The following is a 57,671-nucleotide window of genomic DNA, read 5'->3' as shown; positions in this document are numbered from 1 at the left end:
GGATTAGCATGAGTAACAAGGGCACGATCCTCGTCGCAGATGACGATCGGTCCATCCGCACCGTGCTCGATCAGGCATTGGGGCGGGTGGGCTATCAGGTCCGCACCACCGGCAATGCCGCCACGCTGTGGCGCTGGGCGTCGGAAGGCGAGGGCGACCTGGTCATCACCGATGTGGTGATGCCGGACGAAAACGGGCTGGACCTGCTGCCGCGCATCAAGCGCATCCGGCCGGATCTGCCGATCATCGTGATGAGCGCGCAGAAAACCCTGCTCACCGCCGTGAAGGCGGCCGAACGCGGCGCCTATGATTATCTGCCCAAGCCCTTCGATCTGAAGGAATTGCTGCGGGTGGTTGAGCGCGCCCTGAGCCAGCCCAAGGCGCAGCCCTCGGAAAGCAGCGAGGCGGTTGCCGACGAGGAAAAGCTGCCGTTGATCGGCCGTTCGCCCTCGATGCAGGAAATCTACCGCGTGATGGCGCGCCTGATGGGCACCGACCTTACCGTGCTGATCTCGGGCGAGAGCGGCACCGGCAAGGAATTGGTGGCGCGTGCGCTGCATGATTACGGCAAGCGCCGCAATGGTCCTTTCGTGGCGATCAACATGGCGGCGATTCCGCGCGAGCTGATCGAATCCGAATTGTTCGGCCATGAAAAGGGCGCCTTCACCGGCGCCAATGCGCGCTATGCCGGCCGTTTCGAGCAATCGGAAGGCGGCACGCTGTTCCTGGACGAAATCGGCGATATGCCGCTGGAAGCCCAGACCCGTCTGCTGCGCGTGTTGCAGCAGGGCGAATATACCACCGTGGGCGGCCGCACTGCGATCCGCACCGATGTGCGTATCGTTGCCGCCACCAACCGCGATCTGCGCCAATTGGTGAACCAGGGCCTGTTCCGCGAGGATTTGTTCTACCGCCTGAATGTCGTGCCGTTGCGCCTGCCGCCGCTGCGCGAGCGCGGCGAGGATATCCCCGATCTGGTGCGCCACTTCCTCAACCAGGCGCATCTGCAGGGCCTGCCGATCAAGACCGTGTCGCCGGAGGCAATGGAGCGGCTGCGCCGCTATCGCTGGCCTGGCAATGTGCGCGAACTGGAAAACCTGGTGCGCCGCCTGGCCGCGCTTTATGCCGACGACGTAATCGGCATCGAGGTGATCGAAAACGAGTTGGCCGAGCCGCCGCAGGCCGCCCGCGCGCCGGAGCCCAGCGAGGAAGAGACCCTGACCGGTGCCATCGAGCGCCATCTCACCAAGTATTTCGCCGCTCATGGCGACGATCTGCCCCCCAACGGGTTGTATGATCGCATGCTGCGTGAGTTGGAAATCCCGCTGATCTCACTCAGCCTGGCGGCCACGCGCGGCAACCAGATTCGGGCCGCCTCGCTGCTGGGGCTGAACCGCAATACGCTGCGCAAGAAGATCCGCGACCATAACATCCAGGTTATCCGGGGTTTGAAATAAGCGGTTTCAGGCCGCCGGCCTGACCGTTAGCAAGCCCGGCGGAATCGGCTAGACTGGCCGCCATGAGCCGGGAAACCGTTGCCGATAGTCCTGTCATGCCCAATCCTGCCGAGGCGCCCAGCCGGCGGGCTGTGCTCTGGCGGCGTTTCACCGCCTGGACCCAGCGGGTGCGGCTGATCCGGTATCTGGAAATCGCCACCGCCTGCACCGCGTTGGTGATGGGTGTGCTCACCTATGTGGCGATGACACCGGGCGCCACCGAAGTTTCCCTGCGCCAGACCCAGTTGCTGCTGCTATCTGACCTTGTGGTGCTGCTGGGGTTGATCAGCCTTGTTGCGCGGCGTGCCACCATGCTGTGGGTGCAGCGTCGTCGCGGTGCTGCCGGCTCGCGCCTGCATGCGCGTATCGTGCTGCTGTTTGCCCTGGTGGCTTCGGCGCCGGCCATTCTGATGTCGGTCTTTGCCGTGTTGTTTTTCAATCTCGGCCTGCAAACCTGGTTCAGCGACCGTGTCACCAGCGCCGTTAAGGGCTCGGTGGCGGTGGCCGAGGCGTATATGCAGGAGCATCGCAAGACCATCCGCGCCGATATTCTCGGCATGGCTGTCGATCTCAACCGCGAGGCGCCAAGGCTGGCGCGCAATTCGCTGCTGTTGCAACAGGCTATGCTGTCGCTGGCCCGGCTCCGCGGCCTGAGCGAAGCGATGGTATTCACCTCCAGCCGCGAGATCGTGGCGCAGACCCGTTTCGGCATGCAGTTCGAACTCGATCAATTCACCGACCGGCTATTGCAGGATGCCACCACCGGGCAGTTGATCTTCATCAATTCCGATAGCGAAGACCGTGTCAGGGCACTGGTGCGGCTGGATGCCTATCTCGACCTGTTTCTTTATGTCGGTCGTTTCATCGATCCCCGGGTATCGGCGGAACTGGAGCGTACCCGCGATGCGGCGGCGCAATATACCCGGCTGGAACAGACCCGCTCGCAGATCGAGGTGAATTTCGCCATTGTGTTCGTGCTGGTTTCGCTGCTGCTGTTGCTGCTGGCGATCTGGTTCAGCCTGTTGATCGCCACGCGGCTGGTAACGCCGATCGGCGAGGTGGTGTCGGCTGCCGAGCGGATCAGCGCCGGCGACCTGAATGCCCGGGTGAGCGAACGTGCCGATGACGACGAGGTGGGTAATCTCGGCCGCGCGTTCAACCGCATGACCGAACAGCTTGGCGTGCAGCAGGCCGAACTGATTGCCGCCAACCGGCAATTGGACGAGCGCCGGCGTTTCACCGAAACCGTGTTGTCGGGCGTTTCGGCCGGCGTTATCGGTGTGGATATGGTGGGCCGGGTAACCTTGCCCAACCCTTCGGCGCTGGCGCTGCTGGAAACCGATTTCGATAGTCTGGCCGGCAGGCTTTTCGTGGAAGCGGCACCGGAAATGGCCGAGCTGTTTCAGCAAGTGCGTGATAACCCCACCGAACAGGTGGCGCGTGGCCAAGTGATGCTGCAACGCGGCGATGTACCGCGCAGCCTTCTGGTGCGTGTAGCCCGCGAAATGACCGGCAATGAATTGCTCGGCTATGTGGTCACCTTCGATGATGTGACCGAGCTGGTGGCCGCCCAGCGCAATGCCGCCTGGGCCGATATTGCCCGCCGCATCGCCCATGAAATCAAGAACCCGCTGACCCCGATCCAGCTTTCCGCCGAGCGACTGAAACGCAAATACCTGCGCGAGGTGACCACCGATCCGGAAATCTTCGCGCAATGCACCGACACCATCATCCGCCAGGTGGGCGATATCGGCCGTATGGTGGATGAGTTCTCGGCTTTCGCCCGTATGCCGCGCCCGGTCTATCGCGACGAGGATTTGAACCAGATCGTGCGCCAGGCGGTATTCATGCAACAGGTGGCGCGTGCCGATGTGGTATTTGAAAGCCGGCTGCCGGCCGAACCCGTGGCGCTGCGCTGCGATGCGCGGCAATTGTCGCAGGTTTTTACCAACCTGCTGCAAAATGCCCTCGATGCCATAGATGGCCGCGAGAAACCCGGCGCCGAGAGGGCCGGAACCGAGGAAGGCGAAAGCCTGCCGCCCGGCCATATCGTGATCGAGTTGCGCCAAGTGGATAACGAAGCCCAGCTTTGCATCATGGATAACGGCCGCGGCCTGCCGCCGGGCCTGGCTGGCCGGTTGTTCGAGCCTTATGTGACCACGCGGGCCAAGGGCACCGGCCTGGGGCTTGCCATTGTGAAAAAGATCATCGAAGAACATGGCGGCGGCATCACCCTGGAGGATGCCCGGCGGTTTGCCCCCGACGCGAAAAGTGGTAGCGTGGCCCGAGTCAAGCTGCCGATTGCCGCGAAAGGCATAGTCGATCCGGAGCCAGGCACCAATCCGGAGCCGGGTACCAATCCGGAGCCGGGGAGCGGGAAGCGCGCAGCCATCGGCGAAAGCCAAGCGCAAGATGCGGACCGGATGCTTGATCAGACGCTAGGTGAAGAGGCGCGAAACGACATGCGGACGGCAGGGACGGATATGCCTGTGGCGCAGGCTGGCGGCGGACGATTGGCTTGATACGTCATGGCGCGTGATATTCTGATCGTCGATGATGAAGCCGACATCCGCAACCTGATCGGCGGCATTCTGGAGGATGAGGGCTATGAAACCCGCATGGCGGCGGATTCCGATGCTGCCTTGCATGAGGTTGAGTCCCGCCGCCCAAGCGCGGTGATCCTGGATATCTGGCTGCAGGGCAGCAAGCTGGATGGCCTGGAAATCCTCGACCGCATTACCCGCAACCACCCCAATGTGCCGGTGATTATCATTTCCGGCCATGGCAATGTGGAAACCGCCGTATCCGCCATCAAGCGCGGTGCCTACGATTATATCGAGAAGCCGTTCAAGAGCGACCGCCTGCTGGTGCTTGTGGAACGCGCCCTGGAACAGGCGCGGCTGAAGCGCGAGAACGAGGAATTACGCCATCGCTCGGGCAGCCCGGCGGAGATGGTGGGGCAGTCCGCCCCGATCCAGGCCCTGCGCCAGGCCATCGAACGCGTGGCCCCCAGCAACAGCCGCGTGCTGATTTCCGGTCCGCTCGGCTCGGGCAAGGAATTGGCCGCGCGTCTGTTGCATGCCCGCTCGCGCCGTGCCGGCGGCCCCTTCGTGGTGCTGAATGCCGCAGCTATGACACCCGACCGCATGGAACCGGAATTGTTCGGTGTGGAAGAGGCCGGCGGCAATGGCGGGCGCAACCATCGCGTGGGCGTACTGGAAGAAGCCCATGGCGGCACGCTGTTTCTGGATGAAGTGGCCGACATGCCGCTGGAAACCCAGGCCAAGATTCTCCGTGTGCTCACCGAACAGAGTTTCGAGCGCGTTGGCGGCCGCAATCGCGTGCAGGTGGATGTGCGCATTGTCAGCGGCGCCAGCCATGATCTTTCCGCTCGGGTGGCGCAGGGCCTGTTCCGGCAGGATTTGTTCCATCGTCTGAATGTCGTGCCGTTGAAAGTGCCGGCCTTGCGCGACCGGCGCGACGACATTCCTTTGTTGGCGAAATTCTTCGTCAAGCTGGAGGCTCAGCGCCAGGGCGTGTCGGAACGCGAATTGGCAGAGGATGCGCTGCTGGCGCTGCAATCTGCGGAATGGCCAGGCAATGTGCGCGAGTTGCGCAATGCCATCGCGCGGTTGCTGGTCATGATGCCGGGCGACCAACGCGGCGCCATCCATGCCGATATGCTGCCGCCCGATCTGGGCGCTACGCCGCCGATCGCGCTGCGGCCGGAAACCACGACCGAAGTGATGGCGCTGCCGCTGCGTGAGGCGCGCGAGGTGTTCGAGCGCGAATATCTGCTGGCGCAGATCACCCGCTTTGGCGGCAATGTATCGCGTACGGCGGGCTTCATCGGCATGGAGCGTTCGGCGCTGCATCGCAAGTTGAAGGCATTGGGCGTCGCAAATCTCGATCGCAACGGCTGATCTGCTACGGCTGGGGAAGCGTCATGAAGGTGATCGTCTGCGGGGCCGGCCTGGTCGGCACCACCATCGCGCGGCAATTGGCCGCCGAGGGCAACGAAGTCACTGTGATCGATCAATCGGTCGAGCAGGCCCATAAGCTCGCCGAAAGCTATGATCTACGCGCCCTTGTGGGGCATGCCTCGCATCCCGATCTGCTCGACAGGGCCGGCGCCGCCGATGCCGACATGCTGATCGCGGTCACCTATGCCGATGAAGTGAACATGGTCGCCTGCGAAGTGGCGCATGCGCTGTTCAAGGTGCCAACCAAGATCGCACGCATCAGGGCGCAAAGCTATCTGCGGCCGGAATGGTCTGACCTGTTCAATGGCGAGCATATTTCCATCGACCATATCATCTCGCCGGAAATCGAAGTGGCCCGAGCCATTCATCGCCGAATCTTGACGCCCGGCGCTTTCGACATGATCCCCTTTGCCGGCGACCGGTTGCGCTTGATCGGCGTTCGGTTGACCGAGGATTGCCCGGTGCTGAACACGCCGCTGCGGCAGTTGACCGAGTTGTTTCCCGGGTTGGAGATCAATGTTTGCGGTATTGCGCGCGGCGACGAGGTGATCGTGCCGGAAGGCGACGACCAGTTGGTGGCTGGCGATGAGATTTATTTCGTGGCGGTGACAGATCATGTGCCGCGCGCGATGCGGCTATTCGGCCATGAGGAGCGCGAGGCCCGGCGGCTTGTGCTGGCCGGCGGCGGCAATATCGGCTTGTTCCTGGCGCGCGAGATCGAAGCGCAGGAATCCGCCGTGAAGCTGAAGTTGATCGAAGGCAATAGGGCGCGCGCCGAATATGTCGCCGGTCAGTTGAAGAGCAGCGTGGTGATCCAGGGCGATACGCTGGATATGGATATCCTCACCGAGGCCAAGGTGCAGTCGGCGGAAGCCATCATCGCGCTGACCAACGATGATGAGGTGAATATCCTGGCTTCGCTGCTGGCCAAGCGGGCCGGCTGCCAGCGTGCGATTACGTTGGTAAACAATCCGGCCTATGAAAATCTGATCGGTTCGCTGGGTGTTGATGTTGTGGTGAACCCACGCTCCACCACGGTTTCCTCGATCCTGCAATATGTGCGGCGTGGGCGCATACGCAGCGTGCATAGCCTGCGCGATGGCGCTGCCGAGGTGATGGAAGCGGTGGCGGTGGATTCCTCGTCTCTGCTTGGCCGCCCGATCGGCGAGTTGGATTTGCCGGCCGGCCTGATGATCGGCGCATTGATCCGCAAGGACGATATCCTGATCGTGCGCTCCGATATCGAGATCGAGGCCGGCGACCGGATGATTCTGTTCGTGCGCAAGGAAGCGGTGAAGAAGGTGGAGAAGCTGTTTTCCGTCCGCTTGGAATTCTTTTGAGAGTGGAGTTTGCTGCGATGTCGCGGGTTGTTTATGTGAATGGCCGGTATATGCCCTACGCCAAGGCTGCGGTGCATGTGGAGGATCGCGGCTTCCAGTTCGCCGATGGCATTTACGAGGTGATCGCCATTCTGGGCGGGCGTTTGGTGGATGGCGCGGGCCATTTGCAGCGGCTGGAGCGCAATCTGGATGAATTGCGCATTGCCCATCCGATGAGCCGTGCCGCCCTATTGGTGGTGTTGAATGAAACCATCCGCCGCAACCGCGTGCAGGATGGCTCGATCTACCTGCAGATCACGCGCGGTGCGGCGCGGCGCGACTTTCCGTTCCCAGCCGGCATCCGGCCCAGCGTGGTTGCGATCACCAGAGCGGTGGACATGGAACGCGTGGCCGCCAAGGCGGCGCAGGGCGGGGCGGCCATCCTGGCGCCGGATCAGCGCTGGGCGCGTTGCGATATCAAGACGGTGGCCTTGTTGCCGGCTGCCCTGGCCAAGCAGGCGGCGCGCGAGCAGGGCGCTTTCGAGGCTTTTCTGGTGGATCGGGATGGCTTCATCACCGAGGGCAGTTCCTCCAATGCCTGGATCGTCACCAAGGATGGCGTGCTGGTAACACGCGATCTGGGCTTGTCGATCCTGAGCGGCATCACCCGCGGCGCCATCCTGGCCCTGGCCGAGGCCGAGGGGTTGAGAGTGGAAGAGCGCCGCTTCCGGCCGGAGGAGGTGTTTGCCGCCCGCGAGGCCTTCACAACCTCAACCACCGCTTTCGTGATGCCCATCACAAGTTTGGACGGCCGCCCCATCGGCAATGCCGCGCCGGGCCTGTTGGCCACGAAATTGCGTGCGCTTTACGCGGCTTACGCCGAATCCGAAGCGCGTGGTGCGCGGTCTGGCAGCGGCTATCGCGCCCCATCTGGCCTTTAAGCCGGCAAAAGGCGTTGCCTGCGGCGATAAGCGCCATTGTTTTGCCATCATTAAAGTCTAAATATATGCCTGTGATGTGGCAGGGATGGTCAGGTCTTGGCCGTTTCCAATTGGTCCGCATCCGTCTCAAACAAAGCAACCCGCCATAGAGCGACGAACAAATGATAACGACAAAAAGAAAGGCCCCAACGATGGCTGCCGAAAAACCTCAGAACGTGCAAGACGTTTTCCTCAATCACATCCGCAAGACCAAGACTCCCGTCACGGTATTCCTGGTCAATGGCGTGAAGCTGCAGGGTATCATCAGCTGGTTCGATAATTTCTCGGTGCTGCTGCGCCGCGATGGGCATATGCAGCTTGTTTACAAGCATGCGATCTCCACCGTGATGCCGTCCGGCCCGATCCAGCTTTTTGACCCGGCTTCGCAAGCCGGCGGCGGTGCCGCACCGGATGCGGGTCACTAAAGCCTGATTTGACCGCGATCGATACCGTATCGACCACGCCTCCCGGCCAATCTGGCGCCGGGCAGGCGATGGTGATCCATCCCTATCTCAAGGCCGGGCGCGCACCGCCATCGGCTGCCTTGGCGTCGGATAAGCCCGGTGCCGAGGCCAAACGCATGCCCGATGCCCGGTTGGCGGAAGCCGCCGGTCTGGCGCGCGCCATCGCGTTGGAAATCTGCCATGCCGAGGTGGTGCCGGTCTCCGCCTGGCGCCCGGCCACGCTGATCGGCCAGGGCAAGGTGGAGGAACTGGCCGCACGTATCGAGGCCATCCGCGAGGCCGGCGGACGGCTGGATGTGGTGGTGGTGGATGCCGCCGTGTCGCCGGTGCAGCAGCGCAATCTGGAACGCGATCTCAAGGCCAAGGTGATCGACCGCACCGGCCTGATTTTAGAAATCTTCGGCGCCCGTGCCCGCACCCGGGAAGGCCGGCTGCAGGTGGAGCTGGCGCATCTGAGCTATCAGCGCTCCCGCCTTGTGCGATCCTGGACCCACCTGGAGCGCCAGCGCGGCGGTTTCGGCTTTCTGGGCGGCCCTGGCGAAAGCCAATTGGAAATGGACCGCCGGATCATCGGCGAGCGCATAACCCGCATCAAGGCCGAGCTGGAGCAGGTGGTGAATACCCGCGGCCTGCATCGCCGGGCGCGCCAGAAGGTGCCGTATCCGGTGGTGGCCCTGGTGGGCTACACAAATGCCGGCAAATCCACTTTGTTCAACCGGCTCACCCGCGCGGAAGTTTTTGCCAAGGATTTGCTGTTCGCCACCCTGGACCCGACCATGCGCGCGGTGAAGCTGCCTTCGGGCCGGCAGGTGATCCTGTCCGATACCGTGGGCTTCATCTCCGATCTGCCGACCCATCTTGTGGCCGCGTTCCGCGCCACGCTGGAAGAAGTGGTGGCGGCCGACCTTGTGCTGCATGTGCGCGACATGTCGCATCCCGATCATCCGGCCCAGGCCGAGGATGTGCGCGGCGTGCTGGCTACGCTGGGGGTAACGCCGGAAGGCGGACATCGCATCCTGGAAGCCTGGAACAAGATCGACAACCTGGCGCCCGAGCAGCGCCAGATGCTGGAAAACCAGATCGAGCGCCAGGCCGACGCCATGGCGATTTCGGCCCTTGATGGCAGTGGTTGCGACCGGCTTTTGCAACGTATCGATAGCGAACTGGCGGGCAGCCAGGTGCAGCTTGATATCACCCTGCCGGCCAGCGATGGCGCCAGCCTGGCCTGGCTGCATCGCCATGGCGAGGTGAAGGCCATGCGCGAGGCGGAAGGCGTGCTGCATCTGGCGGTGGCGCTTTCGCCGGGCGATGTTGGGCGCTGGGAGAAACGCCGGGGGATGGGCAATGATTGATGCACAGGCCGTCAATGCCTTGCTGGTGCAGGCCGCGCGGGAAACCATTCTGCCGCGCTTCCGCCAGCTCAAGCAGCATGAAGTGGATGCCAAGACCGGGCCGCATGATCTGGTGACGATTGCCGACCGCGAGGCGGAAGCCTGGCTTACCCCGCGCCTGCAAGGGTTGCTGTCGGGCTCGCTGGTGGTAGGCGAGGAGGCCACCAGCGCCGATCCGGCAATCGCCGATGCGCTGCGGCAGCCGGGCATGGTCTGGTTGATCGATCCGGTGGATGGCACCGCCAATTTCGCCGTGGGCAATGCGCTGTTTGCCGTGATGGTCAGTCTGGTGAAGGATGGCGATGCGGTGGCCAGTTGGATCCACGATCCGCTACGCGGCATCACCGCGCTCGCCGAACGCGGGCAGGGCGCCTGGATGCTGGAGGCCGATGGCTCGCGCCGAAGGCTTGTCACGCCCAAGCCGCCCAGCCTGGCGCATCTTTCCGGCGCGCCGAATATCCGCTATGGCGACCGCGATTTCGCTGCCCGCATCGGCCATCGCGCCGACAAGCTGGCCAGCGTGATGATCCTGCGCTGCGCCGGGCAGGAATACATCGCCATCGCCGAAGGCCATATGCATTTTGCGCTGTATAACCGCGCCTTGCCCTGGGATCACGCCGCTGGCTGCCTGCTGATCGAGGAAGCCGGTGGGGTGGCGATGCGCCTGGATGGCAGCCGCTATCGTGCCGCCGACAAGCCCTGGGGCAGCCCGCTGGTGCCGGCCTGCGGGGCCGAACAATGGGCCTGGCTGCGGGATGGGATATTCAATCCCTGACGGCCACTCCGACTACCTTTCCAAGGTATTGTTTTTATTGATATATTTTAAAGTGCCGGCGCGAGTGGATTCCGCTTCGGGAGGCCCCCGCCACATTGCTCCGGCAAGCCCCCGCATGGTAGATTTCGCAGCCTGATTCCCTTGCGGTCAAAACCGTCGGAGTCGGGCAACGGAGCCCGCATTTCTCCTGTCCAGAATGCCCATTCAGAATCGGACTTTTCCCGCGTGACCGATCAGCCGCTTTCGCACGACATTCAGCCGATCTCCATCGAACAGGAGATGCAGCGCAGCTACCTCGGTTACGCCATGAGCGTGATCGTATCGCGCGCGTTGCCCGATGCCCGCGACGGCTTGAAGCCGGTGCATCGCCGTATCCTCTATGCGATGCAGGAAAGCGGCTATACCTCCGACAAACCCTATCGCAAATCGGCCCGCATCGTCGGCGATGTGATGGGTAAGTATCACCCGCATGGCGATCAGTCGATCTACGATGCCATGGTGCGTATGGCGCAGCCTTTCTCCATGCGGCTGATGCTGCTGGATGGTCAGGGCAATTTCGGCTCGATGGACGGCGATCCGCCGGCGGCCATGCGCTATACCGAAATCCGCCTGGATAAATCCGCCGAGGCGATGCTGGCCGATATCGACAAGGACACCGTCGATTTTCAGCCCAACTACGACGACAGCACCGAGGAACCCAGCGTTCTGCCGGCGCAATTTCCCAATCTGCTGGTGAATGGCGCCAACGGCATCGCGGTGGGTATGGCCACCAACATTCCGCCGCATAACCTGGGCGAAGTGATCGACGCCTGCTGCGCCTATATCGACGATCCAGAAGTGACCATGGAGCGCCTGCTGGAATTGCTGCCGGGCCCGGATTTCCCCACCGGCGGCATCATCCTGGGGCGCGCCGGTGCCAAATCCGCGCTTTACACCGGCCGTGGCTCGGTGGTGATGCGCGGCCGCGCGACGATTGAGGAAATCCGCAAAGACCGCGAAGCGATCATCATCACCGAAGTCCCCTACCAGGTGAACAAGGCGACGATGATCGAGAAGATCGCCGAACTGGTGCGCGCCAAGCGCATCGAAGGCATCTCCGACATCCGCGATGAATCCGACCGCGATGGCGTACGCGTGGTGATCGAGATCAAGCGCGATGCCATGGGCGAAGTCGTGCTGAATCAGCTGTACCGCTTCTCGGCGCTGCAAACCTCGTTCGGCGTCAATATGCTGGCGCTGAATGGCGGCAAGCCGGAATTGCTGAATCTGAAGCAGTTGCTGGCTGCCTTCGTGAATTTCCGCGAAGACGTGATCCAGCGCCGCACGCGTTTCCTGCTGGCCAAGGCGCGCGACCGCGCCCATGTGCTGGTGGGCCTGGCCATTGCGGTGGCCAATATCGACGAAGTGATTGCGCTGATCCGCGCCGCGCCCGATCCGGCCACGGCGCGCGAACAATTGATGACGCGGCTCTGGCCCGCCAGCGATGTGGCCTCGATGATCGCGTTGATCGACGATCCCAGCCATCGGGTGGAAGATGGGCATTATCGCCTGTCGGAAACCCAGGCGCGCGCCATCCTGGATCTGCGCCTGCAACGCCTGACCGCCCTGGGCCGTGACGAAATCGCCGAGGAGATGGCCAAGCTGGCCGCCGAGATCAACGAATACCTGTCTATCCTTGGCGACCGCGTGAAGCTGATGGGCTTGCTGCGCGGCGAATTGGTGGCGGTGCGCGAGCGTTTCGCCACGCCGCGCCGCACCGAAATCCAGGATGTGGAATTCGAGGCCGATGCCGAAGACCTGATCCAGCGTGAAGACATGGTGGTGACGGTCAGCCATGCCGGTTATGTGAAGCGCACGCCGCTTTCCACCTATCGCACGCAGAAGCGCGGCGGCAAAGGCCGCTCGGGTATGGCCACCAAGGAAGAAGATTTCGTCACCGAGATGTTCGTGGCCAACACGCATCAGCCGGTGCTGTTCTTCTCCAATATCGGCCGCGTCTATAAGATGAAGGTCTATCGCCTGCCGGTGGGCAATCCGCAATCGCGCGGCAAGGCATTCGTTAACCTGCTGCCGCTGGCCGACGGCGAGAAGATCGCCGTGGTGATGCCGTTGCCTGAAGATGAAGCGAGCTGGAGCCAGTTGCATGTGGCCTTTGCCACCGCCAAGGGCTATGTGCGGCGCAACGACCTGTCGGATTTCGTCTCGATCAATGCCGGCGGCAAGATCGCCATGAAATTCGAAGGCGAAGATGCCGACGACCGCCTGGTGGAAGTGCGGCCCTGTTCGGACCAGGACGACATCCTGCTCGCCACCCATCAGGGCAAGTGCATTCGTTTCGAGGTTTCGGATGTGCGCAGCTTCCAGAGCCGCTCGTCCACCGGCGTGCGTGGCATCAAGCTGGCCGATGGCGATCGGGTGATCTCGATGTCGATCCTCAGCCATGTGGAAGCCACCGCTGAAGAGCGTGACGCCTTTGGCAAGTATAAATCCGCTCAGGAGCGGATAAAGGCCGGGGAAACCGATGTAACGCTGCCGGAGGGGATTTCCGCCGAAAGGTTTGGCGAATTGCTCGGTAAAGAGCAGACCATCCTCACCGTCACCGAAAAGGGTTATGGCAAACGCACCTCGGCCTATGAATATCGTGTGACGGGCCGCGGCGGTTCGGGCATCATCAATATCGAAGCCACGGCGAAGAATGGCGATGTTGCTGCCGCCTTCCCGGTCAAGACTGACGATCAGATCATGTTGGTCACCGATGGTGGGCAGTTGATCCGCTGCCCGGTGAGCGATATTCGTATCGCAGGTCGTAATACCCAGGGCGTCATCGTGTTTAAACTGGGTGAGGGAGAGAAGGTCGCCTCTGTTGCGCATCTGGCTGATGCCGGTGCCGATGAAGCGAGTGCCGATGAAGCGGGCGGCGAAGAAACCGGCAGCGATGAAGCCGGGGGTGCCGAGGAGGGAGACGCATGATCAAGCAGAGGATCGGCCTGTATCCAGGCACGTTCGATCCGGTCACCAAGGGCCATTACGACATCATCAAGCGCGCCGGCAAGCTGGTGGACAAGCTGGTGGTGGGTGTGGCGGTGAATGCCGGCAAGGGCCCGCTCTTCTCCATGGAAGAACGCGTGGCCATGGTGCGCGAGGAAATCGGCCCGCTGATGCCTGGCGCCACCGAGTTCGAGGTGAAGCCGTTTTCCAATCTGCTGATGCATTTCGCCATGGAAGTGGGCGCCAGCATGATTATCCGCGGCCTGCGCGCGGTATCGGATTTCGAATACGAATTTCAGATGGTGGGCATGAATGCCCGCCTGAATTCCGAGATCGAGACCGTGTTTCTGATGGCTTCCGATAACCACCAATTCATCGCCTCGCGCCTGGTTAAGGAAATTGGCATGTTGGGCGGCGATGTGGCGCCCTTCGTGTCGCCGCGCGTGGCGGAACGGTTGCTCACCCGCGTGGCGGCTTTGAAGGCGGGAGACAAGTCTTGAGCCGCAAAATCAACCGCCCTGGAAGCAATCGCCCTGGAAGCAATCATCCAGCAATCAATCGCCGGGAAATCCTGGCCAGCGCCGCCGCATTGGCCGCCGCCGCCACGCTGCCGGGCGAAAGCCTGGCACAGGCCAGCGATCCGAAAAACACGCTGTTTCTCGATCTCGATTGGGGGCGTGTTACCATTCAATTGCGGCCCGATCTGGCCCCCAACCATGTGGCGCGGATCAAGGAACTGGCTGCCGGCGGTTTTTACGATGGCTCGGCTTTCCATCGCGTGATCCCGGGCTTCATGGCCCAGACCGGCGATCCTACCGGCACGGGAGCGGGCGGTTCTGGTCGCAAGCTGAATGCCGAATTCAGCCGCGAACGCCATGTGCGCGGCACCTGCTCTATGGCGCGCACCAGCGATCCCAATAGTGCAGACAGCCAGTTTTTCATCTGCTTTGCCGCAGCCTCGCATCTGGACGGTCAATATACCGTCTGGGGCCAGGTGACATCCGGCATGGACCTTGTTGACCGTATCAAGAAGGGCGCGCCGGGAAGCGGCCGGGTGGATGGCCCGGACCGTATCAAGCGCATGCGTCCCGCTGACGCGGCCTGACCCCTCGCAATCTTTAGGAGCTAAGACCAATGGCCGCCGATCTGGAAAACACGCTGTATCTCGAATTGAAGGATGGCCGGGTGACCATCACCCTGCGCCCCGACCTGGCGCCAAACCATGTGGCCCGCATCAAGGAATTGGCGCGCGCACATTTCTACGATGGCCTGAAATTCCATCGTGTGATCGACGGCTTCATGGCCCAGACCGGTTGCCCGCGCGGCAATGGCACCGGCGGTTCCGGGCAGAAGCTGAAGGCGGAATTCAATGAAGAACCGCATCTGCGCGGCACCTGCTCGATGGCGCGTGCGCAAGATCCCAATAGCGGCGATAGCCAGTTCTTCATCTGCTTCGACGATGCGCGCTTCTTGGATCGGCAATACACTGTCTGGGGCCAGGTGAGTGACGGCATGGATCACGTGGATGCCATCAAGCGCGGCAGCCAGGCCCGCAACGGCGAGGTGAGCGATCCCGATAAGATCGTCACCCTGCGCGTCGCCGCCGACGTTTGATACCGGTCCGGCCCTGGCTGTGGCGTGAAAGCGCTGTCCGGGCCTCAAGCGATGCTGGTCTCCGACTTCGATTTTGAATTGCCGCCCGAGTTGATCGCCGAGCGGCCTGCAAATCCGCGCGATGCCGCGCGGCTTTTGCTGTGGCCATCGGATGGGCAGGAGCATCTGGTGCGGCATCTGCCCGATCTGCTGCGGCCGCATGATCTGCTGGTGTTCAACGATACCAGGGTAATTCCTGCGCGTATCGATGGCCGCCGCGAGCGCTTGCCTGAAGTGGCGGTGGAGGCTTTGCTGCTCAAGCCGCTGGGCGAGCGGCTATGGTCGGCCATGGCCAAGCCCGGCCGGCGGTTGAAGCCGGGCGATGCCATCATTTTCCAGGGCGATATGCGGGCCGAGGTGGCCGAGCGCGGCGAGGGCGTGGATGGTCTGCGGTTGCGGCTGGATCGTCCGGATGCCGAGGTGATAGCTGCGCTTGAAGCCGCCGGTGCCATGCCGTTGCCGCCCTATATCGCTGCCCGCCGCACCGCCGATGCGCAGGATCGCAGCGATTACCAGACCTTGTTCGCCGACAAGCCGGGCGCAGTGGCTGCGCCCACGGCAGGGCTGCACTTTACCCCGGAATTACGCAGCCGGTTGCAGCAGCGCGGCGTGAGTTTTGCCGGCGTTACCTTGCATGTGGGAGCCGGGACCTTTCTGCCGGTGAAGGCCGAGCGCGTGGCCGAGCATCGCATGCATGCCGAATGGGGCGAACTGGGCGAGGCAACCGTTGCTGCCATCCAGGCGGCGAAGGCGGCCGGCGGCCGCGTGATCGCCATCGGCACCACCAGTCTGCGTCTGCTGGAATCCGCCGCCAGAGACGGCGTGTTGAAGCCTTTTCGGGGCGAGACCGACATCTTCATCACGCCAGGCTTTGAGTTCCGTGTTGCCGACGGGTTGATGACGAATTTCCATCTGCCGAAATCCACCCTGCTGATGCTGGTGGCGGCTTTTATCGGGCTGGATGCGCAACGCGCCCTCTATGCTCATGCGGTGGCATCGCGCTATCGTTTCTTTTCCTATGGCGACTCTTCGCTGTTATGGCGGTCTGCATCATGAGCCTGTCTTTTTCGCTTCTCGCTACGGATGGTGCTGCCCGGCTGGGCCGGCTAGATACCGCCCATGGGGCCATTGATACGCCGGCCTTCATGCCTGTGGGCACGGCTGCCACGGTAAAGGCGATGACACCTGAAGCAGTGGCTGAAACCGGGGCGCAGATCATTCTGGGCAACACCTATCACCTGATGCTGCGGCCCACGGCGGAGCGCGTGGCCAAGTTGGGCGGCTTGCATAAATTCATGCATTGGCCAGGGCCGATCCTCACCGATTCGGGCGGCTTTCAGGTGATGTCGCTATCGCAGCTCAACAAAGTGAACGAGCAGGGCGTCAGCTTTCAATCGCATATCGATGGTGCGCGCTACGAGCTTACGCCGGAACGATCCATCGAAATTCAGCATCTGCTGGATGCCACCATCACCATGCAGTTGGATGAATGCGTGAAGCTGCCCGCCGATGATAAGCGCGTAGCGGAGGCCATGCGGCTGAGTCTGCGATGGGCGGAACGTTGCAAGACGGCATTCCGCCAGCGCGACGGCTATGGCTTGTTCGGTATCGTTCAGGGCGGCACGGATGCTGCTTTCCGCGAGGAATCCGCCAAGGGCCTGATCGCCACCGGTTTCGATGGCTATGCCGTGGGCGGCCTGGCGGTAGGCGAAACTCAGGCGGAAATGTTTGCCACCCTGGATGTAACGACGCCGCATCTGCCGCAGGATCGCCCGCGTTATCTGATGGGCGTGGGCAAGCCGTCAGACCTTGTCGGCGCCGTGCAGCGCGGTATCGACATGTTCGATTGCGTGATGCCAACCCGCTCGGGCCGCAACGGCCAGGCTTTCACCCGGCGCGGCACGCTCAATATCCGCAATGCCCGTCATGCCGAGGATCCGCGCCCCATCGACGAGCATTGCCGCTGCCCGGCCTGCCGGCATTACAGCCGCGCTTACATGCATCATCTGGTGCGCTCGGATGAAATCCTCGGTGCCATGCTGATGACCGCGCATAACCTGACCTACTATCAGGATCTGATGGCAGGCATGCGCGCCGCCATTGCCAAGGGCGGCCTGGAGGCATTCGCCGCTGATTTCCATGCCGGTCAGGCGCTGGGCGATATCGAGCCCTTAAGCGGAAATTCTCAGCCCTGATCATGGAAAAACTACGGCCCCATCTGAAGGTTTTTGGGATTGCCGCTGTTTTTGCCGCGATTGCCTATGGCCTTGCGCATCTGGTGTTTTGGCTTACCAGGCAGATGTTTTGAGAAACTCTCCATACTCGGTTACCGCATCAATAAGTTTTATTTGCAACAAGTAATCGTCAATAAGTATTAAAACATCAACTGTATTTGATTTTTCTTGTTATTATAGCGTGTGTTTTTCCTGGGGTTTTCTCCAGGATCGACCGGCATCAAAGCCGGTTCACGCAGTGGTGTGGGGGCGCCATGCTGACAAAGTTTTTTTCGCGCGACACAGCGGCCGACGATATGGTGAAGGCGATCAGCCGTTCGCAAGGCCTGATCGAATTCGATCCTGGCGGCAATATTCTTTTCGCCAATGAAAACTTTCTCAAGGTGATGGGCTATGCGCTGGCGGAAGTGAAGGGCCGGCATCACAGTATGTTTGTCGATCCGCAGGAAAGCGCACAGCCGGCCTATGCGGAATTCTGGGCCAAGTTGCGGCGTGGCGAATATGATGCGGGGCAATATTGCCGCGTTGCCAATGGTGGCCGTGAGGTTTGGATTCAGGCCAGCTATAATCCGATTTTCGATGCCGCCGGGCGCGTGATCAAGGTGGTGAAATTCGCCACCGATATCAGCGCACAAAAAGAACAGCAGGCCGATGCCGATGGGCAGATTGCCGCGATCCGCAAGTCGCAGGCCGTGATCGAGTTCAACACCGATGGCACGATCCGCTACGCCAATGCCAATTTCCTCGGTTTGATGGGGTATGAGTTGGCCGAGATAACCGGCAAGCATCACCGCATCTTTGTCGATCCGGCTTACGCCGCCAGCGCGGAATACGAGGCCTTCTGGCAGAAGCTGCGCAGCGGCGCCTTCGATATCGGTCGCTATCGACGCATCGGAAAAAATGGCAAGGAAGCCTGGATCCAGGCCAGCTACAACCCCATCGTGGATGCCAAGGGACGCGTGTTCAAGATCGTTAAATACGCAACCGATGTCAGCGAGCAGGTGCGGCAATCGCAATTGCTGAAGGCGGCGGTGGATGATGTGGTGGCGGCAGCGCAGCAAAACGACATGTCGCGCCGCATCAACACGGAGGGCATGGGTACTGAGATCATGCAGCTTTGCCTTGGTGTGAATGCCATCCTCGATACCACCACCACCATCCTGCGCAGTATCAAGGATGCGTCCGCCGCTGTGGCCGCTGCCTCGTCGGAAATCTCATCGGCCAGTTCTGATTTGGCTCAGCGCACCGAAAGCCAGGCCGCTACCGTGGAGCAGACCGCAGCCTCCATGCATCAGATCACCACGACGGTGAAACAGAATGCCGAGAATGCCGAGGCCGCCAATCGGCTGGCGCAGGATGCATCCAAGGTGGCGCAGGAAGGCGGCGAGATCGTGCAGAAAGCCGTGCATGCGGTGAGCGACATTTCGGAAAGCTCGCAAAAGATTTCCGAAATCGTGGGGCTGATCGACGAAATCGCCTTTCAGACCAATCTGCTGGCGCTGAATGCCAGCGTGGAAGCCGCCCGCGCGGGCGAGGCGGGCAAGGGCTTTGCCGTTGTCGCGCAGGAAGTGCGCGCATTGGCACAGCGCAGCGCCAATGCTTCGCGCGAGATCAAAAGCCTGATTCAGAATTCTAACGCCCAGGTTAAGTCTGGCGCCACTTTGGTGAATCGCGCCGGCGATGCACTGGGCAATATCGTGGCGGCCAGCCGCAAGGTTTCCGATATCATCGCTGAAATCACCGCCGCCAGCCGCGAGCAGGCATCCGGCCTGGAGCAGGTGAACACAGCCATATCGCAGATGGATGAACTCACCCAACGCAACGGCGCATTGGTGGAGCAAACCACAGCTTCCGCTCAGGCCCTCTCGGAACAAGCCGGCGATCTTGCCGGCTTGGTGGGGCAGTACCGGATCGACGCGTGAGGGCAATTGAAGCGGAATGCCGTGGCTGTTGCCCTCAAGCGGGTTTGCCGGTTCCCCGCCATGCCTGGAAGTGGCGGAGAATGCTATGGCTGATCACATAATGCATCAGGCGGAAGAATAGGCAGGCATAAACCACCAGCATGCCGAGGGCGGCTGCGGCGGCTGTGTTGCCGGTTTCATCCACATGGATCACAGCGATGGCTGCCAGCTTGGTTTGCGACGTGTAAAGAAAGATGGCGGCGGATAATGTCGTCATCGCGCGCAGGAATATGTACAGCCAGATATCCAGGATGGTTGGGATATTCGTCGGCAGGATCACGCGTAGAAAACTCCGCCAGATCGGCGTGCGCAGCGACAGGTTCACCATGTCGATCTCGCGGCTTAAACCTTTCAGGCCGGTGAGCGCGGTCAGATGCGGCACGGTATAGAGGTGAACCGTGGTGCTGATCACCAGGATGCTCATCGAGCCGTATAGAAATTCCAGCGGATTGCGCGGGTCGTTGATGAACATCAGGTAAGACAGACCGAGCACCAGGCCGGGTATGGCCATCGGCAAAAGGGCAAGCATATGCAGAATCTTGCTCGCCACTACATCGAAGCGTGCCTTTTCAACCATGGTGGCACCGATGAATACCACTATGGTACCCAGCGTTGCCGCGCTGAGCGACATTTTCAGCGAATTCCAGAAATTTTCCCAACCCACGCCTTCCAGATCGAAAAGGTAATTGCTGAGCGTGAGGTTGAGATTGTAGGGCCAGAATTTGATCAGCGCGGCAAATTGCGCCATGCCGAGAATGAGCACCATGATTGCTGCTACGATCAGGCAGAAGCTGAAGAATAAGCCATCGTTGATTGCATGCGGCTTGGGTATGAAGGGCAGGGACTTGCCGGTAATCTGGGCTGATTGCCGACCGGCAGTGAGCCGCTCCAGCACAAAAACCACAACAGCCGGTATCAGCAGGATGATGGAAATGACGGCACCCATTTCGAAATTCTGCTGCCCCACAACCTCCTTGTAGATATCCGTGGCGAGCAGGCTCATATCTCCGCCGATTACCTTCGCTATGCCGAAATCCGTGAACACCATAACGAAAACCGCAAGAAAGGCAGTGATGACGCCATAGCGGCATGCTGGCCAGGTAACGGCAAGGAAGGTGCGCAGGGAACTGGTGTTGAGAATTTCAGCTGCCTGATAGAGCCGCCGATCAGCATTCATCAGGGCCACGCCAATCACAAGCACAGCGTGGGGGAATGTCCACAGCACCGAGGCCAGAATGATACCTATCGGACCATAAACGGAGTGGCCGAGAAGCAGCCCCTTCAGAATGCCCTGATTGCCGAACAGGTAAACCAGGGCAATAGCCTTGAGCAGACCGGGCATCAGCAGGGGCACGAAAATCATCGCGCGAAATATGCCTTTCCAGCGCATGCTGGTGCGGCTGAGCCCATAGGCGTACAGAAATGCGATGGGAATGACGATCAACGCAGTGACCAGCGAGACGAAAACGCTATTGAAAAAGGCCTCGAACAGGGCGGTTGATTCGAAATATTTCTGATAATTGCGCAGGCCTACGAAGGCGCCTTGGGGGTTGCGGAAGCTGCGTATCAACAACAGGCCGAGCGGCAGCAGAATGGCAACCGTCATGCCGCCGATAAAGATCCAGAGCAGCAGGCTTACCAGTTTGTCGGATAATTCTTTCGGCGCGGCAAGTCTGCCTTCCGCCATGGCTGGATCGGCAGTTGTCATGACGGCAGGATTTTCATCGCATCGGGTGGGATGCTCAGCCAGAGCCTGGCACCGGTTTGCAGTTGGATATCGCCGGCCTGTTGCTTGCGCAGATCGGCTACCAGTGATTTTCCAGTATCACTGGCCATATGCAAACGAAGCGTTGCGCCGAGATACTCTATCTTGCGGATCAGGGCAGAAAGCTGGCTGGTTTGGGTTTTCTGCGCGGAAACCGAAATATCCTCCGGACGAATCAGCAGCGTGACCGGGCTGCCCGATGCCAGCATGCCGCTGGCGCCAAACATGCGTAGCCCCTCGGCTTCTGCTATGCCAGGTGCGGTGATCCGGCCGTCGAACAGGTTAGCCGTTCCGATAAAATCCGCCACGAAACGTGTTTTCGGATTGTTGTAGATGTCCCAAGGAGTGCCGATCTGTTCGATGCGCCCCTGATTCATCAACACGATGCGGTCGGCCAGGCTTTGCGCTTCCTCTTGGTCATGGGTGACCATGATGGTTGTGATGCCAAGGCGGGCTTGCAGGTCGCGCAATTCGCTACGCAGACGGATGCGCACCTGGGCATCCAGCGCAGATAGCGGTTCATCGAGCAGCAGCAGGGATGGGGAGATTGCCAAGGCCCTGGCCAGGGCCACGCGCTGTTGTTGGCCACCGGATAATTGGTTTGGGTATTTCCGCTCATGTCCGGAAAGCGACAGCAGGTCGATCAGTTCGGCTGTGATCTTCTGTATCTCGATCTTCGGCTTGCGGAGATTCTCCACGCCGAAGCGGATATTCTGTTCGACTGTGAGATTCGGAAACAGGGCGTAGGATTGAAATACGATGCCAATATCGCGTTGCGAGGGCGGCAATGTAAGAAACGGCGCGCCATGACGGTAAACCATGCCCGATGTTGCCTGCTCAAGCCCGGCCAGACACATCAGCAGGGTGGTTTTGCCGCAACCCGATGGGCCGAGAAAGCAGATGAATTCGCCCTGTCTGATATCGAAGCAGACTTCGTTCAGCACCGTGGCCTTGTCATAGCGTTTGCTCAGGCGGTCGACCTGAATATAGGTCTGGACGGCGCCTGGGGCGGCACCGTCCGTGTCTTGTGCAAGCTGAGGCTGGGGCATCACTTCTTGGGTTCTGTCTTGCTGTCGTAGCGCTTGCGCCACTCGTCGAGGATTTCGGTCTTGTTGGTGGCGGCCCAGGCAAAATCGTTGTTGATCATCCTGGTGGAAACCTCGCGCGGCATATTTTCGCGCATCGGCGTTTTTACGGGAAACGCAACGACCTCCACGCGGGCGGCATAGCTTTCCATCGCGGCTTCGGAAACGCTCCAATCGACGAAGGTTTTGGCATCGGCGGCGTTCTTGGTGCCCTTCATGATGGCAACGCCTTGCATTTCCCAGCCGATGCCGTCTTCGGGGATAACCGCCATGATCGGGGCGCCTCTGGTTTTCAGATCCGCGGCGCGGCCCGGCAGCGAAATGCCGACCACATATTCGCCGGCGGCCACCTGGTTGCACGGTTTGGAGCCGGAATGGGTGTAGCTGGCGATGTTGCCATGCAATTGATCCATGAAGGACCAGGCCTTGTCCTTGCCCATGATCTGCATCCAACCGGCCACATTCAGAAAGCCGGTGCCCGAGGAGATCGGGTTGGGCATGGTGATCTGCCCCTTGTAAACCGGATTTGCCAGATCCACCCATTTGGTCGGCTGCGGTATATTGCGCTTGGCCGCTTCCACGGTATTGAAACAGACGGCGGCGGCAAAGCCCCACAGGCCGGTCCAGGTCGGCGGTGCTTTCTTATCGCGATAGCGGGGATCCAGCTTATCGGCGCCCTTGGGCTGGTAGGGCATGAACATGCCCATCTGGTCCAGCGCGAGAAGATCGGTGGCGGCATGGCCGAAAAAGACATCGTTGCGGGGATTTTCCTTTTCAGCGATCACCCGCGCCTGAATCACGCCGGTTGAATCGCGCACCCAGTTGATCTTGATATCGGGATGCGCCTTGGCGAATTGCTCGGAAAACACCTTCAGGTTATCGGCTTCCACCGAGCTGTAGATTGTCAATTCGCCAGCCTGTGCCGAGGCGATGATGAATAGAGACGTTGCTGCAAAAGACAGCGCGAGCGGCTTGGTGTATTTTTCGAGCATATGGTTTTATCTCCTGCGTTGGGTTGTGCAATCAAGCGGAATTTGACTGGCGCTTGCTGACGGATTCGGCCAGCACGCAAAGGATTTCAAACATCATGGTCATACCCACCAGAGCGGTATTGCCTGATGGATCGAAAGGGGGGGAGACCTCCACCACATCGCCGCCGACCAGATTGAGGCCGCGCAAGCCGCGTACAAGCTGCTGCGCATCATAGGTGGTGGCGCCGCCGATTTCCGGTGTGCCGGTGCCGGGCGCATAGACCGGATCGAGGAAATCCACATCGAAGCTCACATAGGTGGGGCCATCGCCCACCACCTTCCTGGCTTCCTGGATCACGCCCTCTATGCCCATGCGATGGTATTCGTCGATATCGATAACGCGGATGCCCTGGCGCTCGCCCCAGTCATTTTCGCTGTCGTTATAAAGCGCGCCGCGTATGCCGATCTGAATCGTGCGCCTGGGATCCAGCAAGCCTTCCTCGATGGCGCGCCGGAAAGGCGTGCCATGGGTGTAACGGCTGCTACCGAAATAGCGATCCCAGGTATCCGTATGGGCATCGAAATGCACCATGCCGACCGGTCTTTCCCGCGCAATCGCCCGCATCACAGGCAGGGTGACCAGATGATCGCCGCCGGCGGTGAGCGGTGCGATACCCTGTTGATGAATGCGGGTGTAATAGTTTTCGATCAGCCGCAGACTTTCTTCCAGGTCTACCGGATTGACCGGCGTATCGCCCAGATCGGCGCAATTGCATAATTTAAAGGGATTGAGGCCGGAGGCGCGATTGACATTGCGCGCCATGGTGGATTGATCCCGGATCTGGCGCGGGCCATGGCGTGCGCCGGCGCGATTGGTCGTGCCGCCATCCCAAGGAATGCCAACCAAACCAATCTGCACCTGCGGCAGGCGGGCGTCATCCAGGTCGAGATATGGCAGCCGCATGAAGGTGGCCAAGCCTGCATATCGGGGCAGGACGGTTCCAGTGATCGGTTGAAAGCGGGACTCTTTCATCAAATGGCCCTGTGGCTGAACTGGGTAGATGCCACGAACCTTGCGTTATCGCAGACAGTTCAAGAATAACGAAGTTTCAAAGTAAACTTTGATATATATATAAGTAATGGCAAGCTGCGATAGCAGGCCGGCTGTATGGCTGCATGTGTGGTTATCAATCGAGCAGAGGAGAGCATGTGGCTGCATATATTTTTGGCGTGACTGCCTGCAAACAGGGCGTGCTGTGTGAAATTCGCGCAGTGCGATTCTTATTATGTGTGCCATTGGCAGCCAAATCCGCCGCTACCTTCGCAATAGCGCGCAAATCGAATCCACGGTGCCGCAATGCTGAATGAAATCGAAGTCAAACGGCTGAAGCTGTTCAAGCAGGTTGTGGAATGCGGCGGCCTCAGCGCGGCCGAAACCGCACTGAATATCAATCTGCCCACCATCAGCGCGCATCTGGCGGGTTTGGAGAAATCCCTCGGCATGCGCCTATGCGACCGGGGACGGAAAGGCTTTAAGCTCACCCCGGAGGGCTTGAGTGTGCTGGAATCGTGCAACCGGCTTTTTCAGTCGCTGGAGGATTTCCAATCCGATATCAGCCGGGTGACGCAGACCGTATCGGGCCAATTGCGCGTGGGCATCGTTGACAACATCATCACCGACCGCAAATGCCGATTGTCGGAAACGATAGCCGACCTGAAGGCGCAGAATCGGCGCATTGAGTTTATTCTGGATACCCAGAATCCCAGCGAACTGGAGCGATTGCTGCTGGATGAACAGATCGATGTTGCCATCGGGCCTTTCCATATTGCCATTCCGGGCATAGAGGAGATGCAGCTCTATGCAGAGGACATATCGCTTTACATTGGCAACAGGCATCCGCTCTTCGGCAAAAAGACGCTGCAGAAATCCGATCTGCTGGGCATGGATTATGCCGCGCGCGGCTATTTGCGTGAAAGCCAGGTCGGCCGGCAGGTTGTCGCGTTCAGCACCACTGCCACGGCAAAGAATATCGAGGGGCTTGCCTTCCTGGTCATGTCGGGCGCCTATGCCGGATATCTGCCAGACCATTATGCCAAGCAATGGCTGGACAAGAGGCTTGTCCGCAAGGTGTTGCCGCAGTATTTCAGCCACCGGGTCGAGTGCAAGGCGATCACGTTGAAGAAACGGCGCAAAACACGCATGCTGCAAACATTCCTGGATACCTTGAAGGCCAATCATGGCGGCTGATGCGATGCAGCCATCCAGCGGCGCGCCGCTGAAGATTGATTTCGTGTATCCAGCCGGTGGCGGCGGTGCGATTGGCATGGCCCATTGCCCGGGGCGCAATTCCGTCGATGCGCGCGGCATTCGCTGGTCGCGCGATCTTGCCGAGGATATCGCCGCCATTGCCGATCGGGGCGTAGGGCTTGTGGTTTCGCTGCTCGGCGACGGCGAACTGGCCCGCCATGGCGCGGCCGGTCTGCAAGCCGGTCTGGCCGCCAAAGGCATAGCCTGGCTGCAAATCCCGATCGAGGATTATCAGCCGCCGGGGCCGGCCAGCCTGGCGCAGTGGAATGATGCGCTGCCTGATGTGTTGCGCAGGTTGGCGGAGGGTGAGCGCATCCTTATCCATTGCGCTGCCGGCCTGGGCAGAACCGGCACCATGGCGGCAATGCTGCTTGTTGCCGGCGGAGCATCGGCCTTGGAAGCGATAGCCCATGTCAGACAGGCGCGGCCCGGAACCATAGAAACGGCAGAGCAGGAGGCTTTCGTGCTGGCCCATGCCGCAGGATTACGCCAACGCTGATACGCGCTCGGTTGGGCGTTGGCTCGGCCACCCCATGTGTAAGGTACCACCCCGCCCGAGGAATTTGCCAATTTTTAGGACTACTGATCCTCGGTCGCGTGCCCGAGCCAATGCGCGGTGAACTCATTGATCTGCAATTCAGGGCGACCTGCAACACGCATGATGCTGTTGTACTGTTCGGTGAACCAACGCTGCTTTTTGAAATGCTCGGGGTTGTCTATGGCATCCCGTAAGTTCTGCATCAGACTGTGAGCTACAGCAGCGAGATAATCCAAACCCAACTGTTTCAAATCAGGTTCATCACGGCAGACCAGTGAGCGGAAACCATACATGGGGCTGATGTAGGCTGCGCCATCATCGGGATCACGAATGATGACGGAATCCCTATAGTTACTATCCATTGCGATCCCATAGTGCCAAATCTCGTTATAGACATCGGCTGAGAGGATCACGCGGGGGTGCCGGGCCACTTTTTCTAGGTCCACTGCTTGCACCAAGGCGGGGCCAAACACCACGGGCTGGTTGCTAGGGGAATTTGCCGCGTGCAGCAGACCGCAGGTGAGGCTACCCCTAGCCAGCATTCCATAGATCGCCAATTGCTCGGTGACTTGGGTGATGTTGTTAATGGTCCGGTATAGGCCAGCTAATGAGAACTCATCATAGATGATGATGCTGTCTGAGAATACCGAGGCCCCGAACTTTGGCGGGGGCAGTGTGGAGGGGATGGTGGTGATCTTATAAATGTGGTCGGGCTGTGGCCTTATGCTGTGTAGCGCGTTGATGATCGAAAACAAGGTTTGATCATGGGCAGTGCTTTTCTTCACAGCCTCACGGAAACCAAGAATATCAAGGAACGCGACATATCGCTTTTCGTAGTTTGCTTTCTGGGCATCATTCATTTTTTCAAGAATCTCACGACTGCTGATTGGGCCTGCGTGAGCGCCTCATCGCTGTGCCCAGCGGTGACTTGTATCCCGTACTTGGCCTCCTCGCCTCATAATTAGGGAAGAAGGCGTCTGCGAATCTAGGGGCTATTCATAACTCACCTTGGGGCAGGCCATCCAAGAGGTTAGGATAGAGGTTTTAGGATTACTGAAACGGAATTGGTTTTCGCAAGTTGGTGGGTCCGGCGGGATTCGAACCCGCGACCTCTCGATTAACATACCACTTCGGCTTTCGCCGCCCCACTGGGGGTTCGTGGTCTGGACCATGCCTTGGCCTTGGCCGTCTCCGGCTTTAGGCCCCGCCCGTCTGGCCTCTACACCTTCCCCCGGAGGGGCTTGGCTCGGCGTTGTCGTCGCCCTGACGCGGACGAGTTCACCGAATTTGAGCGGTTCTACGTCGGCCCTTTCGAGCCGCGCACTCCTATTGTGCAAAGTCGCTTGCTCTACCAACTGAGCTACGGACCCACACCTAACTTGCTACCGTGGTGCTACCGCACCGTACTTTGCCTTCGCAACCCCTTGGAAAACCTAGCTGGACTTTTGATTAAAAGTCGCTTGCTCTACCAGCTGAGCTACGGGCTCCCAAGAGGTGGCGGACCATATTCCGGGGGCGGGATGGCGTCAACCTTTGCCGGAAAATTCTGCCAACATATTGAGGGCACAAAAGAAAACGACGGCCACAAGGACCGTCGTTTCTGGCATAGACACAAAAGGGTTCAGGCTTAGCCAAACAGGCTGAGCAAGCTGTTCGGCCGCTGGTTGGCGATCGACAGCGCCTGCGTACCGAGCTGCTGGCGAACCTGCAGCGATTGCAGGGCAGCGGATTCGGAAGCCACGTCGGCATCCACCAGGGCGCCAAGGCCGGTCTTGGTGGCGTCCACCAGGTCGTTCACGAACTTGTTCTGCAGCTGCAGCGAACGGCTCTGGGCGGCAACCTGGGCCGAAATCGAGTTCACGAGGTTCTCGAAGGTGGTCAGGTCGGCCATTGCGGTGCTGTAGTCGCTGGCGGCGCTGAAGTTGCCGATGGCATCGGATACCGCGGTGACCGCAGTGGCCATGTTGGTGCCGGTCTGCAGGGTCAGCGAAGCGCCCGACACGTCCGACACGAAGGAAATCGTGGCGGCCGAGTTCAGCAGGTTCTTGCCGTTATAGGTGGCCTGATTGATGAAGTTGGTGATCTGGCCAACCAGCTGATAGGCATCGTTCTGGTAGGTGATGCGCTGCTGCGAGGTCAGCGAGCCGTCGGCCAGATTGGCGAATTTCGCCTTCAGGTCGCCCACAAGATTGGAGATGCCGGTCAACGCGGCGGCGGAAACCTGGCCCAGACCTTCGCCGGCAGCTAGCGAGGACTGTACCGAAGCGAAAGCCTTGATATTGCCGCGGATACCCTGGGCAACAGCGAATACGGCGGCGTCGTCGGCGGCATCTGCCACGCGATAGCCGGTCTGAATCCGCTTCGAAACCTTGTCCAGGTCCGAATTGGTGGTTCGCAGCGAGGACAGCGCAACAAGTGCGCCAACGTTTGTGTTAACTGAATTCGACATGGTCAAGTTCCTTTCTGGGCCTATGCCAACGCCTTACATCTAAGGCCACACTGTTAACACTTCCTAAAATCGACCGCTTTGGTTGAAAATTATTTTCCCCAGATTTCCGCCAATGTCAAACTCTTGGTAGAATACGAATCGATCTTAATTCCTCGAGGATAGCAGTATTTACAGCATAGCGCGTCTGGAAATACTGCCGACTGGGGGCCCAATACCGCACGCCTACAACCAAATCGAAGGCGGTGAATTCGTGGATGCCGATTTGCGGTACCGGCCCGGTCATCACGCCCTCGAAGCCGGACAGGGCTTTTTTGATGGCCGCGAAGGCGGCGGCATGGTCTACGGTCTGTTCCAGCGTCACCCGGGTTTCCACCACCCTGTGGCTGCGGGAATTCACGATGATCTCGCCATTGATGGATTTATTGGGAACCGTGATTTCCTCGCCATCCTCGTTGCGCAGGCGGGTGGCCGCCAGGGTGATATCCTCCACCACGCCGCTCACATGCTTCACCTCGATCGTATCGCCCACCACGAAGGGGCGGCTGAGAATGATGGCAAGCCCGGCGCCGTAATTCGATAGCGGCCCCTGGATGGCCAGGGTTGCGCCGAAGGCACTGGCGCCGGCGAGCGCGATCAGCGGTGCGATGGAGATTCCGAAATTGCCCAGGGTGATCAGAATCACGGCGGTCAGCACGATGATCTTCACCACATTGCCGAAGAAGCGCGCCAGCGTGACATCCAGCTTCTTGCGCTCGGCCAATAAGGTGGTGCGCATGCCCAGCCAAAGCGCCAGCTTGAGGCCGATGACAAACACCACCAGGGCGCCAAGAAGTTGCAGGCCGTAGCGCACCGCAAAATCCAGGCCCAGTTCGATCAGCTTGTTCAGTGAGTTGAAATCCTGCTGCATGCCATGCCCCAAAATGCCGACGCTATTTTGCCATTACTTTTCTAGTCTGCCCGTCAGGCCGCGTACCCATCTCGTATAGCCGCAGGGCCAGGCTGCCGCCTTCTATATAGGATTGCGGCCGGTCCGCGCCGTTGTGGTTCAACCAATCATAGAAGAAAACATGCTGCCGGCCTAAGCGCTTTTCCTGCGCCGCATGCACGGCAATCTGCGGCCAGTTGCGCGCCAGCAGCGGCACCAGCCGTTCAGCGCATTCAAAAGTGATGCGTATGCCGCGCGCCAGCAGGGCGGGCAGCGCGGTGGCAAAGCGGATCTGGTCGCCGATGCCCTGTTCGGCGCAGACCAGCAGATGCCCGCCCGTGCCTGCCATGGCGCCGCCATCCAGGGGCTCGCCCTGCCAGCGCGGCAGGTTCAGGCGCCGCTCTATATGCAGGCTGTCTTCGGGCCAGAGCCGGGCTTCGTAATCCAACAGACCCTGGTGCCAGGCGGTCGGGTCACCGGGCCCCAGGCTGAGCAGGATGGTGGCCCGGGCCATCACGGTTGTGCGGTTGTTGGGTTCCAGGGCCACGGCTTGGTCCAGCCAGCCGCGCGCGGTCTGCAATTTGCCGCAGCGATAGGCGGCCTCGGCGGCAGCGGTGAGAATCTCCGGCCGCGCAGGTTCTTGTCGCCCAGGTTCATGCCGTAACGCGGCCTCGAACCGCTCCAACGCCTCGGCCGGTCGTTGCAGCAGCAGCAGGCAATCGCCCTGGCGGAAAGCGGCATTGGGCAGGCTTTGCGCCTGTGTCTGGCTTAAACCCAGGGCTTCTTCGGCGCGGCCGAGGCGGGCCATGGCGGCCAGCCGTTGATCCTGTAGCATGGCATCCTGGCCAACCAGGGCCAGGGCGGCTTCGGCATGGGCCAGGGCTTTGCCATGTTCCCCCAGCCGGCTGCGCAGCATCACCAGGCTGCGCAAAATCCCGGGATGATTGGGCATGGCAGCCAGGGCCGCCTCGAAGCCATCGGCGGCGGCGGCGAAATCCTGCGCCTGCAGGGCAGCCATGGCTGTCTGAAGCATCTGCGCCTGCTGTAGCGGCTGCTGGCTCATCTGATTAAACTGCCGGCATGACAGAGTCCCACATCGCCGGGTCCCACATCGCCGGGCCCCACATCGCCGGGTCCCAACCGATTTTGCGGCCCGATCCCGCCCGGGTGGCCGCTGCCCAAACCCGGCTGGCAGGGCGCCGGGCTGCGCTTGGCCTGTCGGCGGATGCCAAGGCGATAGGGCTGTCCTGGCGGAGCGGCAATGCCGCTTTCGGCGTGCATAAATCGGCTCCTCTGGCGGCTTGGGCGCCGATCCTGCGGCAGCCCGGGCTGGTTTTCGTATCGGTGCAATACGGCGATAGCACTGCCGAACTGGCCAGCCTGGAGACTGAAACGGGCCACCGGATTTGGCAAGATGCCGCGGTGGATCCATTGCGCGACATGGAAGCGGCGGCGGCGCAATTCGCCACGCTGGACCTGGTGATCACGGTCAGCAATACCGCGGTGCATCTTGCAGGGGGCCTGGGAATACCTACATGGTTGCTGTTGCCCAGCCCCGGTCAGGGCCTGCTCTGGTATTGGGGCGTGGCGGGGGAAACAGTGCCGTTCTACCCCTCGCTGCGCTGCTTCCGGCAGGAGAAACCCGGGGATTGGCAGGGACCAATTGCCGCAGCCGCTGCCAATCTGGCCGGTTTCATGCGATAATACGTCCTAATCCATGATCGCGCCGAAGGAGCGCTCGATGAGCAAGTTTTACGTCGAAGGCGGCATTTTCAAGGATCTGGCCGATCCGGCGCCGCAGCCCGGCACCGAAGAGAAATACGGCCCGTTCGATACCGAGGCAGAGGCCGACAAGGTCTGGCGTGCCCGCATGTCAGACAAGATCGACATCTGCAACCACCGCCTGCAGGTATTCGCCCGGGAGGCTTAAATCCAGGCCGGGCTCGGCATCTGGATGGGCGTTAATCGCTTGCTAACCGGTTCGGGGCTCACAATAGTGTTTCTGACGGGCGAATCGCAGATTCGCACTTTACGGATGCACTGCCATGATCGATCCTTTCACGGCCGGCCGCATGATCGCCAATCGGGGCGAGCTGAAGCGGCGCGCGGTGAATTTCCGGCGCGGGCAGGAATTGCGTCTGACCCCGGAACTGCGTGGCAAGATCGAGCAGGTGATCGTGAATAGCCAGAGCGAATTCGAAGCTGCCGCCGTGCAGGCGCTGGGCAATATGCGCGATGCATGGAATTCCGCTGCCTTCAACCAGGTCGGCCGCGCCAACTATTATGAATGGATCCGCGACCTGGCGCTTGAGATGAAGGGCCAGGGCGGGCTGTTCAACTATCCTCTGCTCACGCTGTATGCCGATGTGCTGAAGCAACTGACCGAAGGCCTGGGCGAACCCAGCCCGCGTCTGCATCGTATCATCGGCCTGAATATCGATGCCATCGGCGTGGTGATCACCAACCGCCTGTCGGGCCCCGGCGGTGTGCTGGAGCGTAAGGTGGCCGAGGCTTTGCGCGATGCCCATGCGCATTTCCGCCTGGGCAACGGCCCTGCCGGCAATGTGGCCCGCCGGGTGGCGTCTGCCGTGCGCCAGTTGGATGGCGAGGCGCAGAATGTGGGTGGCATGCAGGAAGTGCTGCCGCCGCTATCCGACACCGCGCGCCAATGGCCGCGCAGTGTGCGCCTGCCGCTCAATTAGCCGCCGGCCGGAACCCGCGCCATGGCTGCCGATACCGAAGACGACGAACCGGCCCTCGACTGGAAGCCGCAGAATATCCGGCCGATTGCTGCCGCCGAGGTGATCGCCAAGGCGATCAAGGAAGCCGATACCAGCTATTTCTTCGAGGATTACACCAAGCAGTCGAATGCGGTGATCACGGCCTTGCGCAAGAGCGGCTATGTCATCGTGCCGTATTACCCCACGGTGAGTATGGTGAAGGCGGCGATGGATGAACTGCAATACGGCGCCAACAAATTCACCAATGTGGTGATGCCGATTTATCTGGCGATGATGAAGGCGGCGCCGAAAACGCGCTAGGCACCAGGCTCGGATCCAGGATTTTGTCATGATCATGAGGACCAAGGCGGGAGTGGCGGGATGAGCCGGGAAAAGCTGGTTGCGTTTCTGCGCGCCGCTGGAGCCGACCGCGCCAAAAGCATCCTTTCGCGCCTGCCGCCGCAGGAAGCGCAGGCGATCCGCGAGGCGCTGGAACAGAGCCCCAATGTGCCGGCCGGCATGGTGGATCAAGTGGCCGATGCCGCAGCCACATTCGTGGCGACGGTGAGCCATAAGCGTTGATGCGCCGTTTTGCCCCGGCGCTGGTTCTGCTGATGCTGTGCGGGCCATCCGCACTGATGGCGCAGCAGCAACCGCCGGCCAACACCAATCTGCCGCGTTCCAACCTGCCTCTCGCTGGCGACATGCCGCAGCCCCAGGATTATGAATATATGGGCCCGGCGCGGCGGCCGAAAGCGAAGAAGGTCTGCATGGATGAACGCGAGCAGAAAGCCGAGGCGCTGATCCGCACCGGCATCATCCTTCGCGAGATCGGCCGCGAATGCGCCAAGCGCGGCATCGATTACGAAGTGCTGACGCTCTGGAACAGCTTCGACACTGCCAATGGCGAGCAGATCCAGGCTGCCACCCGACTGCGGCAGAGCGCGCTGGAGCGCAATTACCCCGACCGCCCGCGCATCATGCGCGAATTCGATGATCGCCTGATCGCCTCGCGTGGTCTCGCCCGGCTACCCGAGGAAGAATGCCATACCGCTCGCAGGCTGATGGCGGATTGGACCGATTATAATGGCCTGGTGCGCCATTCCACGCGCACCGAACTGGGGCGTGTGAAGGAATTATTCCCGCGCTGCGCCACCCGCAACGACCGCGGTGATCGCTGACACAGGAAAAATCGGCCACCAACGTGTATGCTGTGGCGAAATATCGTAGTCGGTAAGGTGATGGCCGGTAAGGTTAAGGCCGGCAAGGTGATGGAATGGCTGCCCCGGATTATCTCGACGATCCCGTTCATGCTTCGGCGCCGCTGGAGCAATGGCTGCTGCGTGCCGGCCTGACCGACCGACCGGCGCATGATCTGGTAACTGGTTTTTGCGATAGGTTGCTCGCCGATGGGGTGCCGATCCGGCGGGTTTATGTGGGGCTTGCCACCTTGCACCCGCTGTTGCGAGCCCGCGGCTATACCTGGGCGCGCGGGGCCGGCATGGTGGAAAACATGGCCATGCCGCATCGCGAGCAGGGCGAGGAGGAGGGCTTCAACCAGGCCTGGGATGAAAGCCCATTTCGCCACATGCTGCTCAACGGCTATGAAAGGTTGTCGCGCCCGCTGACCGGGCCCGATGCCGTGCTGGACTTTCCGGTGCTGCGGGAATTCGCCGAACAGGGCCTGACCGACTGGCTGGCCTATGGCTATGGCTTCGGCTGGCAGGTGGATCATATGCCGCTGGAAAACCGCTACAACCAGATCGGCATGATCGCGTCTTTCGCCGCCGATGCGCCGGGCGGCTTCAGCCCGGCTCAGCGCGCGCGGCTGGATCATCTTGCCACCATCCTGGCCTTGGTGATGAAAACATCGGCTCTGGCCATGCTGGCGCGCGACGTAACCACGGCCTATGTAGGGGCCGATGCGGCGAGCCATGTGTTGTCGGGCGAAATCCGTCGCGGCATGGCGCATAAGGTGGAGGCTGCCATCCTTTACGCCGATCTGCGCGGCTTCACGGCGCTGGCTGACAGCATGGCGATGGAGCCGCTGGTGGAGGGCCTGAATCAATATTTCGATTGCCTGGGACCGGCGATATCCGCCGAGGGCGGCCAGGTGCTGAAATTTCTTGGCGATGGCCTGCTGGCCAGCTTTCAGCATGACGGCAAGAGCGATCCTGCGCCGACCTGCGCTGCGGCCCTGCGTGCCGCGCAGGCGGGTTTGGCGGCGGTGGAAGCGCTCAATGCCGGGCGCCGCAGCATGGGCTTGCCTGTGCTGCAATTGGATATCGCCCTGCATCTCGGTACGTTGATGTATGGCAATGTGGGCACGGCTGATCGGCTGGATTTCACTTTGATCGGCCCGGTGGTGAACGAGGCCGCGCGGATCGAGAATCTGTGTTCGATGCTGGATTGCTCGTTGCTGACCTCGGCCAGTTTCGCCATTGCCGCCAACCGGGCCAGCGGCAGGCTGATCTCGCGCGGCCGGCATGCCCTGAGGGGCGTGGCCGAACCGCGCGAGGTATTCGGGCTTTAGGCGGCTGCCCAGAATAGCCGGCTGCTTAGAAGATCGTATAGGCGCCGTCGATCACCAGGCTGTCGCCGGTGTGATAGCTGCTGGCATCGCTCATCAGATAGGTGGCGATGCCGGAGAAATCGTCGCCCTGGCCCCAGCGCCGCGCTGGAATGCGCGGCAGCACCGCGCCGCTGAATTTCTGATCCGCAATGCCATGGGCCGTCATGTCGGTTTCGATCCAGCCAGGCAGGATCGAATTGGCGGTCACCTTGTAGCGCGCCATCTCCACCGCCAGGGCGCGGATCAGCGACAGCATCGCACCCTTGGTGGCGCCATAGGCCGCAGTGCGGGCGGCGCCATGGATGCCCGCCGTGCTGGCAATGCCCACCAGCCGGCCGCCGGCATCGCCCGCCTTGGCGCGTTGCACCATATGGCGGCTGGCGGCGCGCAAGGTATAGAAGGCGCCATCCAGGTTCACATTCATCACCCGGCGCCATTCGGCAGTGGATAATTCATGCAGCGGGGCAGGATTCTGGATCACGCCGGCATTGGCGAAGCAGCCATCCACCCGGCCCAGGGTCGCCACGGCTTCCGCGAAACAGGCATCCACCTGGGCTTCGTCGCTCACATCGCAGCGTTGCACCAGCACCCGCACGCCCAGGGCTTTCAGCCTGGTTTCGGCGGCGGCGTTCTTGGCCGGATTGCTGCCCCAGATCACCAGGTCGCAGCCGGCCTTGGCCAGCCCTTCCGCCATGCCCAGACCGATGCCGCCATTACCGCCGCTGATCAGTGCAACCTTGCCGCTCAAATCGAATGGGCCCGTCACGGTGTTTCCTCCATAGCCTTTGTCGATACTGCTTATAGAAACAAGAAATTAGCATCCCCCGGAATTCCGCGCCATGCATGGCACAGCCCCCTTGCGGCTGCCCGGGCGGGCTGGCATCCTGTTTGCGAGCCCGAGAATACTATAAGTCGATACAAGCCGACGAAGGCAAGAATGACTGCGCTGACCAGCCAGCTAGACCCGCGATCCGCCGCGTTCCAAGCCAATGCCGAGCATATGGCTGCCCTGGTGGATGATCTGAAATCCAAGCTCCGCGTGATCAAACGCGGCGGCGGCGACAAGGCGCGCGAGAAACATCTTGCGCGCGGTAAATTGCTGCCGCGCGACCGCGTGCGCGTGCTGCTCGATCCGGGCAGCCCGTTTCTCGAGTTGAGCCAGTTCGCCGCCTACGACATGTATGGCGGCGATATCGCGGCAGCCGGGGTGATCACCGGCATCGGTCGCGTTGCCGGCCGCGAATGCATGATCGTGTGCAACGATGCCACGGTGAAGGGCGGCACGTATTTTCCCATCACCGTGAAAAAGCATCTGCGCGCGCAGGAAATCGCCCGCGAGAACCGGTTGCCCTGCATCTATCTGGTGGATTCCGGTGGCGCCAACCTGCCCACATGGGATGAGGTGTTTCCCGACAAGGAACATTTCGGCCGCATCTTTTTCAATCAAGCCAACATGTCGGCGGAAGGCATTCCGCAAGTCGCCGTGGTGATGGGTTCCTGCACTGCAGGCGGCGCCTATATGCCGGCGATGTCGGATGAAACCGTGATCGTGCGCAACCAGGGCACCATCTTCTTGGCCGGCCCGCCGCTGGTGAAGGCCGCTATCGGCGAGATCGTTTCGGCGGAAGACCTGGGTGGCGCCGATGTGCATTCGCGCATCTCCGGCGTGACCGATCATTATGCGCTCAACGATTCCCACGCGCTGGGCATTGCGCGCCATATCGTTGGCAACCTCAATGGCGTGAAGCAGCCCACCGGCGATATCCGCGCCCCCAAGCCGCCGCGTTTCGACATGGCGGAACTCTATGGCATCATCCCCAAGGATGGCCGCATTCCCTTCGATGTGCGCGAGATCATCGCCCGCCTGGTGGATGATTCGGAATTCGACGAATTCAAGAAGCTGTACGGCGCAACGTTGGTTTGCGGCTTCGCCCGCATCCATGGCTATCCGGTGGGCATCATCGCCAATAACGGCGTGCTGTTTTCGGAAAGCGCCGTGAAGGGTGCGCATTTCATCGAGTTGTGCTGCCAGCGCAATATTCCGCTGCTGTTCCTGCAGAATATCACCGGCTTCATGGTGGGGCGCAAATACGAGGCCGGCGGCATCGCCAAGGATGGCGCCAAGCTGGTCACCGCCGTGTCCTGCGCCCGCGTGCCGAAATTCACCGTGATCATCGGCGGCTCTTATGGCGCGGGCAATTACGGCATGTGCGGCCGGGCCTATTCGCCGCGCCTGCTGTTCATGTGGCCGAATGCGCGCATCAGCGTGATGGGCGGCGAGCAGGCCGCCAGCGTGCTGGCCACCGTGAAGCGCGATGGCATCGAAGCATCCGGCGGCAGTTGGAGCGCCGAAGAGGAAGCCGCCTTCAAGGATCCGATCCGCGCGCAATATGATCGCCAAGGGCATCCTTATTATGCTTCGGCGCGTTTGTGGGACGATGGCATCATCGACCCATTGGATACCCGCATGGTGCTGGCGCTGGGCCTCAGCGCTGCCCATAACGCCCCCATCGAGCCGACGCGGTTCGGCGTGTTCCGGATGTGAATGCCATGAGCCAGGATATCGTTCTGTTTGATGTCGAACCGCGCGGCGTGGCCCGGGTAACGCTCAATCGCCCCGAGGTGCATAATGCCTTCAACGCCGAGGTGATCGAGCGCCTGGGTGCGATCTGGGATGAAATCGCCGGCCGTCGCGATATCCGTGTGGTGTTGATCAAGGGCAACGGCAAAAGCTTTTCGGCCGGCGGCGATCTGGATTGGATGCGCAAATCCGGGCAGCAGGATCGCGCCGCCAATCTGGCAGAGACCATTGTATTGGCCGGCATGCTGAAGAAGCTGAATGAATTGCCGCAGGCCACTGTTACGCTGGTGCATGGCAATTGCATGGCCGGCGGCACCGGATTGGCCGCCACCAGCGATATCGTGATCGCCTCGGTGGAAACCAAATTCGCGCTCACCGAAGTGCGGCTTGGCCTTACGCCGGCCACGATCTCGCCCTATGTGGTGGCGGCCATCGGGCCACGCCAGGCGCGGCGCTATTTCCTTACGGCCGAACGCTTCGAGGCACCCGATGCGCATCGCATCGGCCTGGTGCATGAACTGGCCAAGGATGCCGAGGAATTGGCCGCCAAGGGCGAGGCAATGGTGCAGGCCTTGCTGCTGGGGGCGCCGGAGGCGATTGCCGAAAGCAAGAAGCTGGTGCGCAACGTGGCGCATGTCACATCGCCCGATGAAGCCTTGATGCGCTATACGGCTGAGAATATTGCCGACCGCCGCGCCAGCGCGGAAGGGCAGGAGGGCCTGGCTGCCTTCTTCGCCAAGCGCAAGCCCAATTGGGTTGGTTGAGGCGACGATGGCGATGTTTCGCAAAATCCTGATTGCCAATCGCGGCGAAATTGCCTGCCGGGTGATCCGCACTGCACGCAGCATGGGCATCGCCACTGTGGCAGTCTATTCCGATGCCGATGCTCAGGCCCGCCATGTTGCCATGGCAGACAGCGCCATCCGCATCGGCCCGGCGCCGGTGTCGGAAAGCTACCTGCGCGCCGATACCATCATCGAGGCCGCCCGAGCCAGCGGCGCGGAAGCCGTGCATCCGGGTTATGGATTCTTGTCTGAGAATGCGGAATTTGCCGAGGCTTTGGCCGCTGCCGGCCTGGTGTTCATCGGCCCGCCGGCATCCGCCATTCGCGCCATGGGCCTGAAAGGTGCCGCCAAAGCGTTGATGGAAAGCGCCAAGGTGCCGGTGGTGCCGGGATATCATGGCGACAACCAGGATGCGGATTTCCTGCTTGGCCAGGCCGAGGCTATCGGCTGGCCGGTGTTGATCAAGGCCGTGGCCGGCGGTGGTGGCAAGGGCATGCGCCGGGTGGACAAGGCTGCGGATTTCGCCGCCGCGTTGGCCGGTGCGCAGCGCGAAGGCGCGGGCTCTTTCGGCAATCCGAAAGTGCTGCTGGAAAAATATTTGGTCAAACCGCGCCATATCGAGATTCAGGTGTTCGCCGATAGCCACGGCAATGCGGTGCATCTTTTCGAGCGCGATTGCAGCGTGCAGCGTCGGCATCAGAAGGTGCTTGAAGAGGCGCCGGCGCCCGACATGCCGCCGGCCATGCGCCAGGCCATGGGCAAGGCTGCGGTGGAGGCTGCCAAGGCGATTGGTTATGTGGGGGCCGGCACGGTGGAATTCATCGCCGATGTGGCCGATGGCCTGCGGCCGGATCGCTTCTATTTCATGGAAATGAACACCCGCCTGCAGGTGGAGCATCCGGTTACCGAGATGATCACCGGCCAGGATCTTGTGGCCTGGCAATTGCGAGTGGCGGCCGGCGAGCCATTGCCCTTGCAGCAAAGCGACCTGCATATCCAAGGCCATGCCATCGAGGCTCGGATATACGCCGAGGACCCGGCCAAGGGTTTTCTGCCCTCCATCGGCAAGCTGCATCAGTTGCGTGCGCCGGCCGAAGGCCCGCATGTGCGGGTGGATACCGGGGTGCGGGAAGGCGACAGCGTTACGCCTTTCTACGATCCGATGATCGCCAAGCTGATCGTGTGGGATGCAGACCGTGCTGCGGCGCTGCGGCAATTGCGCCGAGCTCTGGGGAATTACCGCATCGCCGGCGTTGCCACCAATATCGGCTTTCTGCTGGCCCTGGCCGGGCACGAGGCTTTTGCCGCTGCTGACCTGGATACCGGATTCATCGAGCGCTTTCGCGCCGATCTGCTGCCCGATCGCAAGCCGGCCGATGATCAGGTGATCGCGCTTGCGGCATTGGGCGTCGTGCTGCAACGCCGCCAGGCAGCAACGGATACGGCCCGCAACAGCGCCGACCGTTACTCGCCCTGGGCTTCCGCCGATGGCTGGCGGCTGAACGATACCGGCTTCGACGAATTGCATTTCAAGGATGGCGAGGATGATCGTATCTGCCGGGTGGATTACCTGGCCGGCGGTGCCATCCGGATACATGGCCAGGCAGGCGCCATCGAGGCGCGCGGCGCATTAACCGATGGCAGCCTGGATGCGGTGCTGAATGGCCAGCGTTCGCATGCCGGCTTGGTGCGGCAGGGCAACGACCTGACCATCCTGTGCCCGGGTGCGAGCCATCGCCTGCTGCTGGTTGCTCCGCGCGATGCCGGTGATGAGGATGTGGGCACGGGCGGCGCGCTGGCGGCGCCGATGCCCGGCAAGATCGTGCAGGTGCTGGTGGCCGAGGGTGCAGCCGTGGCCAAGGGCCAGGCGCTGATGGTGCTGGAAGCCATGAAGATGGAGCACACCATCGCTGCTCCCGCGGCAGGCAAGGTGAGCAAACTGCATTACGCTGCCGGCGACCAGGTGGTGGAAGGCGCTACCTTGCTGGCCATCGAGACCGGGGAGTAAACCGCATGAGCCTGCCCAGTCGCATCACGCTTTGGGAAGCCGGCGCACGCGATGGCTTGCAGAACGAGCCCGGTGTGGTGCCCACCGATGTAAAGCTGGAATTGTTGGACCGCCTGGCCGATTGCGGCCTCACCCATATCGAGGCGACCAGTTTCGTATCGCCCAAATGGGTGCCGCAGATGGGCGATGCAGCCGATGTGATGACCAGGCTGAAGCGCGCGCCGGGCGTGACCTATCAGGTATTGACGCCGAACGAGAAGGGCTATGAAGCCGCCCGGCAATATGGTGCGCCGGCGATTGCGGTGTTTGCCGCAGCCAGCGAAAGCTTTTCCAAACGCAACCTGAATTGCACGATCGCCGAAAGCCTGGAGCGGTTCCGCCCGGTGGTGGAGCGCGGCAAGGCCGATGGCAAGCGCGTGCGCGGATTCGTCTCGGTGGCGTTGGGTTGCCCTTTCGAGGGTGAACAAGAGCCCAAACAGGTGGCTTTGCTTTGCAAGCAGATGGCCGATCTGGGCTGCGACGATATCGGTATCGGCGACACGATCGGCGTCGGCACGCCCGGTAAGGTTAAGACCTTGTTGGAGGAAGTGGCCAAGCTTATGCCGCTGAATAGCGTAGGCATGCATTTCCACGATACTTATGGTCAGGCTTTGGCCAATACGCTGGCATCGCTGGAAATGGGCGTTACCGCCCATGATGCATCGGTGGCCGGCCTGGGCGGCTGCCCCTATGCGCCCGGCGCTACCGGCAATCTGGCCACCGAGGATTTGGTCTATATGCTCGACGGCATGGGCATTGAGAGTGGCGTCGACATCAAGAAACTGGTACGCACCGCCTGGTGGATTTCGGAAAAGCTGGGCCGCGAGCCGGTCTCCCGTGTGGCCAAGGCGCTGAAATCCAAGGTGATGTGATTTTCATCGTGGTGGGCGCGTGCCGGTTCATCTGCTCAAACTCGCTGTCGGCGTTGAAAGCGTCGAGGATTTTCGCCAGCGCTTGAAGCAGCGCGCCAAGGATGCGCGCGGCAAAAAGCCCGGCAGTTTCACTCATATCACCCGCCATCGCCCCAAGCGCGATGCCGAGGTGCTGGATGGCGGCTCGCTCTACTGGATCGTGAAAGGTCAGCTATGCGTGCGCACGCGCATTCTGGCGTTGGATGAAGTGAAGCTGGACGATGGCCTGCATTGCGCCATCAAGCTGGAGGCCAAGCTGATTCCGGTGTTGCCGCAGCCGCGCCGTCCGCATCAGGGCTGGCGGTATTTGGAAGCAGAGGATGCGCCGCCGGATGTGGCCCAGGCCGGCGAGGGCACCGCCAAGTTGCCCGACAAGCTGCTGCGCGAATTGCGCGAGGCGGGGCTGCTGTAATGGTCGCGCGTGTCGTTGTCGTCGGCAATGAAAAGGGCGGTTCCGGCAAATCCACCACCTCGATGCATGTGCTGATCGGCCTGCTGCTGGAAGGCGGCCGGGTGGCGGCCATCGACCTGGATGGCCGGCAACGCACGCTCAGCCGCTATCTGGAGAACCGCCGCGATTATATCGCCCGCCATGGTCTGCGCCTGGCGATGCCGGGTTTCGCCACCATCACGCCCAGCGACCTGCCCAGCCGGGATGCGGCCGAAGCCGATGAGGCCGAGCGTTTCCGGGCTGCGCTGGATGGTTTTTTGCCGCATCATGATTTTGTGCTGGTGGATTGCCCAGGTGCCGATACTTATCTGGCGCGGCTGGGCCATTCCTTTGCCGATATTTTAATCACCCCGGTGAATGACAGCTTCATCGACGTGGATCTGCTGGCCCATGTGGACCCGGAAAATCTTAAGGTAATCCGCCCCAGCCGCTATTCGGCCATGGTTTGGGAGCAGCGCAAACAGCGCTTCGCCCGCGACCGGGGGAATATCGACTGGGTGGTGATCCGCAACCGGGTGTCGCATCTCGATGCCCGCAACAAGCGCAATGTCGGCCAGGTGCTGAAAGCCCTGGAAAAACGCGTGGGTTTCCGCTTTCTGCCGGGCTTGAGCGAGCGGGTGATTTTCCGCGAATTGTTCCTTTCGGGGCTCACCCTGCTGGACCTGGACAAGACCGGCAGCGGCTTGTCCATGGCCCAGGCGGCCGCCCGCCAGGAGGTGCGCAATCTGATGCTGGGCCTCAATCTCATTACTGAAAATTGAGCGAAAACCCCGATTGTAAAGAACCGGCCAAATGCCATAAAGTCCGCCTTCAGAAAGCCGGAGGGAGGCCCTGCGGCGGCTATGCCGGTTCTGGCATAAGCCCAACCAGTTGAGGAAAACGTCCATGAAGCAAGTCGCTGTGGCGCTTATCGGCGCCGTTGCGTTGGCGGGTATTGCATCGCCGTTCGCAAAGCCTGTTCAGGCCCAGGATTATCCCAGCAAGCCGATCACCATGATCATTCCGTTCGCCGCCGGTGGCCCCACCGATACGGTGGGTCGCCTGCTGGCCCAGTCGATGGGCAACACCCTCAAGCAGCAGGTGATCGTGGAAAATGTCGGCGGTGCCGGCGGCACTGTGGGCGCGGCGCGCGTGGCGCGTTCGCCCGCTGATGGCTACACCATCTTCCTGCACCATATCGGCCAGGCCACCTCGGCCACCCTGTATCGCAAGTTGCCCTACGACACGATCAATGATTTCGAGGCGGTCGGCCTCGTCACCGACGTGCCGATGACCATTGTGGCCAAGGGCGATCTGGCGCCCAAGGACATGAAGGAACTGATCGCCTATGTGAAGGCGAACAAGGACAAAGTGTCTTATGGCAATGCCGGCGTGGGCGCGGCCTCGCATCTCTGCGGCCTGATGTTCATGAGCGCGCTGCAGACCCAGATGACCGTGGTGTCTTACCGCGGCACCGGCCCGGCGATGAACGACCTGCTGGGCGGCCAGATCGACCTGATGTGCGATCAGACCACCAACACCACCGGCCAGATCAAGGGCGGCAAGATCAAGGCCTATGGTGTTACCACCAAGACCAAGGTGCCTTCTTTGCCCGATCTGCCCACGCTGGATTCCAGCGGCCTGCCGGGCTTCGAGGTTGCCGTGTGGCATGGCGTTTACGCCCCCAAGGGCACGTCCAAGCCGGTGATCGACAAGCTTGCCGGCGCATTGCAGGCGGCTCTCAAGGATCCGGCCGTAGTGACCCGCTTTGCCGAACTGGGCACCGAGCCGGTGTCGCAGGACAAGGCCACCCCGGCGGCGCTGTCTGCCCATCTGAAGGCGGAAATCGCCAAATGGGCCCCGGTGATCAAGGCCGCGGGCGAATACGCCGATTAATCTGACGGCAAAGTTGTGCCGGAATTTGCGCCCGCCTCGCTTGTCGTGGGGCGGGCGCAATAGTATTCCGATGCAAGGAAACGCAGGCGGCCAGGGGCGGGGCCATGAAGTTGTCAGTAGGGGGATAAGCACATGCAGGGATTGATACGCAACCCCAAGGATTTCTGGTCCGGGGTGATGTTCACGGCGGTAGGCCTGGCCTTTGCCTGGATATCGCAGGATTACCAGTTCGGCTCGGCGCGTCGCATGGGGGCCGGTTTCTTTCCCATGGTGCTGGCGCTGATCCTCGCCGCGCTTGGCGCATTCATCACCCTGCGCGCCTTGTTCACCGAGGGCGAGGGCATTCGAGGCCTTGCCCTGAAAGGCCTTTTGCTGGTTCCGATCGGCTGTCTGATCTTTGCAGCCACCGTGCGCGGCGGCGGCATCCTGCTGTCGGTCGGTCTGCTGGTGCTGGTCTCGGCTGCCGCCAGTGTGCATTTCAAGCTGCGCACGGCTGCCATCATGATGGTGGTGCTGGCGGCTTTCTGCGCTCTGGTATTCATCATTGCGCTGGGTCTGCCGATCCCCATGGTCGGCCCCTGGTTCGGCAACTGAGCGGAGAGCAAGCGTCATGGAACTCATTGCCAATCTCGGTATCGGCCTCGAAGCTGCCTTCACGCCGATCAATCTGCTTTATTGCCTGGCCGGCGTTTTTCTCGGCACGCTGATCGGCGTGTTGCCCGGCCTGGGCCCGGTGGCCACCATTGCCATGCTGTTGCCGGCCACGTTCGCGCTGCCCCCGGTCTCGGCGCTGATCATGCTCGCCGGCATTTACTACGGCGCGCAATATGGCGGCTCCACCACCGCTATCCTGATCAATCTGCCTGGTGAATCATCATCAGTGATAACAGCGTTGGATGGTTATGCGATGGCACGCCAGGGACGCGCCGGCGCTGCGCTGTCCACGGCGGCGCTCGGCTCGTTCTTCGCCGGCACGGTGGCCACCTTCCTGCTGGCGGTGTTCGCTCCGCCGCTAGCCGATATCGCCTTGAAATTCGGACCGGCGGAATATTTCTCCCTGATGGTGCTGGGCCTGATGGCCTCGGTAGTGCTGGCGCATGGCTCGCTGCCCAAGGCGATTGCCATGATCGTATTCGGCCTGCTGCTGGGCATTGTCGGTACCGACGTGAATTCCGGCACCCAGCGGTTCACCTTCGAGGTGCCGGAACTGGCCGATGGCATCAACTTCGTTGTGGTGGCCATGGGCATGTTCGGCCTGGGCGAGGTGATCAAGAATCTGGAGGATGAGCATTCCCGCTCGGTCTTCGTGAAGAGCGTCACCGGCTTGATGCCTACCCGCGAGGATTTCAAGCGCATCGTCGGCCCGATCCTGCGCGGCACTGCGCTGGGCTCGGCATTGGGCATTCTGCCCGGCGGCGGCGCGATGCTGTCGTCTTTCGCCGCCTATTCGCTGGAAAAGAAGGTGGCGAAGGATCCCAGCCGTTTCGGCAAGGGCGCCATCGAAGGCGTGGCGGGCCCTGAATCGGCCAACAATGCGGGTGCGCAAACATCCTTCATCCCGATGCTCACGCTCGGTATCCCCTCCAACCCGGTTATGGCATTGATGATCGGCGCGATGATCATCCAGGGCATTCAGCCCGGTCCCGCGGTGATGACCGAGCAGCCGGCCCTGTTCTGGGGCATCATCGTGTCGATGTGGATCGGTAACCTGTTCCTGATCGTGCTGAATCTGCCGTTGATCGGGATTTGGGTGCGGCTGCTCACCATTCCGTATCACGTGCTGTTCCCGGGCATCCTGGTGTTCTGCTGTATTGGCGTTTACAGCCTGAACAACTCGGCTTTCGATGTTTACATGATGGCCGGGTTCGGTTTGCTGGGATATGTCTGCGCCAAGCTGGAATGCGAGCCGGCGCCGATGCTGCTGGGTTTCATCCTCGGCCCGATGATGGAAGAATATCTCCGGCGCGCCATGACGCTGTCGCGCGGCAACCCGATGGTGTTCATCGAACGGCCGATCAGCGCCGCGATGCTGGCTCTGGCGCTGATTGCGTTGCTGGCGGTGTTGTCGCCTGCCATCCGCAAGAAGCGCGAAGAGGCCTTCCAGGAAGAGGAATGATACCGGCACCTGCAAGCAGGCATGCCTAATGGAATAAAAAAGGCGGGGTGAAAGCCCCGCCTTTTTCTTTGGCTGAATTTTCCGGGCCTTTATGCGTATTCAGCGTTCGATCGCTGGTGCGGGCACCTTGTCGCCTGGATTTTTACCATGGCGGGCCCGTTGCATCGCCCAGATGCTCAAGCCGATGCCGATGCCCACCATATCGGAGATCGGCTCCGGCACGATCAGGCAGAGCGCGCCGGCAAACAGCACGACGCGCAGCGGCAGGTTGATCGGGCCATTCAGCCAGCCCTCGGTGGCGCAGGCCAGGAAGAACACGCCGGCCGAGGCGGTGATGAACACATGCAGGATCGGCAATAGGTCGCCCTGCGCCAGCAGAAGCGGGCTGTAGAAAAACATGAATGGTACGATGAAGGTGGCCAGGCCAAGCTTCACCGCGATCATCGAGGTTTCCCATTGATCGGCTTTGGCCATGGCGGCGGCGGCAAAACTGGCCAGCGCCACCGGCGGTGTGATTGCCGAAACCACCGCGTAATAGAAGATGAACATATGCGCCACCAGAGGCTCGATGCCCAGGCGGGTAAGGCCGGGCGCCACCACCGATGCCGCCACCGCATAGGCCGCCGTGGTCGGCATGCCCATGCCCAGTATCAGCGATATGAACATCGCAAACAGCATCGCCAGAAACTTGCTCTCGCCGGCAACGCTGAGGATCAGATGCGAGAAACGGCCGCCGATTCCGGTGAGCGCGATCACGCCCACGATCACCCCGGCACAGGCGCAAATGGCCACAAGCTGCGCTGTTTCACGGGCGGCGATGTGTAGGGCATCCAGCGTTGCGCCCACCCCCATGCGGTGCTTGCTGTTGATCCAGCTTGCCACCAGCGCCGAGATGATGCCGAGCGTGCCGGCTCGGAATTCCGAGAAACCCATCATCAGCGTGCCTATCAGCACGAAGATCGGCGCCAGCAGGTAGACCTTGCGCATCATGGTGCTGATGGGGGTGAGTTCGCTGCGCGGCAGGCCGCGCAGGCCATGTTTCACCGCATGCAGATCGCAATGCACATAACAGGCAATATAGAACAGCAGACAAGGAATCACCGCCGCCAGCGCGATATCGGTATAGGGAATGCCGGTGATTTCGGCCATGATGAAGGCGCCAGCGCCCATCACAGGCGGCGTGATCTGGCCGCCGGTGGAAGAGGTGGCTTCGATGGCGCCGGCGGTGGAGCGGGTATAGCCCACCCGGCGCATCATCGGGATGGTGATCATGCCGCTGGCCACCACATTGCCTACCGCGCTGCCCGATATGGTGCCGAACAGGATGCCCGATAACACCGCCACCTTGGCCGGCCCGCCGCGCGCCCAACCCACCAGCGACACCGCCAGATCGTTGAAATAATCGCCGGCTTTGGAAACCGTAAGGAAAGCACCGAAGGTGATGAACAGCACGATATAGGTGGAGCTTACCTGGGTGGTGACGCCGAAAATGCCCTGATCGGAATAGATATAGGAGAAGAAATATCCGAAATCGTAGCCCCGATGATACAGGATGCCAGGCAGCCAGGGGCCGGCGAAGCAATACAGGATGAAGATGCTGGCAATGATCGGCAGCGCCAGCCCGGCGGTGCGACGCGTCAGTTCCATGATCAACAGGGTGCCGATAAATCCGGCCGCCACATCGCCCGGTTCATACAGCGCGCCGGCGCGGAACTGCAATTCATCGATATTGATGCCGACATAGGTGGCGCAGGCAATCGAGAGCAGGATCAACAGCCAATCCAGCGGTGCGACGCGATCCAGCGATTTGCCGCGCGTACCGGAATACAGGCCGAAGCCGATCACCGCGCCCCAACCTACATGGATGGCGCGGAACAATACGGAATCGATCGGATAAACGTTCAGCACAAGAAGATGGAATACCGTGAAGCTTACGCAGATCCAGAAGAAGAGCGGCCGCTGCCATCCTTGCAACTCGCGCTTCCAACCGGTGAATTCCATTTCCTCCGCCGCTTTTGCATCGGCGGTTGATTCTGGTGCATTTGCCACGGTGGTTCCCCCGTAATAATCGTTCTGCCGGCTGCTTCATTGAGCAGAAACGCCGCCGCCACGTTTCATCGCGGCGGCGGCGTGCTGTGGCCGTTCTATGCGGCGATCAGCTGGCGGGCAGGGCCTTCGGATTCAATTGGATGCCCTTTTCCTTGTAGTACTTCACGGCACCCGGATGGAATGGCAGGAACCCGTTGCGCGAAGCATTGGCGGCAATGGTTTCCTTGGCGGCCGAATGGCCCTTCACCATGCGGTCGTTGTTTTCCAACACCGACTTCACGATCTTGTAGGCCACGTCTTCCGGCAGATCCTTATGGGCGATGCCGAAATTGTAAACGCCCACGGTTTTGTGGTCTTCGGCCAGGTTCTTGTAGGTGCCCTTCGGGATCACGCTGTCGGAGAGTTCTGGCATCGCCTTCTTCAGCATGTCGAGTTGCGCATCGCTATAGGTGATGTAGCGCACCGGGCGCTGCGCTTCGATTTCGGAGAAGGCGGCAATCGGCAGGCCGGCAGCGAAGGCAAACACATCCAGCAGGCCATCGGCGAGCTGATTCTGCATGTCGGATGCGCCGCCGAAGCGCCAAGTGGCCTTGATGCCGAGAGCATCGAACATCAGCGGGAAATACGTGCCCGGCGTGCCGGCCTTGGGGCCTGCGCCCAGGGTCTTGCCGGCCATTTCAGCCACGCTCTTGATGCCGGTCTTTTCCGTGGTCACGAAATGGAAGGGCGTGTCATACATCGGAAACAGCGCCCGCACATTGCTGTATTTCTTGCCCTTGGTCCAATCGCCGGTGCCGGTCCAGGCCTGCAGCGCGATGCCCATGGTGGTCATGCCCAGTTCGATCTTGTTGTCGTCCACCAGGATGATGTTCTGATTCGGGCCCTGGGTCTGCTGGGTGGAAACGTTGATACCGATCGTGTCGGTCAGCAGCGTGGCCACCACGCCACCGTAGATGAAATAGGTGCCGCCCACCGAGGCGGTGCCGAGCGTGAGCGATTTAGGCTGGGCCGAGACGGTGCCGGAAAAACCAGCCACCACGGCCATGCCGACAGCGGCAACCGCGCCCAGATATTTGAATTTGGACAGCATCATTGTCTGTTATCCTCCCATTATGTGTTTTGTTAAGCACGACAGAGGCTGTTTCCCGGTTCCTCTTGCCGCTCAGGCTTTATGCCATGGTTATTACTTTATAGATTTCACCCGCTAAGGCCAGTGATTTATGCACCCGCATTTCCTGAGAAAAGCCTTCAAAATGAGCAGTCTAGCTTTGTTGATCCGGGATGCTTATATGTTGTTCATGTTCGTAGCCGAGCCGCATCATGACCAAGCCACCAGCCGATAGCAGCGGCGGCAGCAAAGCGCCCGTTGCCACCAGCAGCGAAGTCGCGGCTTTTCTGCGTCAGGTGGCGGTTGCGCCAAAACCATCGGCGCAAGGCTCCGGCAGAGGCCGCCTGATCTTCGCCATGGATGCCACCGCCAGCCGCCAGGCGACATGGACCGAGGCGCAGCAGGTGCAGGCTGAAATGTTCAAGGCCGTGGCAGGCATTGGCGGCCTGGATATACAGCTTGTGTTCTTTCGTGGCCTGGGCGAATGCCGTGCCTCCGATTGGGTGTCGCGGGCGCCGGATTTGCTGCGTCTGATGCGCCAGGTGCAATGCGTGGGCGGCCATACCCAGATCGAGCGCGTGCTGCGCCACACCTTGGCCGAAGCGCGCGAGAGCCGGGTGAATGCGCTGGTCTATGTAGGCGATTGCCTGGAGGAAAGCCCGGATGATATCGCTGTGCGCGCCGGCGAGCTTGCCATGCTGGGCGTGCCGATCTTCGCCTTCCAGGAAGGCGAGGAGCCGCGCGCCAGGGCCTGTTTCCAGGAGATGGCGCGGCTCACCCGCGGTGCCTATTGCAGCTTCGATCGTTCCAGCGCGGCCATGCTGGCGCAGTTGCTTTCTGCCGTTGCGGTTTATGCCGCCGGCGGCCATCGTGCGCTGGCCGATTATGCCGAGCGCGCCGGGCCCGAAGTGCGGCTGCTGAGCCGCCAGATGAAGGGCTGAACATGGGCGTTCTGGCAATCGTGGCCATGCTTGGTCTGCTGCTGTTTTTCATCGGCGGCAAGGTTTTCGTGCAATCCAATCCGGCGGTGATTGCCAAAGCACTGCGCTGGGGCGGCGGGCTGCTTCTGGCGGGATTGGCGGTTTTTCTTTTGGTCCGCGGCCGGGTCGATATGGCGCTGCTGCTTTCGCTGGGCGCGGGTGCGCTGTTCGGCGTTGGCCGTTTCGGTGCGATATTCCACCTGCTGTTCGGCGGCGGTTTGCTTAGCGGCGGCAGGCTGGGCGGGGGCTGGAAACGCGCGCGCACCGGCTTTGGCAACAATCCTGCCGATGCAGCCAGCGATACCGGCGGCACCAGCTCGGATATCCGCACGGCCTGGCTGTCCATGCGTTTGCACCACGATAGCGGTAGCATGACCGGCGAAGTATTGCAGGGCGCGCTTTCGGGCCGCAGCCTGCAAAGTCTGGATCTGTCCGCGCTGCTTGGTCTGCTGCGTGAATGCGCGGCTGCCGATCCGCAATCGCAGCCGTTGCTGGAAGCCTATCTGGACCGCCGTTTCGGGGCCGAATGGCGCGAGCAGGCGGCAGCCGACGACACGCCGCCCGCATCGTCTGCCGGCGGCGTCATGACACGCGAACAGGCGCTGGATATTCTGGGGCTGGGCCCCGATGCCGATGCTGCCGCGATCCGTGAGGCGCATCGCCGGTTGATGAAAAAACTGCATCCGGATCTCGGCGGATCGAATTATCTCGCCGCGCAGATCAACCGGGCCAAGGATCTGTTGCTCGGCGAATAACCGCCGCTATGGCCGGTTCACCATATAGATGCCGCCGCCCACCAGCAGCAAAGCCGCCGCCAGTGTGGGGGTGAAAGGCTCGTTCAGCCAGAGCAGGCTAACCACCACGCTCATCAGCGGGGTGAGAAAGCTGAAGGCGGAAAGCCGTCCGGCGGGATAATTGCGCAGCAGCCAGAACCAGATCAGATAGCTGATGAAGGCGATGCCGACGATCTGGAAGGCCAACGAGCCGATCACGAAACCGCTCCACACCCGCACGCCTTCTTCGTTCAGCAACAGGCTGAGGCCGAAGAGCAGCGGCGCCGAATATGCCAACTGATAGAATAATGTGCGGGCGGCATCGATGCGTGCCAGCTTGCTGGTCTTGATCGCCAGCGTGGTGGCGCCCCAGGCCAGGCCGGCCAGCAGCACCATGCCGTCGCCTAGCAATTCGTCCGGGTTAGGCAGATGCAGCGAATCCTTGAAAGCCACCAGAAGGCCACCAAACGCGGCCAACAGGCCAACCAATTGTATCGGTTTGATCCGCTCGCCCGGGATCAGCCAATGCGCTCCCAGCACCACCCAGAATGGAGCGGTGTAGAGCAGGATACCGGCGCGTGAGGCCAGGGTGTATTGCACCCCGGTGTAAAACAATGCGAATTCCACGGCGAAGAGCAGGCCGACCAACAGGCCGGGCCATAATGTGCCATCGCGCGGAAACACCTCGATCCGCTTCCACAGCATCCACAACAACACCAGGATGGCGCCGCCGCCCGAGCGCAGACCGGCCTGCAGCAGCGGCGAAACATCCGGCGTGGTGAGCTTGATCACAACCTGCTGCGTGCCCCATACCACGCTGCATATGGCGAGTATGATGATGGCCAGGCTGTCCAGACGGGTATTGGTTTTCACGACTTGGCGCTATCTGGCCCAGTGTAATACATCGGCAATTGTTCGCGCACCACTTCGCCATCGCTCGACCAGGCATGGCAGCCATCCACGAAAAACGGCTTATGGTCGAAGCTGCGCCATAGCGTTGGCAGATCCACATCCTCGGGCGTGGGGCCATTGGCCACGCATTGGAAGGTGACGGTAGCCAGCGTGTCCAGCAATTCCACCAGATGCGTGCAGCCCATGGTGCGCCCCACGCGCTTGCGCACTTCCTTGCGCCAGCCATTCCCCACCTTCACGCCTACCAGGGCCTGAAAATTCGGCGCCACCTGAAAACACGGGCCATAAGGCGCGTGATCGGTAACGGCTTCCACGGCCCGCACCACCATGTCGTCGCCAAGCGTGAGGCGGATATGCATTTCATGCACCGGCCGGCCGGGCTCCATCTCGCCGCGATAATGTTCACGATAAGTATAGGCCTTGGTATCCACCAGATGGGCTTCCACATCCCAGCCGCCATCGTCGCGGCGATAGCCATCGGCGGTGATGCGGCGGGTATGGAATTTGCGGCGCGGCGCGGGTGGCGAAAGCGGCATGATAAAAAACTTTCTTCTTGTTATCTCTTCAACACACGAACTCAGATGGCGCGCGTAGCCTGTTCCAGCCAGCCTGCGGTCTCGGCATCCACTTGTCCGCCCAGGGTTTCGCGCACGCGGGCATGATAGGCATTCAGCCAGGCCACTTCTTCCTGGCTCAGCAGGTTGCGCTCGATCAATGCCAGATCTATGGGCGCCAGGGTGAGAGTTTCAAAGCCCAGCATCTGACGGTCGCCGCCGGGGATTTCGCGCTCTTCCACCAGCACCAGGTTTTCGATGCGGATGCCGTAGGCGCCTTCCTTGTAATAGCCCGGTTCGTTGGACAGGATCATGCCGGCCTGCAACGGCGTGGTGCCAAGCTTGGAAATGCGTTGCGGGCCTTCATGCACCGAGAGATACGATCCCACGCCATGGCCGGTGCCATGGTCGAAATCCAGCCCAGCCTGCCACAGATATTGCCGCGCAAAGGCATCGATCTGCGCGCCCGAAGTGCCTTTGGGAAATACCGCGCGGGCGATGGCGATATGCCCCTTCAGCACACGGGTGTTGCGGTCGCGCATCTCGGCGCTCGGCGTGCCCACGGCCAGGGTACGGGTGATGTCGGTGGTGCCATCGTTATATTGCGCGCCGGAATCCACCAGATAGATGCCATGCTCGATGCGGCGGTCGCTCTGCCGCGTCACGCGGTAATGCGGCATGGCGGCATTCGGGCCGGCGGCCGAGATGGTGGGGAAGGAGAGGTCGGCCAGCGCATTGGTCTCGCGGCGGAAGTCTTCCAGCGCTTCGGCGGCGGCGATCTCGGTCAGCTTGCCGCTGGCGGCCTCGCGGTTGAACCAGGCCAGAAAGCGCGTTACGGCGGCGCCATCGCGGCGATGGGCGGCGCGGGTGCCTTCGCGCTCCACCGGGTTCTTCACGGCTTTCATCAGCGCGATGGGATCTGGGCCGATATCGGCAATACCGCCGGCTTGTTCCACCAGGCGCTTCAGCGCGAAGCCGGCGGTGGCGGAATCCAGCCGGATGCGCGCGCCGTCTTTCGCCTGCTTCACCACCGCAAGTTCCAGATCCTGCGGCCCGCCCAGATCGGCCAGCGGCTTCAGCAGGCCGCGCACTTCATCGTTCAGCTTGGCCGGATCCAGGAATATCTGCGCCTTGCCCTCCATGGGGATCAGGGCATAGCCCAGCGGCAGCGGAGTATGGCCCACATCGCCGCCCCGGATGTTGAACAGCCAGGCCAGCGCATGGGGATCGGAAATCACCAAAGCGCTGCAGCGCGCCTGCTGCAAAGCCGCGCGCACGCGCTTCAACTTGTCTTCGGCGGTTTCGCCGGCAAATACCAGGGCATGGGGCTTCACCTGGGCACGCGGCGCGGCGGGGCGGTTGGCCCACACGGCATCCAGCGGATTGCGCTGGGTCGGCACCAGCTTGCCGCCGGCATTGGCCACGGCCTTTTCAAGTTGCGCTACGCTATCGGGCGTATGCAGCCAGGGATCGAAGCCCAGCGCGCCGCCCTTGGGCAGGTTCGTGGCGATCCATTGCTCCTGCGCCCAGCCGGCCAGCTCCATCGGTTCGAACAGGGCTGGGTCCACCTGCTCGCGCACCTGGATGGTGTAGCGGCCATCAACGAAAATCGCGGCCTTTTCCAGGCCGGCAATCGCCGCGCCTGCCGAACCGGTGAAGCCGGTCAACCAAGCCAGCCGCTGGGCATTTTCCGGCACATACTCGCCCTGATGCTCGTCGGCGCGCGGCACGGCAAAGGCATCCAGACCCTGGCGGCGTAACTCCTCCCGCAGGGCGGCCAGACGCGGCTTGGCGGCGGCGGGGTTGTTCACGCTGTCGAAACTCTGGAATTGCGAGGCCATGGAATCACCGGTCAGGGACAAGGGGTGCGTTTGGAGAAAGTATAGGGCGCTTCGTTCCGGATGCGAATATCCGGGCAGGCCGATGTTTGCCCGTGTATCAATCAGATTAAAGCTTCAATACAGAATAAATTATTGTAAAATTTAGAAAATACAGATAATAATATTGCCATGGATGATATAGACAGAAAAATCCTTGAATTGATCCAGGCGGATGGCCGGATTTCTGCGGTCAGGCTGGGCGAATTGGTAGGGCTGTCGCCCGCGCCGGTCACCGAGCGTCTGCGCAAGTTGCAGCAGGCGGGGGTTATCCAGGGGTATCGGGCGCGGCTGGACCCGGCTGCCATGGGCTGTCCGATCCTGGCTTTCGTGCAGGTGCTGATCGAGCGGCCGGAGCATGAACCGGCCTTCCTGGCCATGGTGCGCGATACTCCGGCAATCCTGGAATGCCACCATGTCACCGGCGAATGGTCATACCTGCTTAAGCTGCGGGCGGCCGACATGGCCGGGCTGGAAAGCCTGATCGCGCGGCGCATCAAGGCGCTGCCCGGCATTCCGCGCAGCCATACGGTGATCGCGCTGTCTTCGGCCAAGGACGAAGCCGCGTTGCCGCTGGATGCCTGAAATGGACCTGCTGGCACGCGGGATTGTACTCGGCCTGGCGATTGCGGCGCCCGTGGGGCCGATCGGCATGCTTTGTATCCAGCGTGGTCTCAGCCAGGGTTTTGCCGCTGCCCTGGCCGGCGGTGCGGGTACGGCTTTGGCCGATGCGGTTTATGCCGCGTTGGGGGCGGCGGGGCTGGTGGCTTTGCTGGCTTCTTTCGAAGCGCTGGCACCCTGGCTGCGTTATGGCGGCTGCGGCCTGCTGATCTGGCTGGGTGTGCAAACCCTGCGGCGTCCGGCCGCCCTGCAAGCCGCAATAGCGCCCGGAGCCGCCGATCTGCTGCGCAGCTTTGCGATCACATTTACGTTGACGATGGCCAACCCGGCCACCTTGCTGAGTTTTCTTGCCCTGTTTGCCGGGCTTGGCCTCGGCCCGGATGCTCCATGGCAGGATGGCGCGCTGCTGGTGGGCGGGGTGTTTGCCGGCTCGCTGGCGTGGTGGGTTTTTCTTTCAACGCTGGTGGCTTGGCTGCGACGGGGAGTGTCTGCCGCCTGGTTGCAGCGAATCAATTGGCTATCGGGCGGCGGGCTGATCGTCCTGGCGCTCTGGTTGCTTTTGCAATAGCTCCAACAACCCTTGTCAGGGGCCGGGGAAACCGGCAAGCTTTCTGCCAAGCGGCGCCAAGCGGCGCCATAACAGGAGGCTTTATAACATGCGACTCACCACCACCCGTCGTGGATTCCATCTGCTTGCCAGCGCTGCCGTGATCGGCTTTGGCGTGGCATTCGCCGGAATCGGCCAGGCGGCGGCCCAGGAGCTGCGCATCGGCTTGTCGGCCGAGCCCAGCGCGCTCGATCCGCATTATCACAATCTTGGCCCCAACAATCAGATGGCGCGCACCATCTTCGATACCTTGATCCGCGAGGACGAAGCTCAGCGCCTGCTGCCCGGCCTGGCCGAAAGCTGGAAGCCGCTGAACGACACCACCTGGGAATTCAAGCTGCGCAAGGGCGTGAAGTTCCATGACGGTTCGCCTTTCACGGCCGCCGATGTGGTGTTCTCCATGGCTCGCCCGGCCAAGGTGCCCAACAGCCCGTCGCCCTTCACGCTGTTCACCCGCGCTTACAAAGAGCTGAAGGTGATCGATGACTTCACCATTCAGTTCATCACCGATGGTCCGCGTCCGCTGCTGCCGTCCGATGTGAAGAATGTGGCCATCATGTCGGCCAAGGCGGCCAAGGCCGATGTGGCCGAAGGCATGACCACCGAAGCCCTGGGCAAGGGCGAAGGCCTGATCGGCACCGGCCCGTTCAAGTATGTGGAATGGGTGCGCGGCAACCGTCTGGTGCTGAGCGCCAATGCCGATTACTGGGGTGGCAAGCCGACCTGGGAGAAGGTGACCTACCGCCCGATGTCGAACGACGCGGCGCGCGTGGCGGCCCTGCTGGCCGGCGACGTGGACATGATCGAAAATCCACCGCCCGCCGATCTCAAGAAGCTGCGCGAGAATGCCAACGTGAAGATCAGCCAGGCGGTATCGAACCGTCTGATCTATATCCACGTGGATACCTTCCGCGATGAAACCCCCGGCATCCCCGAGGCGAAGGACAAGAACCCGCTGAAGGATAAGCGCGTGCGTCAGGCGCTGTCGCAGGCGATCAACCGCGATGCGATCACCAGCCGCATCATGGAAGGCCTGGGCGTGCCCACCGCAGACCTGCTGCCCTATCCGATGTTTGGTACCCGCAAGGATGCCAAGCTGGATCCCTACAATCCCGATGCGGCCAAGAAGCTGCTGGCGGATGCCGGTTATCCCAACGGCTTCTCCATCACGCTGGGCACGCCGAACGACCGCTACATCAACGATGCCGAAGTGGCCCAGGCGGTTGCCTCGCAATGGACCCGCATCGGTATCAAGACCAGCGTTGAAGCCACCACCCGCACGGTGTTCTTCAAGAACCGCGACGACTTCAAGTATTCGGTCTATCTCGCCGGCTGGGGCGCCAGCACCGGTGAAATGTCGGATCCGTTGCGCGCGCTGCTCGCCACGCCCAGCCGCGAAAAGGGCATGGGCGGCACCAACAAGGGCCGCTATTCCAACCCTGAGATGGACAAGCTGCTGGAAGAGGCGCTCAAGACCGTGGACGATGCCAAGCGCGAAGCCCTGCTGCAGCAGGCCAGCAAACTGGCGCTGGACGATTACGGCCTGATCCCGCTGCATATCGAAGTGACCCCCTGGGCCACCCGCAAGGGCTTCACCTACAAGGCCCGAGCCGACCAGTACACCCTGGCCCAGGGTGTGGTGAAAGACTAAATATCAGGCCTTAACGGCCAGAATCCGGCGCGCCGCGGGGCAACCCGCGGCGCGTTTGTTTTTCGCAGGGCTGCCATGCAGGCTTTGCAGGCTGACCGGTTCGAGGGCTTGCGCTAGACTGCCGCCTCCCTGTGGTTTCGGATTCCGCTCATGCAACGCTATTCCGCTGGTCTTACGCTCGGTTTTTCCAGCCTCGCGCATACCTTCTCGCATCTCTTCACGCTGATGTTTGCCACCGTGGTGCTGGTGCTCGAGCGTGAATGGGGCATGGGCTATGACGCGCTGTTTGCGCTATCGATCCCCATGAGCGTGCTGTTCGGTGCTGCCGCTTTGCCGGCCGGTTGGCTGGGCGACAAGTGGAGCGCTTCGGGCATGATGGTGTTGTTTTTCCTCGGCGTGGGCGGCGGCTCGATTGCTGCCGGCCTGGCGCAGGGGCCGCTGGCGCTTTGCCTGGCCCTGGCCTGCATCGGGTTATTCGCTGCGATCTATCATCCGGTGGGTATTCCCTGGCTGGTGCGCAACGCCGCCAATCATGGCCGGGCACTGGGCGTCAATGGCGTGTTCGGCTCCATCGGCACGGCTTCGGCGGCCTTGGTTGCCGGCTTTCTGGCCGATCTCTATGGCTGGCGCATGGCCTTCATCCTGCCGGGCATCGTCTGTCTGGTGATCGGCGCGGCTTTCTTCTGCGCACGCCAGGCCGGCCTGCTGCTGGATCGCGGCGAGGATGTGAAGCCGGCACCGCAGACCGCCAAGGCCGATGTGTGGCGGGTTTTCTGGGTGATGTCGGTCACCATGCTGTGCACCGGGCTGATCTATCAGGCCACATCGTTTGCCCTGCCCAAGATATTCGAGAGCCGCCTGGGCGACCTGTTCGGCGGGTCGCTGCTGGGCATCGGCGGCATGGTGTCGCTGGTTTATGCAGGGGCCGCGATGGCGCAGATATTGGGCGGTGAATTGGCCGACCGCTATCCGCTGCGCAGCGTTTATGCTTTCACGCAATGGCTGCAGATTCCGGTATGCGCGGTGGCGATGTATCTGGTGCATCCGGCCCTGGTGGGCGTGGCCGCCCTCATGGTGGCTTTCAACGTGCTGGGCCAGCCGGCGGAGAATGCGCTGCTGGCGCGCTACACGCCGCCGCAATGGCGCGGTCGCGCCTTCGGCGTGAAATTCGTTCTGTCGCTGGGTGTGGGCTCGCT

At 61.5% G+C, this 57,671-nt stretch carries 54 protein-coding genes (1 of these 54 running past the window's edge); 40 read left to right on the top strand and 14 right to left on the bottom strand.

The window, feature by feature from the left end; genetic code table 11:
* The 16 genes from KF827_RS06190 to KF827_RS06115 form a co-directional block, all read left to right on the top strand.
* Positions 1–12 carry the end of an ATP-binding protein gene (locus KF827_RS06190; protein ID WP_291001972.1) on the top strand. It extends 1,107 nt beyond the left edge of the window, so only the last 12 of its 1,119 coding nucleotides appear in the window; its start codon lies beyond the left edge, outside the window; the stop codon is at positions 10–12.
* A complete protein-coding gene (ntrC, locus tag KF827_RS06185; protein ID WP_291001970.1) occupies positions 9–1,457 on the top strand; it encodes a nitrogen regulation protein NR(I) in 1,449 nt (482 codons plus the stop codon). Before KF827_RS06190 ends, ntrC begins: the two co-directional genes overlap by 4 nt.
* 62 nt (positions 1,458–1,519) lie before the next feature.
* Positions 1,520–4,018, top strand: coding sequence for a PAS domain-containing sensor histidine kinase (locus KF827_RS06180; RefSeq protein WP_291001968.1), 2,499 nt, complete (start codon positions 1,520–1,522; stop codon positions 4,016–4,018).
* A 6-nt stretch (positions 4,019–4,024) separates the two neighbouring features.
* Positions 4,025–5,419, top strand: a complete 1,395-nt coding sequence (locus tag KF827_RS06175) for a sigma-54 dependent transcriptional regulator (RefSeq protein WP_291001965.1) — start codon at positions 4,025–4,027, stop codon at positions 5,417–5,419.
* 23 nt (positions 5,420–5,442) lie between these two features.
* Entirely contained in the window at positions 5,443–6,819 is a 1,377-nt protein-coding gene (gene trkA / locus KF827_RS06170) for a Trk system potassium transporter TrkA (RefSeq protein WP_291001962.1), read from the top strand.
* Between the two features lie 17 nt (positions 6,820–6,836).
* Positions 6,837–7,739, top strand: a complete 903-nt coding sequence (locus KF827_RS06165) for a D-amino-acid transaminase (RefSeq protein WP_291001959.1) — start codon at positions 6,837–6,839, stop codon at positions 7,737–7,739.
* 191 nt (positions 7,740–7,930) lie between these two features.
* Positions 7,931–8,203 (top strand): RNA chaperone Hfq, encoded by a 273-nt coding sequence (gene hfq / locus KF827_RS06160; RefSeq protein ID WP_291001956.1) that lies wholly within the window; start codon positions 7,931–7,933, stop codon positions 8,201–8,203.
* A 155-nt stretch (positions 8,204–8,358) separates the two neighbouring features.
* Positions 8,359–9,594 carry a GTPase HflX gene (gene hflX, locus KF827_RS06155; RefSeq protein ID WP_291002103.1) on the top strand — a complete coding sequence of 412 codons (1,236 nt, stop codon included), beginning with the start codon at positions 8,359–8,361 and terminating at the stop codon, positions 9,592–9,594.
* A complete protein-coding gene (locus KF827_RS06150; protein ID WP_291001953.1) occupies positions 9,587–10,408 on the top strand; it encodes an inositol monophosphatase family protein in 822 nt (273 codons plus the stop codon). Before hflX ends, KF827_RS06150 begins: the two co-directional genes overlap by 8 nt.
* 225 nt (positions 10,409–10,633) lie before the next feature.
* Positions 10,634–13,378: a DNA gyrase subunit A gene (gyrA, locus tag KF827_RS06145; protein WP_291001950.1), complete on the top strand. Its 2,745-nt coding sequence runs from the start codon at positions 10,634–10,636 to the stop codon at positions 13,376–13,378.
* A complete protein-coding gene (gene coaD, locus KF827_RS06140) occupies positions 13,375–13,896 on the top strand; it encodes a pantetheine-phosphate adenylyltransferase (protein WP_291001948.1) in 522 nt (173 codons plus the stop codon). The genes gyrA and coaD overlap by 4 nt, the downstream gene beginning before the upstream one ends.
* A gap of 107 nt (positions 13,897–14,003) precedes the next feature.
* Positions 14,004–14,501: a peptidylprolyl isomerase gene (locus KF827_RS06135; protein ID WP_291002100.1), complete on the top strand. Its 498-nt coding sequence runs from the start codon at positions 14,004–14,006 to the stop codon at positions 14,499–14,501.
* Between the two features lie 29 nt (positions 14,502–14,530).
* A complete protein-coding gene (locus tag KF827_RS06130; RefSeq protein ID WP_291001945.1) occupies positions 14,531–15,010 on the top strand; it encodes a peptidylprolyl isomerase in 480 nt (159 codons plus the stop codon).
* A 51-nt stretch (positions 15,011–15,061) separates the two neighbouring features.
* Entirely contained in the window at positions 15,062–16,105 is a 1,044-nt protein-coding gene (gene queA / locus KF827_RS06125; RefSeq protein WP_291002097.1) for a tRNA preQ1(34) S-adenosylmethionine ribosyltransferase-isomerase QueA, read from the top strand.
* Positions 16,099–17,244, top strand: coding sequence for a tRNA guanosine(34) transglycosylase Tgt (gene tgt / locus KF827_RS06120; RefSeq protein WP_291002094.1), 1,146 nt, complete (start codon positions 16,099–16,101; stop codon positions 17,242–17,244). The genes queA and tgt overlap by 7 nt, the downstream gene beginning before the upstream one ends.
* A gap of 293 nt (positions 17,245–17,537) precedes the next feature.
* The gene (locus tag KF827_RS06115; protein ID WP_291001942.1) at positions 17,538–19,205 is read left to right on the top strand and encodes a methyl-accepting chemotaxis protein; all 1,668 of its coding nucleotides are present in this window, start codon (positions 17,538–17,540) and stop codon (positions 19,203–19,205) included.
* Between the two features lie 34 nt (positions 19,206–19,239).
* Here the strand turns inward: KF827_RS06115 and KF827_RS06110 are convergent, their stop codons facing one another.
* From KF827_RS06110 to speB, 4 genes are read right to left on the bottom strand one after another with little or no spacing between them, the layout of a single operon-like run.
* On the bottom strand, positions 19,240–20,952 hold the full coding sequence (locus KF827_RS06110; protein ID WP_291001939.1) for a putative 2-aminoethylphosphonate ABC transporter permease subunit: 1,713 nt from the start codon (positions 20,950–20,952) through the stop codon (positions 19,240–19,242).
* Positions 20,949–22,058 (bottom strand): ABC transporter ATP-binding protein, encoded by a 1,110-nt coding sequence (locus tag KF827_RS06105; RefSeq protein ID WP_291002090.1) that lies wholly within the window; start codon positions 22,056–22,058, stop codon positions 20,949–20,951. The genes KF827_RS06110 and KF827_RS06105 overlap by 4 nt, the downstream gene beginning before the upstream one ends.
* Positions 22,058–23,086, bottom strand: coding sequence for a putative 2-aminoethylphosphonate ABC transporter substrate-binding protein (locus KF827_RS06100; RefSeq protein ID WP_291001936.1), 1,029 nt, complete (start codon positions 23,084–23,086; stop codon positions 22,058–22,060). Before KF827_RS06100 ends, KF827_RS06105 begins: the two co-directional genes overlap by 1 nt.
* A gap of 31 nt (positions 23,087–23,117) precedes the next feature.
* A complete protein-coding gene (gene speB / locus KF827_RS06095; protein WP_291001933.1) occupies positions 23,118–24,029 on the bottom strand; it encodes an agmatinase in 912 nt (303 codons plus the stop codon).
* Positions 24,030–24,422: 393 nt separating this feature from the next.
* Here speB and KF827_RS06090 point away from each other — a divergent pair, with 393 nt between their 5' ends.
* The gene (locus tag KF827_RS06090) at positions 24,423–25,313 is read left to right on the top strand and encodes a LysR family transcriptional regulator (RefSeq protein WP_291001930.1); all 891 of its coding nucleotides are present in this window, start codon (positions 24,423–24,425) and stop codon (positions 25,311–25,313) included.
* Positions 25,303–25,872: a dual specificity protein phosphatase family protein gene (locus tag KF827_RS06085; RefSeq protein ID WP_291001926.1), complete on the top strand. Its 570-nt coding sequence runs from the start codon at positions 25,303–25,305 to the stop codon at positions 25,870–25,872. The genes KF827_RS06090 and KF827_RS06085 overlap by 11 nt, the downstream gene beginning before the upstream one ends.
* Before the next feature lie 80 nt (positions 25,873–25,952).
* On the opposite strand, the gene KF827_RS06080 is transcribed toward KF827_RS06085, so the two are convergent.
* From KF827_RS06080 to KF827_RS06065, 4 genes are all read right to left on the bottom strand, one after another.
* Positions 25,953–26,771, bottom strand: coding sequence for a hypothetical protein (locus tag KF827_RS06080; RefSeq protein ID WP_291001923.1), 819 nt, complete (start codon positions 26,769–26,771; stop codon positions 25,953–25,955).
* Between the two features lie 767 nt (positions 26,772–27,538).
* Positions 27,539–28,360, bottom strand: a complete 822-nt coding sequence (locus tag KF827_RS06075) for a flagellin (protein ID WP_291001920.1) — start codon at positions 28,358–28,360, stop codon at positions 27,539–27,541.
* Between the two features lie 115 nt (positions 28,361–28,475).
* Positions 28,476–29,267 (bottom strand): mechanosensitive ion channel family protein, encoded by a 792-nt coding sequence (locus KF827_RS06070; protein ID WP_291001918.1) that lies wholly within the window; start codon positions 29,265–29,267, stop codon positions 28,476–28,478.
* Positions 29,268–29,289: 22 nt separating this feature from the next.
* Positions 29,290–30,318 (bottom strand): hypothetical protein, encoded by a 1,029-nt coding sequence (locus KF827_RS06065; protein ID WP_291001915.1) that lies wholly within the window; start codon positions 30,316–30,318, stop codon positions 29,290–29,292.
* 134 nt (positions 30,319–30,452) lie between these two features.
* Here KF827_RS06065 and KF827_RS06060 point away from each other — a divergent pair, with 134 nt between their 5' ends.
* From KF827_RS06060 to KF827_RS06030, 7 genes are all read left to right on the top strand, one after another.
* A complete protein-coding gene (locus tag KF827_RS06060) occupies positions 30,453–30,989 on the top strand; it encodes a hypothetical protein (protein WP_291001912.1) in 537 nt (178 codons plus the stop codon).
* Positions 30,990–31,026: 37 nt separating this feature from the next.
* Positions 31,027–31,215, top strand: coding sequence for a hypothetical protein (locus tag KF827_RS06055; protein WP_291001910.1), 189 nt, complete (start codon positions 31,027–31,029; stop codon positions 31,213–31,215).
* Between the two features lie 115 nt (positions 31,216–31,330).
* Positions 31,331–31,987, top strand: a complete 657-nt coding sequence (locus KF827_RS06050; protein WP_291001908.1) for a hypothetical protein — start codon at positions 31,331–31,333, stop codon at positions 31,985–31,987.
* Positions 31,988–32,008: 21 nt separating this feature from the next.
* A complete protein-coding gene (locus KF827_RS06045) occupies positions 32,009–32,326 on the top strand; it encodes a hypothetical protein (RefSeq protein WP_291001906.1) in 318 nt (105 codons plus the stop codon).
* Positions 32,327–32,386: 60 nt separating this feature from the next.
* Positions 32,387–32,587, top strand: a complete 201-nt coding sequence (locus KF827_RS06040) for a hypothetical protein (protein ID WP_291001902.1) — start codon at positions 32,387–32,389, stop codon at positions 32,585–32,587.
* The gene (locus KF827_RS06035) at positions 32,587–33,186 is read left to right on the top strand and encodes a hypothetical protein (RefSeq protein WP_291001900.1); all 600 of its coding nucleotides are present in this window, start codon (positions 32,587–32,589) and stop codon (positions 33,184–33,186) included. Before KF827_RS06040 ends, KF827_RS06035 begins: the two co-directional genes overlap by 1 nt.
* A 95-nt stretch (positions 33,187–33,281) precedes the next feature.
* A complete protein-coding gene (locus tag KF827_RS06030) occupies positions 33,282–34,538 on the top strand; it encodes an adenylate/guanylate cyclase domain-containing protein (protein WP_291001896.1) in 1,257 nt (418 codons plus the stop codon).
* A 25-nt stretch (positions 34,539–34,563) separates the two neighbouring features.
* On the opposite strand, the gene KF827_RS06025 is transcribed toward KF827_RS06030, so the two are convergent.
* Positions 34,564–35,343: an SDR family NAD(P)-dependent oxidoreductase gene (locus KF827_RS06025; RefSeq protein ID WP_291001893.1), complete on the bottom strand. Its 780-nt coding sequence runs from the start codon at positions 35,341–35,343 to the stop codon at positions 34,564–34,566.
* A 171-nt stretch (positions 35,344–35,514) separates the two neighbouring features.
* Between KF827_RS06025 and KF827_RS06020 the strand changes: the two genes are divergently transcribed.
* From KF827_RS06020 to KF827_RS05980, 9 genes are all read left to right on the top strand, one after another.
* Positions 35,515–37,122: a carboxyl transferase domain-containing protein gene (locus KF827_RS06020; protein ID WP_291001890.1), complete on the top strand. Its 1,608-nt coding sequence runs from the start codon at positions 35,515–35,517 to the stop codon at positions 37,120–37,122.
* 5 nt (positions 37,123–37,127) lie between these two features.
* Positions 37,128–37,922: an enoyl-CoA hydratase-related protein gene (locus KF827_RS06015; protein WP_291001887.1), complete on the top strand. Its 795-nt coding sequence runs from the start codon at positions 37,128–37,130 to the stop codon at positions 37,920–37,922.
* A 13-nt stretch (positions 37,923–37,935) separates the two neighbouring features.
* Positions 37,936–39,951, top strand: coding sequence for an acetyl/propionyl/methylcrotonyl-CoA carboxylase subunit alpha (locus KF827_RS06010; protein WP_291001884.1), 2,016 nt, complete (start codon positions 37,936–37,938; stop codon positions 39,949–39,951).
* Between the two features lie 5 nt (positions 39,952–39,956).
* Complete coding sequence (locus tag KF827_RS06005; RefSeq protein ID WP_291001881.1) at positions 39,957–40,862, top strand: hydroxymethylglutaryl-CoA lyase; 906 nt, start codon at positions 39,957–39,959, stop codon at positions 40,860–40,862.
* A gap of 19 nt (positions 40,863–40,881) precedes the next feature.
* Positions 40,882–41,313: a DUF1489 domain-containing protein gene (locus tag KF827_RS06000; RefSeq protein ID WP_291001878.1), complete on the top strand. Its 432-nt coding sequence runs from the start codon at positions 40,882–40,884 to the stop codon at positions 41,311–41,313.
* Positions 41,313–42,113 carry a division plane positioning ATPase MipZ gene (locus KF827_RS05995; protein ID WP_291001875.1) on the top strand — a complete coding sequence of 267 codons (801 nt, stop codon included), beginning with the start codon at positions 41,313–41,315 and terminating at the stop codon, positions 42,111–42,113. The genes KF827_RS06000 and KF827_RS05995 overlap by 1 nt, the downstream gene beginning before the upstream one ends.
* 124 nt (positions 42,114–42,237) lie before the next feature.
* Positions 42,238–43,227: a tripartite tricarboxylate transporter substrate-binding protein gene (locus KF827_RS05990; protein WP_291001872.1), complete on the top strand. Its 990-nt coding sequence runs from the start codon at positions 42,238–42,240 to the stop codon at positions 43,225–43,227.
* Positions 43,228–43,359: 132 nt separating this feature from the next.
* A complete protein-coding gene (locus tag KF827_RS05985; RefSeq protein WP_291001869.1) occupies positions 43,360–43,821 on the top strand; it encodes a tripartite tricarboxylate transporter TctB family protein in 462 nt (153 codons plus the stop codon).
* A 16-nt stretch (positions 43,822–43,837) separates the two neighbouring features.
* Entirely contained in the window at positions 43,838–45,343 is a 1,506-nt protein-coding gene (locus KF827_RS05980; protein ID WP_291001866.1) for a tripartite tricarboxylate transporter permease, read from the top strand.
* A gap of 99 nt (positions 45,344–45,442) precedes the next feature.
* Here the strand turns inward: KF827_RS05980 and KF827_RS05975 are convergent, their stop codons facing one another.
* Together KF827_RS05975 and KF827_RS05970 are read right to left on the bottom strand one after the other, a co-directional pair.
* A complete protein-coding gene (locus tag KF827_RS05975) occupies positions 45,443–47,344 on the bottom strand; it encodes a TRAP transporter permease (protein WP_291001863.1) in 1,902 nt (633 codons plus the stop codon).
* 154 nt (positions 47,345–47,498) lie between these two features.
* On the bottom strand, positions 47,499–48,485 hold the full coding sequence (locus tag KF827_RS05970) for a TAXI family TRAP transporter solute-binding subunit (RefSeq protein ID WP_291001861.1): 987 nt from the start codon (positions 48,483–48,485) through the stop codon (positions 47,499–47,501).
* A gap of 227 nt (positions 48,486–48,712) precedes the next feature.
* On the opposite strand from KF827_RS05970, the gene KF827_RS05965 reads away from it, so the two are divergent.
* Together KF827_RS05965 and KF827_RS05960 are read left to right on the top strand one after the other, a co-directional pair.
* Positions 48,713–49,441, top strand: a complete 729-nt coding sequence (locus KF827_RS05965) for a VWA domain-containing protein (protein ID WP_291001858.1) — start codon at positions 48,713–48,715, stop codon at positions 49,439–49,441.
* Positions 49,442–49,443: 2 nt separating this feature from the next.
* Positions 49,444–50,235 carry a hypothetical protein gene (locus KF827_RS05960; protein ID WP_291001855.1) on the top strand — a complete coding sequence of 264 codons (792 nt, stop codon included), beginning with the start codon at positions 49,444–49,446 and terminating at the stop codon, positions 50,233–50,235.
* A gap of 6 nt (positions 50,236–50,241) precedes the next feature.
* Here the strand turns inward: KF827_RS05960 and KF827_RS05955 are convergent, their stop codons facing one another.
* The 3 genes from KF827_RS05955 to KF827_RS05945 are packed head-to-tail and all read right to left on the bottom strand — an operon-like array spanning position 50,242 to position 53,560.
* Positions 50,242–51,126, bottom strand: a complete 885-nt coding sequence (locus KF827_RS05955; protein WP_291001852.1) for a DMT family transporter — start codon at positions 51,124–51,126, stop codon at positions 50,242–50,244.
* A complete protein-coding gene (locus KF827_RS05950; RefSeq protein ID WP_291001849.1) occupies positions 51,123–51,701 on the bottom strand; it encodes a DUF2889 domain-containing protein in 579 nt (192 codons plus the stop codon). Before KF827_RS05950 ends, KF827_RS05955 begins: the two co-directional genes overlap by 4 nt.
* A gap of 41 nt (positions 51,702–51,742) precedes the next feature.
* Positions 51,743–53,560, bottom strand: coding sequence for an aminopeptidase P family protein (locus KF827_RS05945; protein WP_291001846.1), 1,818 nt, complete (start codon positions 53,558–53,560; stop codon positions 51,743–51,745).
* Positions 53,561–53,728: 168 nt separating this feature from the next.
* On the opposite strand from KF827_RS05945, the gene KF827_RS05940 reads away from it, so the two are divergent.
* The 4 genes from KF827_RS05940 to KF827_RS05925 form a co-directional block, all read left to right on the top strand.
* A complete protein-coding gene (locus KF827_RS05940) occupies positions 53,729–54,181 on the top strand; it encodes an Lrp/AsnC family transcriptional regulator (RefSeq protein WP_291001843.1) in 453 nt (150 codons plus the stop codon).
* Between the two features lies 1 nt (position 54,182).
* Positions 54,183–54,785, top strand: a complete 603-nt coding sequence (locus KF827_RS05935) for a LysE family transporter (protein WP_291001840.1) — start codon at positions 54,183–54,185, stop codon at positions 54,783–54,785.
* Between the two features lie 88 nt (positions 54,786–54,873).
* A complete protein-coding gene (locus KF827_RS05930) occupies positions 54,874–56,475 on the top strand; it encodes an ABC transporter substrate-binding protein (protein ID WP_291001836.1) in 1,602 nt (533 codons plus the stop codon).
* Between the two features lie 150 nt (positions 56,476–56,625).
* A partial coding sequence (locus tag KF827_RS05925) for an MFS transporter (RefSeq protein ID WP_291001832.1) occupies positions 56,626–57,671 on the top strand: 1,046 nt, incomplete at its 3' end.

The organism is Ferrovibrio sp. (assembly GCF_019636075.1).
Classification (GTDB): Bacteria; Pseudomonadota; Alphaproteobacteria; order Ferrovibrionales; family Ferrovibrionaceae; genus Ferrovibrio.
This window is presented reverse-complemented; position numbering and strand designations above follow the sequence as displayed.

Bases quoted from the DNA above. Each gene is read 5' to 3' on its own strand.
- KF827_RS05995 (WP_291001875.1), top strand. From the start codon at position 41,313: ATGGTCGCGCGTGTCGTTGTCGTCGGCAATGAAAAGGGCGGTTCCGGC.
- KF827_RS06105 (WP_291002090.1), bottom strand. From the start codon at position 22,058: ATGCCCCAGCCTCAGCTTGCACAAGACACGGACGGTGCCGCCCCAGGC.
- hflX (WP_291002103.1), top strand. From the start codon at position 8,359: ATGCCCGATGCCCGGTTGGCGGAAGCCGCCGGTCTGGCGCGCGCCATC.
- KF827_RS06100 (WP_291001936.1), bottom strand. From the start codon at position 23,086: ATGCTCGAAAAATACACCAAGCCGCTCGCGCTGTCTTTTGCAGCAACG.
- KF827_RS05985 (WP_291001869.1), top strand. From the start codon at position 43,360: ATGCAGGGATTGATACGCAACCCCAAGGATTTCTGGTCCGGGGTGATG.
- speB (WP_291001933.1), bottom strand. From the start codon at position 24,029: ATGCGGCTGCCATATCTCGACCTGGATGACGCCCGCCTGCCGCAGGTG.
- KF827_RS06030 (WP_291001896.1), top strand. From the start codon at position 33,282: ATGGCTGCCCCGGATTATCTCGACGATCCCGTTCATGCTTCGGCGCCG.
- KF827_RS06015 (WP_291001887.1), top strand. From the start codon at position 37,128: ATGAGCCAGGATATCGTTCTGTTTGATGTCGAACCGCGCGGCGTGGCC.
- KF827_RS06035 (WP_291001900.1), top strand. From the start codon at position 32,587: ATGCGCCGTTTTGCCCCGGCGCTGGTTCTGCTGATGCTGTGCGGGCCA.
- KF827_RS06175 (WP_291001965.1), top strand. From the start codon at position 4,025: ATGGCGCGTGATATTCTGATCGTCGATGATGAAGCCGACATCCGCAAC.
- KF827_RS06150 (WP_291001953.1), top strand. From the start codon at position 9,587: ATGATTGATGCACAGGCCGTCAATGCCTTGCTGGTGCAGGCCGCGCGG.
- KF827_RS06050 (WP_291001908.1), top strand. From the start codon at position 31,331: ATGATCGATCCTTTCACGGCCGGCCGCATGATCGCCAATCGGGGCGAG.
- KF827_RS06010 (WP_291001884.1), top strand. From the start codon at position 37,936: ATGTTTCGCAAAATCCTGATTGCCAATCGCGGCGAAATTGCCTGCCGG.
- hfq (WP_291001956.1), top strand. From the start codon at position 7,931: ATGGCTGCCGAAAAACCTCAGAACGTGCAAGACGTTTTCCTCAATCAC.
- KF827_RS06090 (WP_291001930.1), top strand. From the start codon at position 24,423: ATGCTGAATGAAATCGAAGTCAAACGGCTGAAGCTGTTCAAGCAGGTT.
- KF827_RS06065 (WP_291001915.1), bottom strand. From the start codon at position 30,318: ATGCTTCAGACAGCCATGGCTGCCCTGCAGGCGCAGGATTTCGCCGCC.
- KF827_RS06055 (WP_291001910.1), top strand. From the start codon at position 31,027: ATGAGCAAGTTTTACGTCGAAGGCGGCATTTTCAAGGATCTGGCCGAT.
- KF827_RS05950 (WP_291001849.1), bottom strand. From the start codon at position 51,701: ATGCCGCTTTCGCCACCCGCGCCGCGCCGCAAATTCCATACCCGCCGC.
- KF827_RS06180 (WP_291001968.1), top strand. From the start codon at position 1,520: ATGAGCCGGGAAACCGTTGCCGATAGTCCTGTCATGCCCAATCCTGCC.
- KF827_RS06165 (WP_291001959.1), top strand. From the start codon at position 6,837: ATGTCGCGGGTTGTTTATGTGAATGGCCGGTATATGCCCTACGCCAAG.
- KF827_RS06110 (WP_291001939.1), bottom strand. From the start codon at position 20,952: ATGACAACTGCCGATCCAGCCATGGCGGAAGGCAGACTTGCCGCGCCG.
- KF827_RS06040 (WP_291001902.1), top strand. From the start codon at position 32,387: ATGAGCCGGGAAAAGCTGGTTGCGTTTCTGCGCGCCGCTGGAGCCGAC.
- KF827_RS06130 (WP_291001945.1), top strand. From the start codon at position 14,531: ATGGCCGCCGATCTGGAAAACACGCTGTATCTCGAATTGAAGGATGGC.
- ntrC (WP_291001970.1), top strand. From the start codon at position 9: ATGAGTAACAAGGGCACGATCCTCGTCGCAGATGACGATCGGTCCATC.
- KF827_RS06080 (WP_291001923.1), bottom strand. From the start codon at position 26,771: ATGAATGATGCCCAGAAAGCAAACTACGAAAAGCGATATGTCGCGTTC.
- coaD (WP_291001948.1), top strand. From the start codon at position 13,375: ATGATCAAGCAGAGGATCGGCCTGTATCCAGGCACGTTCGATCCGGTC.
- KF827_RS06115 (WP_291001942.1), top strand. From the start codon at position 17,538: ATGCTGACAAAGTTTTTTTCGCGCGACACAGCGGCCGACGATATGGTG.
- KF827_RS06075 (WP_291001920.1), bottom strand. From the start codon at position 28,360: ATGTCGAATTCAGTTAACACAAACGTTGGCGCACTTGTTGCGCTGTCC.
- KF827_RS05960 (WP_291001855.1), top strand. From the start codon at position 49,444: ATGGGCGTTCTGGCAATCGTGGCCATGCTTGGTCTGCTGCTGTTTTTC.
- KF827_RS06070 (WP_291001918.1), bottom strand. From the start codon at position 29,267: ATGCAGCAGGATTTCAACTCACTGAACAAGCTGATCGAACTGGGCCTG.
- KF827_RS06045 (WP_291001906.1), top strand. From the start codon at position 32,009: ATGGCTGCCGATACCGAAGACGACGAACCGGCCCTCGACTGGAAGCCG.
- trkA (WP_291001962.1), top strand. From the start codon at position 5,443: ATGAAGGTGATCGTCTGCGGGGCCGGCCTGGTCGGCACCACCATCGCG.
- KF827_RS06005 (WP_291001881.1), top strand. From the start codon at position 39,957: ATGAGCCTGCCCAGTCGCATCACGCTTTGGGAAGCCGGCGCACGCGAT.
- KF827_RS05970 (WP_291001861.1), bottom strand. From the start codon at position 48,485: ATGATGCTGTCCAAATTCAAATATCTGGGCGCGGTTGCCGCTGTCGGC.
- KF827_RS05975 (WP_291001863.1), bottom strand. From the start codon at position 47,344: ATGGAATTCACCGGTTGGAAGCGCGAGTTGCAAGGATGGCAGCGGCCG.
- KF827_RS05930 (WP_291001836.1), top strand. From the start codon at position 54,874: ATGCGACTCACCACCACCCGTCGTGGATTCCATCTGCTTGCCAGCGCT.
- KF827_RS05940 (WP_291001843.1), top strand. From the start codon at position 53,729: ATGGATGATATAGACAGAAAAATCCTTGAATTGATCCAGGCGGATGGC.
- KF827_RS06085 (WP_291001926.1), top strand. From the start codon at position 25,303: ATGGCGGCTGATGCGATGCAGCCATCCAGCGGCGCGCCGCTGAAGATT.
- KF827_RS05945 (WP_291001846.1), bottom strand. From the start codon at position 53,560: ATGGCCTCGCAATTCCAGAGTTTCGACAGCGTGAACAACCCCGCCGCC.
- queA (WP_291002097.1), top strand. From the start codon at position 15,062: ATGCTGGTCTCCGACTTCGATTTTGAATTGCCGCCCGAGTTGATCGCC.
- KF827_RS05980 (WP_291001866.1), top strand. From the start codon at position 43,838: ATGGAACTCATTGCCAATCTCGGTATCGGCCTCGAAGCTGCCTTCACG.
- KF827_RS05990 (WP_291001872.1), top strand. From the start codon at position 42,238: ATGAAGCAAGTCGCTGTGGCGCTTATCGGCGCCGTTGCGTTGGCGGGT.
- KF827_RS05965 (WP_291001858.1), top strand. From the start codon at position 48,713: ATGACCAAGCCACCAGCCGATAGCAGCGGCGGCAGCAAAGCGCCCGTT.
- KF827_RS05935 (WP_291001840.1), top strand. From the start codon at position 54,183: ATGGACCTGCTGGCACGCGGGATTGTACTCGGCCTGGCGATTGCGGCG.
- KF827_RS06020 (WP_291001890.1), top strand. From the start codon at position 35,515: ATGACTGCGCTGACCAGCCAGCTAGACCCGCGATCCGCCGCGTTCCAA.